This window comes from Aeromonas sp. R9-2, assembly GCF_040908025.1.
Lineage (GTDB): Bacteria > Pseudomonadota > Gammaproteobacteria > Enterobacterales > Aeromonadaceae > Aeromonas > Aeromonas veronii.
In genome coordinates this window covers 57,672-115,342 of sequence record NZ_JBFOCX010000006.1, presented here as the reverse complement: position 1 = coordinate 115,342, position 57,671 = coordinate 57,672, and the positions used below count along the sequence as shown (strand labels likewise).

Genomic DNA, 57,671 nt, shown 5'->3' with positions numbered 1-57,671 from the left:
CCTCTGCCCTCAGCCAAAGGCACAATGCAGGCTGATGTGGGTTACGCTCCCGCAGCAAGCTACGAATACTTTGATCGGCTGGAATATGATTCCGGCCGTTTTTTTATTCGCCGCATTCTGGTAAAATTCGCCGCCTTTACATCCTCCTGACTCAAGAATTTTCCGCGTTTTGCGTTTGGCTGTCTCCCTTTCGGGCACAAGACGGCGGTCTCTGCTACAACCAAAACAGCGGTTTCGATTAAAGGTAATAATATGGCGCAACAAGGCACTCTCTATATCATCTCCTCTCCGAGCGGCGCGGGTAAATCCAGTCTGCTCAATGCCTTGCTGACCCAACATAACGCTGCGGGCAAGATGCAGCTGTCGGTTTCCCACACCACTCGCGCCACCCGCCCGGGCGAAAAGCACGGCGTGCACTACCACTTCGTACAGGTGGAAGAGTTCAAGGCACTGATCGAACGCGGTGATTTTCTGGAGTGGGCCGAAGTGTTCGGCAACTACTACGGCACCTCACGCGCCGCCATCGAAGCCTGTCTGGCCAAGGGGATCGACGTATTCCTCGACATCGACTGGCAAGGTGCCCGCCAGATCCGCGAGCAGATGCCGACCAAATCCATTTTCATCCTGCCCCCCAGCCGCGAAGAGCTGGAACGCCGCCTGATTGGGCGCGGTCAGGACAGCGCCGAAGTGATTGCCGGCCGGATGGCGAAAGCCATTGCCGAAATGGTGCACTACGACGAGTATGACTATGTCATTATCAATGAAGACTTCGAGCTGGCGCTGTTCCAGCTCAGGTCCATTATTGAGTGCCAACGGCTGGAGATGCGTCACCAGCAACAGGCTCAAAAAAACTTGCTGCAACAGCTACTGGCAGAGTAAGCCAAAAACAAGTAAACTTTTGCGTCATTTTTAAACACTGCTTTTCTAAATACAGAAAGCCCAAACACTGGAGTCCTGCATGGCACGCGTTACTGTAGAAGATGCTGTAAAACAGGTAGGTAACCGTTTTGACCTGGTGCTGGTCGCCGCGCGCCGCGCTCGTCAAATCGCGGTACAAGGCAAAGATCCCCTGGTCGACGAAGAGAACGACAAGCCGACTGTGATCGCCCTGCGTGAGATCGAGCTGGGTCTGGTGAACAATCAAGTGATGGACACCCAGGACCGCTACGAACAGCAAGAGCAGGAAGCCGCCGAGCTGGCTGCCGTTGCTGCCATCGCCGAAGGCCGCGGTTAAGTTATTCCTCCGGTTGGCACCCGCCTGGGTGCCGACTGTTCATCCCCATTTACAACCGCTCGAAAACCTCGCAAACTCAGGGCTATACCCTCAATTCCACGAATTGCCGTTTCACCGCTGCGGGGACTGTCTTGTATTTATTTGAAAACCTTAAAGAAATAGCCAGTTCCTACCTGCCACCAGAGCAGGTCGAGAAGCTCAAGCAAGCCTATGTGGTGGCCCGTGATGCCCACCAGGGCCAGATGCGTTCCAGTGGCGAACCCTATATCACCCACCCTGTTGCCGTTGCCCGAATCCTGGGTGACATGCGCCTCGATCATGAAACCCTGATGGCCGCCGTGCTGCACGACGTCATCGAAGACACCTCTGTCACCAAGGCCGATCTGGCCGAACAATTCGGCAATGCGGTTGCAGAACTGGTGGCCGGGGTCTCCAAGCTCGACAAGCTGAAGTTTCGCGATCGCAAAGAGGCGCAGGCCGAGAACTTCCGCAAGATGGTGATGGCGATGACCCAGGATATCCGGGTCATTCTGATCAAGCTGGCCGACCGCACCCACAATATGCGCACCCTGGGCTCCCTGCGCCCTGACAAGCGCCGCCGTATCGCTCGGGAAACCCTCGAAATCTTCGCCCCCATCGCCAACCGCCTCGGTATTCACACCATGAAGAACGAGCTGGAAGAGCTGGGCTTCGAGGCGCTCTATCCGATGCGATCCCGCGTGCTGCGCGAATCGGTGCGCCGCGCCCGTGGCAATCGCCGCGAGATCATCGATTCCATCCAGAGCGAAATCAGCGGTCGCCTGAAAGAGGCGGGGATCGAGCATCAGGTCAGTGGCCGCGAGAAGAATCTTTTCTCCATCTACAACAAGATGGAGAAAAAAGAGCTGCAATTTCATGAGGTAATGGATATCTACGCCTTTCGTGTCAAGGTGAAGGACATAGATACCTGTTACCGGGTGCTGGGGCAGATGCACAGCCTCTACAAGCCGCGCCCCGGCCGCTTCAAGGATTACATCGCCATCCCCAAGACCAACGGTTACCAGTCGCTGCACACCTCGCTGGTGGGGCCGCACGGGGTACCGGTAGAGGTGCAGATCCGCACCGAATTCATGGATCAGATGGCCGACAAAGGGGTTGCCGCCCACTGGGCCTACAAGCAGGATGGCGACAGCTCGGGCACTACCGCCCAGATCCGCGCCCAGCGCTGGATGCAGAGCCTGCTGGAATTGCAGCAGAGCGCCGGCAGCTCCTTTGAATTTATCGAAGGGGTCAAAACCGACCTCTTCCCCGACGAGATCTACGTGTTCACGCCGGAAGGACGCATCATGGAGCTGCCCGCCGGCGCCACGCCGGTTGATTTTGCCTACACGGTGCACACAGATATCGGCCACGCCTGCGTTGGTTCACGGGTCGACCGCCACCCCTACCCGCTCAGCAGCCCGCTGCACTCGGGTCAAACGGTGGAGATCATCACGGCACCGGGCGCCCGTCCCAACGCGGCCTGGCTCAACTTCGTGGTGACCACCAAGGCACGCTCCAAGATCCGCCAGTTCCTCAAGAACCTGCGCACCGAAGAGTCGGTGGTGCTGGGTCGCCGCCTGCTCAACCATGCGCTGGGCGCCAAGAATATCGAAGACATTCCCGAGCCGCGCATCAAACAGGTGCTGGCCGATACCAAGCATGAGAACCTGCAGGGCCTGCTGGCCGATGTGGGTCTTGGCAACGCCATGAGTGTTATGGTGGCGCGCCGCATGCTAGGGGATGAACTGCCGCCGGAAGAACAGCCCAAAACCAGCAGCAAGAAGATGCCGATCAAGGGTGCCGACGGCATGCTGGTCACCTTCGCCAACTGCTGCCGTCCGATCCCCGGGGATGCCATTATCGCCCATATCAGCCCGGGCAAGGGTCTGGTGATCCACCAGGAAGCCTGCCGCAACATCAAGGGCTACAGCAAGGAGCCGGACAAGTACCTGCCAGTGCAGTGGGAAGTGGACAAGGAGCAGGAACAGGAGTTCCGCACCGGCATCAGCATCGAGATCGTCAACCATCAGGGTGCGCTGGCCGAGCTGGCCAACGTGATTGCCGCCACCGGCGCCAATATTCACGCCATCAGCACCGAAGAGAAGGATGGCCGGGTCTATCAGGTCAGCCTGCTCATCACCACCAAGAGCCGCATCCACCTGGCCAACATCATGCGCAAGATCCGCGTGATGCCCAACGTGCTCAAGGTGAGCCGACAGAAGAACTGAACACAGGCGGCGCAAGCCGCCTGCTGCTTTTATAGAGACAAGCCATGACCCCCGAACGCTTCAAGCGCATCACCGACATGCTGGCCCAGCGTCAGCTCGATTTGACCGTCTGCATGGAAGAGGTCCACAAACCTCACAATCTGGCCGCCATCGTGCGTACAGCCGATGCCATCGGCATCCACCGGGTACACGCCGTCTGGCCCAAAACCTGGATCCACAAGCGCAAAGGCACCGCCCGCGGCAGCCAGAACTGGGTGGATGTAAAACTGCACCCGGATATCGGCACAGCCGTTGCCGAGCTTAAAGCCTCCGGCATGCAGATCCTGGCGACTCACCTCTCCGACAGCTCGGTCGATTTTCGCGCCATCGATTACACCAAACCGACCGCCATTCTGGTGGGTCAGGAGAAGCATGGCATCGGTGAAGAGGCGCTGGCCCTGGCCGACCACCATATCGTCATCCCCATGGTGGGCATGGTGCAGTCCCTCAACGTCTCGGTGGCTGCAGCCGCCATCCTCTACGAGGCGCAGCGCCAGCGCGAGCTGGCCGGCTGCTATCAACGCGGCTGCCCGCTCACGCTGGAGGAGCAGAACAGCATCCTGTTCGAGGGGGGTTATCCTATCTATGCCCAGCTCTGCAAAGAGAAAGAGATGCCCTACCCCCAGCTCGGCCCGGCCGGTGAAATTCTGGCGGACGAAAAGTGGTGGCAACGGATGCAGCTGACCCGCAAAGGGTGGGCGCAGCAGAGCGAACAGGACGATCCGCAGGAGGAGTGATGGATAACCCTTTTGGCAGCTGGCTGGAATCGCAAATCATCCGGGATCACCTGACCAACCCGAACATAGAGGCCGGCGACTACAGCTACTACTCCGGCTACTACCACGGCAAGCCGTTCGAGGATCACTGCGTCCGCTACCTGCTCGGCGATGGCTCGACCCGCGACACCTGGGAGAGCGGCCTCTGGGGCGAGGTGGATCGGCTGATCATCGGCAAGTTCTGCTCCATCGGCTCGGGCGCCACCTTCATGCTGGCGGGCAATCAGGGACACCGGCTGGATTGGGTTTCCACCTTCCCGTTCAATCCCGACACCTTTGGCGAAGGGGCCCGCAGCGGCTTTCTGCGCAAGGGGGACACCCGGATTGGCAATGACGTCTGGATCGGCTCGGAAGCGATGATCATGCCCGGCATCACCATAGGTGATGGCACCGTCATCGCCACCCGCGCCGTGGTGACCAAAGATGTGGCCCCTTACACCATAGTCGGCGGCAACCCGGCCCAACCGATCCGCCGCCGTTTCAGCGATGAGCAGATCCTCATGCTGCAAGAGATGCAGTGGTGGGACTGGCCCCTGCCCCGCTTGCAAGCCAGCATGGTGCTGCTCTGCTCGGGGGATATCGCCGCCCTTTATCACCATTGGCAACAGGAGTGTGCCTGATGAAACCCCTCTCTCTTTCCCTGTTGGCCCTGACCCTGTTTTCTGCCGGAGCCCTTGCCGTGACCAATACCTATCAACTCACCAGCGAAGCCGATATACCCAGCCTTTACCAGCAAACCCTGCCCGACTTCTGGCGCCAGCATGCGGTGGAAGGAGAGTTCAAGGGCAAGGATGGGGTGACCATCCGCTATGCTGCGCTACGGCAAGCCAAGGTCGATCGCGCCATCCTGATCGTCAATGGCAGGGTCGAGAGCTACCTCAAGTATCAGGAGCTAGCGTGGGATCTCTGGCGTCAGGGCTACAGCCTCTACCTTATCGACCATCGCGGTCAGGGGATGTCCGACCGGATGCTGGATGACCCGCAGAAGGGATATGTCGACCAGTTCGACGATTATGTGGTCGATCTCAAGCAGTTTCACGACCAGATCATCATGGCGGACCAGCCTGCCAAGCTGTTCCTGCTGGCCCACTCCATGGGCGGCGCCATCTCGGCCCGCTATCTGGAGCGCTGGCCCGATGATATCAAGGCGGCCGTGCTCTCCTCCCCCATGCTGGGCATCAATCTCGGCGGTCTGCCCAAGTGGCTGGCCAAGGGATTGGCGAGCACCATAGGCACGGTCGGCGGCTGGATTGGCGAGCCTCCCTACGGCCCCGGTCAGGGCGCCTATCAGGATCACAGCTTTGCCGACAACGAGCTGACTCACAGTCAGTCCCGCTATCAAGCCTTCCGCCAAATCTACGAACAGCACCCGCAGATCAAGCTGGGTGGCGCCACCGCCCACTGGATTTATCAGGGGATCACCGGTGCCGATGCTGCCATCGCCGATGCGGGCGCCATCAAAACCCCGCTGCTGGTGCTGCAGGCTGGCAACGACAGCGTGGTGGATAATTCCGCTCAGGATCGCTTCTGCACCATTGCCAAGTGCGAAGGGGGCAAGCCACTGCGCATCGAGGGTGCCTGGCACGAGCTGTTTATCGAATCCGATGACAAGCGCCAGCCCGCCCTGACCGCGATGGTCGACTTTTTCGCCCGCTTCTGAGCTGGCTATTTTTTGTAACCCTAAATAAATGGGGTGACAGTGCGGGCTAAGGTAAACTGCCCCTGTTTTCAATCGATGCCGAGGTAATGATGTTCAAGGTAGTTGTATCCGATCTCGATGGCACTCTGCTCAACAAGCAGCACCAGATCTCTCCCCGTACCCGGGATACCCTGCACCGCCTGGTAGAACAAGGTGTGAAATTCGTAGTCGCCACCGGCCGTCATCACGTTGACGTTCGCAGCTTCCGCGATGCGCTGGGGATGGACATCTACCTTATTACTTCCAATGGCGCCGTGGTCCATGACAAACAGGATCAGCTGATTTTCAACCAGCCGCTGCCGACCGAGATCGCCGCCGAACTGATTGCGCTGGAGCGTGACCCCTCTATCCACCTCAATGTCTATCAGGGTGATGACTGGGTGGTGGAAGAGGAGCTGCCCTGGCTGCTGCAGTTCCACGACGAGTCAGGGTTCACCTACCGTCTGGTCGATGACCTGAAACAGGAGCCGAAAGAGCAGATCAACAAGGTGTTCTACATCGGCGACCACGAGAAGCTGCTGAAGATCGAGGCACACCTCAACCAGCGCTATGGCGATCAGCTCAACGTCACCTTCTCCCTGCCCGACTGTCTCGAAGTGATGCATGCCGGGGTGCACAAGGGAAATGCTGTGCGTGCCGTGCTGGAGCAGAACGGGTTCGATATGTCCGAGGCGATCGCCTTCGGCGATGGCATGAACGACTTCGAGATGCTGACCATGGTGGGACGCGGCATCGTGATGGGCAACGCCCATGACCGCCTGAAAATGGCGCTGCCGGAGTATGAGCAGACCCTCACCTCCGATGAAGATGGCGTCGCCGTCTATCTGGAGAAGCTGTTCGAGCTGGAGAGCGTCAGCGCAGCCTGATCCTCTTCAGACCGCCATCCGATTCAGCAAAGCCTCACCATGTGAGGCTTTGTTTTTTCAGCGTTTCCAGCCAGGGATTGGGCCGCTGCCAGCTGAAGCTCTGGTTCGCCCCGCCGTAGCATTCAGCCAGCCGCAGCGGCGTGCCGGGGGTATGGCGTCGCCCGGCCACATCGAGGCAGCGGGAAACCTTGCTGTTGAACAGCTTGTCTTTCTGCCACTCCCACTGTGCCTGACCGTCACAGGGTGCCAGCATCAACTCGCTGTCGTTTTTGGCTTGCAAACAGAGATCCTGCAGGCGCAACTCACCCAGATCCCACTCGAACAGTTGATCGTCTTTTCCGCTGCAAGGTTGTGCCAACACCTTCTGTTGGGACACCGCAACACAAAAATCACCGCTGGTCAGCAAGGGGGAGAGAGAGCGCTCCTCCTGCGGTTGTGAAGCAATGGAGCCCATCATCACATCGGTGGATGGCGGCTTGATGGTACAGCCACCCAGCAGCAAGGCAGCCAGCATGGCGGGAGAGCAAGCAAAGGAAATTTTGTTATTCATGGAAAAATGCCTGAAATGGGCCGATGACATCCGGTTGTCAGTGACTCGAGGCTGAAGCATAACCGAAAGGCAGGGCGCGCTGCCCAAATAGAGTGTAAACAGACGTAACAGGGAGAGAGTGCTGGCGCAGCGGAGGCCAGAAAGCAAAAAACCTCGCCGAAGCGAGGTTTTTCTAAATGTGGTCGGTGATAAAGGATTCGAACCTTTGACCCTCTGGTCCCAAACCAGATGCGCTACCGGACTGCGCTAATCACCGAGGCTATTTCTTTCAAAATAGTTTACTTCAAAAAAACAAAGACGACCTGATGGTCATCCTCGTCATACAGCAAGTATGGTGCGAAGAGAGGGACTCGAACCCTCACACCCGGGGGGCACTAACACCTGAAGCTAGCGCGTCTACCAATTCCGCCACCTTCGCGTACCTGACAAGCTGTAAAATGGGGTGGCTGATGGGGCTCGAACCCACGACAACCGGAATCACAATCCGGGACTCTACCAACTGAGCTACAGCCACCACAGCTGTTTTCGTTCCACAACAACGCCCGTTTAACCGACGCACTTTTGATGGTGCGCCCGACAGGATTCGAACCTGTGACCTCTGCCTCCGGAGGGCAGCGCTCTATCCAGCTGAGCTACGGGCGCTACGCTGTCGAACGGGGCGCATTATTAATGATGGTTGCTGGTTTGTCTACACTTTTCTGTCACCGAAACACTGTTCGTTGTTTTTTCAAGCACATTGCGCACTTTTCTTCCACTATTCCCCTGCTGCCAGCCGAAAAGGGGCAGATCGCAGTCGCAAATCGCCTTGCTGCCTTGACTTGATTTGATGCCCATCTAGAATGAATGAACGTTCATTCAATCGAAAGTCACACTGATGATTCTGGATAAAAAAGAGAGCATCTTCAACGCGGCCCATGAGGTGCTGGGTGAACGGGGTTTTCATGGTCTGTCGATTGCAGAAGTCGCCAAGAAGGCCAATGTTGCCACCGGCACCATCTATCGCTACTTCGGCGACAAGGATGATCTGATCCGGCAACTGCACCAGCACACTATCTTGCAGTGTGTGCCCATGGTCATGGCCGATGTAGCAATCGATAAAGTTTCATTTCAACAATTTCGCCAATTATGGCTCAATATTCATGCCATTTTTGTTAACGAACCCAACGCTATCCGGTGCAAATTGCAGTACGAGAGCTCTCCGCTAGGGGCAGAATTGGAGACCAATCCTGTCATTCTGGCTGCCTGGGAGCCTCTGGACCGATTTTTTGAACAGGGCGTTGAACAAGGATTGTTTATTGATTTACCGATACGGGCACTCCAGGTGTTGAGTCTGGACAGTGTCATGCATCTGGCCCTGCAGTGCAGGGTGCACAACATCACGCTGACCGAATCGCAGTTGGAAACCGCGATCCGGGCCAGCTGGAATGCCATTTTATCCCCCAATCTTTCCACCTCAGGAGCCTGTTCATGAAAAAGTGGATGGCCATTATGTTGCTGATAGCGATCGCCTTGTTTGGCAGCGTCATCGGCTTCAATTTGTTCAAGCAGAAGATGATTGCCCAATACATGGCCAACCGGCCGGAGCCCGAGTTCCCCGTCACCGCCATGGTGACCAAGGCGCAGGATTGGGTACCGACCATCGAAGCGATCGGCTTCATCGAGCCGAATCAGGGGGTGACCCTCTCCACCGAACTGGCAGGTACCATTGACGCCATCACCTTCGAGTCAGGCAAACCGGTCAAGGCTGACCAGCTGCTGCTGAGCCTGGACTCCACCGTGGAGCGGGCCAATCTGCGGGCCTCCCAGGCCAAGCTGCCGGCGGCAAAAGCCAAGTTCGATCGTTTCCAGAACCTCTACAAGACCAGCTCCATCTCCAAAGAGCAGCTGGATGAGGCAGAAGCGGCCTATCGCTCACTGGAAGCAGATATCGAGAGTCTGAAGGCGACCATTGCCCGTCGTGAAGTCCGTGCGCCCTTTAGCGGCGTGGTCGGCCTGCGCAATGTGTTCCTCGGTCAGTATCTGCAGCCGGGCACAGATATCGTGCGCCTGGAAGATACCAGCGTGATGCGCCTGCGCTTCACCGTGCCCCAGACCGATATCTCCAAAATCAAGCTGGGCCAGACCATCAAGATCAATGTGGATGCCTATCCGCAAACCCAGTTTGATGGTCACATCACCGCCATCGAACCTGCGGTCAACTTCCAGAGCGGCCTGATCCAGGTACAGGCAGACATTCCGAACAACGACGGTCAGCTCCGTTCCGGTATGTTCGCCCGCGCCAGCATCATTCTGCCGACGGTGAAAGATCAGATCGTGATCCCGCAGAGCGCTATCTCCTTCACCCTTTACGGTCAGAACGTCTACGTGCTCAAAGAGGGTGAAGAGACCGACAAAGAGGGTAACAAGGTGAAAGTGCTGCGAGCCAAGCAGGTTGTGGTCAAGGCCGGTGAGCGCCGTGGCAACGATGTGCATGTGCTCTCCGGCATCCAGGCCGGTGACCAGATCGTACTGTCGGGTCAGGTTCGCCTGAGCAACGACACCAAGGTGCATGTGGTCGAGAACGACGCCCTGGCCGTTCCGGCACAAACCCCGATGCTGTAAGCGCGGAGATCTGCGATGCGATTTACTGACATATTTATAAAACGGCCTGTGCTGGCGATCTCGCTCAGCTTCCTGATCGCCTTGCTGGGCTTTCAGGCCATCTTCAAGATGCAGGTACGGGAATACCCCGAGGTGACCAACACGGTGATCACCGTCAGCACTGGCTACTATGGCGCCAGTTCTGATCTGATCCAGGGGTTCATCACCCAGCCGCTGGAACAGGCGGTCGCGCAAGCCGACAACATCGACTTCATGACCTCCTCCAGCCAGCTGGGCAGCTCCACCATCACTGCGTACATGAAGCTCAACACCGACCCCAACGCCGCGCTGTCCGACATCCTGGCGAAGGTGAACTCGGTGCGATCCCAGTTGCCGAAAGAGGCGGAAGACCCGTCGGTCACCTCCTCCACCGGTTCAACCACGGCGGTGCTCTACCTCGGCTTTACCAGCCCGGAGCTCAATTCCAGCCAGATCACCGACTATCTGGAGCGGGTTATCAAGCCGCAGCTCTTTACTGTCGGCGGGGTCTCCAAGGTTGACCTCTACGGCGGTGTCGAGTTTGCCCTGCGGGTATGGCTGGATCCGGCCAAGATGGCGGCCTTCAACCTGACTGCCAGTGACGTGATGACGGTGCTCAACAGCAACAACTATCAGTCCGCGACAGGTCAGGCGACCGGTTACTTTACCCTGTTCAACGGCAACGCCGAGACCCAGGTCAAGGATGTCGACGAGCTGAAGCGTCTGGTCGTTGCTACCCGTGACGGCAAGGTAATCCGCCTTTCCGACATTGCCAAGGTGACCCTCGAGAAGAGCCACGACATCTATCGCGCCAGCGCCAACGGCCGCGAAGCTGTGGTCATGGCGGTCAACGCCGCGCCGACAGCCAACCCCATCAACATCGCCCACGATGTGCTGGCGTTGCTGCCGAGCCTTGAGCGCAATATGCCGAGCACCATGCGTCTCAACGTGATGTATGACTCCACGGTGGCGATCAACGAGTCCATCCACGAGGTTATCAAGACCATACTTGAGGCAGCCGCCATCGTTCTGGTGGTCATCACCCTGTTCCTCGGTTCGTTCCGCGCGGTCATCATCCCGATCATCACCATTCCGCTCAGTCTTATCGGCGTGGTGATGATGATGGATATGTTCGGCTTCTCGATAAACCTGATGACCCTGCTGGCGATGGTGCTGGCGATCGGTCTGGTGGTGGATGACGCCATCGTGGTGCTGGAGAACGTCGACCGCCATATCAAGGAGGGGGAAGAACCGTTCCGGGCCGCCATTATCGGTACCCGTGAAATTGCGGTGCCGGTTATCGCCATGACGGTCACCCTGGCGGCGGTATACGCGCCTATCGCCCTGATGGGTGGTATCACAGGCTCCCTGTTCAAGGAGTTTGCCCTGACGCTGGCTGGCGCCGTGTTCGTCTCGGGCATCATCGCCCTGACTCTGTCACCGATGATGTGTTCCAAGATGCTCAAGGCCAACGAGCAGCCGGGCAAGTTCGAGAGCACAGTCCACCACCTGCTGGAACGGATGACCGATCGCTACGACAGCATGCTGCACGCCGTGATGAAAAAGCGCCCCGTCATCGTGGTGTTCGCCGTCATCGTCTTCGCCAGCCTGCCGCTGCTGTTCAAGTTCATCCCGAGCGAACTGGCACCGTCAGAGGACAAGGGGGTAATGGCCGTGCTGGGTACCGCACCGTCCAACGCCAACCTGGACTACATCGAAAACACCATGGCGGATGTGAACAAGATCTTGGACGACCAGCCCGAAATCGCCTTCTCCCAGGTCTTCTCCGGGGTGTTCAATGCCAACCAGGCGTTCGGTATCGCCTCCATGGTGCCCTGGAGCCAGCGTGAAGCGAGCCAGAAAGAGGTGCTGGACCGGGTCGCCAATCTGGTGAAAGACATCCCGGGTATGGCCATCACCACCTTCCAGTTCCCGGAACTGCCGGGTGCATCGAGTGGTCTGCCGATCCAGTTCGTCATCACCACCCCGAACAGCTTCGAAAGCCTGTTCCTGGTGGCCGGGGAAATTCTGGCAGCAGCGCAGAGTAACGGTCAGTTCGTCTATTCGGATCTCGATCTGAACTACGACTCCGCCACCATGAAGATCCGCATCGACAAGGACAAGGCAGGTGCCTACGGCATCACCATGCAGGATATCGGAATCACCATGGGCACCATGATGGCGGACGGTTACGTCAACCGTATCGACCTGGATGGCCGCTCCTACGAGGTGATCCCGCAGGTCGAGCGCAAGTACCGTCTCAATCCGGAGTCCATCAAGGGCTACTACGTGCGGGCCGCCGACGGCAAGTCGATCCCGCTCGGCAGCCTGATCAGCATTGAAGTGGTTGGCGAGCCCCGCGCCCTGCCCCACTTCAACCAGCTGAACTCCGCCACCATAGGCGCAGTTCCGGCTCCGGGCGTGGCCATGGGTGATGCGATCAACTGGTTCCAGACCACCGCTGACGAGAAGCTGCCGCAAGGCTATCGTTACGACTTCATGGGTGAAGCCCGTCAGTTCGTCACCGAAGGCAATGCGCTCTATGCCACCTTCGCGCTGGCACTGGCCATCATCTTCCTGGTGCTGGCAATCCAGTTCGAGTCGGTGCGTGACCCGCTGGTCATCATGGTCTCTGTACCGCTCGCCATCAGCGGGGCCTTGATTGCCCTGGCATGGGGTATGGCGACCATGAACATCTACTCCCAGGTGGGCCTCATCACCCTGGTGGGTCTAATTACCAAGCACGGTATCCTGATCTGTGAAGTAGCAAAGGAAGAGCAGTTGCTGCGCGGCATGAACCGAATGGAGGCCGTGATGCAGGCCGCCAAGGTGCGTCTGCGTCCGATCCTGATGACCACGGCCGCCATGATTGCCGGTCTGATCCCGCTGCTCTACGCCGCTGGCGCCGGTGCGGCACAGCGTTTCAGCATCGGTATCGTCATCGTGGCAGGTCTTGCCATCGGTACCCTGTTTACCCTGTTCGTGCTGCCGGTGATCTACACCTATCTGGCTTCCGAGCACAAACCCTTGCCGGTATTCGATGAAACCATTCCGCCCAAAGCAAACGGCGGACATTAATCATCAATCACATGCGAAGGCCCCGATACGGGGCCTTTTTTATGCTTCGCAGGAAAGACGACATAAGTGCATGAAGCAGTTAAACTAAAAAACACCACATCCAGACCGCAAGGACGCCATGTCAGGACTCTTCACCAAGACCGCCAGGGCCGTAGGCCGCAACGGACTCTCATATCGCCTGCTCTCCTACATTCTGGTCTGCAGTACCGTATTGGCGATGATCATTACGGCGCTGCAACTCGCCTGGGATTACCGCAAGGATGTCGCCGTCATCGAAGACAGCATCGGCCAGATCGAGGCCTCGTTCCTGCAACCCATCGCCGCCAGCTTGTGGAACCTGGATGAAGAGCAGGTCAAAGTGCAAATTGAAGGGATCATGAACCTGCCCAACATGCAGTTCGTGATGGTCAAGGAGATGCTCGGCAACTCCGAAGTCCCGCTGCTGACCCAAGGGGTCGAGCGGGAAAGCTATGATATCTCCCGCGAATTCAACCTCACCTATCAGGGTGAAATCGTCGGCAAGCTGTTCGTTGCCGCCTCTCTCGAGCAGATCTACCAGCGCCTCATCGAAAAATCGGTGCTGATCATGGTCAGCCAGACCATCAAGACCCTGGTGGTCTCATTTTGCATCCTGATCATCATTTACTATCTGGTGGTCAGGCACATCAACCGCATCGCCAACTACGCCCAGAAGTTCAACCTCGATCGGCTCGACATGGCGCTGGAGCTGGAAGGCCGCCCGCAGCCACGCAAGAAACCCGATGAGCTGGATACACTAGTCTCCACCCTCAACCAGATGCGTACCCGACTGCGTGACGAGCTGGTTGCTCGCCATCAGGCGGTCGAACAACTGCAAAAGGAACGGGACTTCTCCGCCACCCTGATCAACTCCGCCAACATGGTCATCTGCTGCATGGAACCGGATTTGACCATCGCCAGCATCAACCCGGCAGCCATCCTGTTAACCGGCTACCACCAGCAGGAGCTGTTGCAGCACAACTGGCTGGATCTCTTTGTCAGCCCGGCGCAACGGGAAGAGCTGAACGATATTCTGGCGGCGGAAGGTTCACTGGCCGACAAAGAGGTCATCATGCATGACCAGCAGGCCCATGAGCTGGTACTGCAATGGACCTTCGTCCCCTTCTACGATGGCCCCAACCTCAAGTACCAGATCGGCTTCGGTTACGACATCACCCAGCTGAAAAAGGTCGAGCGGGAGATTATCCAGCTCAACGAACAGCTGGAAGGCAAGGTGGTGGAGCGTACCCGCAGCCTGAGCGAAGCCAACAACCAGCTCGGCAAGGCGTACGACGACCTGAAACAGGCCCAGCAGACCCTGGTGGAGTCCGAGAAGATGGCCTCCCTCGGCTCGCTGGTGGCCGGGGTGGCACACGAGATCAACACTCCGATTGGCATCAGTGTGACCGCCTCCTCCTACCTGCAGGAGCGGGTCGCCGATTTCAAGTCTCATATCGACTCCAAGCAGCTGTCTCGCTCCTATCTCAACGAGTTCACCGTCAACCTCGACGAGTCGATGCAACTGCTGCAGAGCAACCTGCGGCGCGCCTCCGAGCTGATTGCCAGCTTCAAGCAGGTGGCTGTCGACCAGTCATCGGAAGCGCGCTACAACTTCAGTCTCGCCGACAACCTCCATCAGGTGGTGGTCTCGCTTGGCCACAAACTGAAGAAGAGCCAGTGCGAAGTGGATATTCAGTGCGATCCCAAGCTGTCGATCTTCTCCTTCCCGGGCAGTTTTACCCAGATCTACTCGAACCTGATCCTCAACTCCATCAACCACGGGTTCGACAACTGGGACAAACCGAAGAAGATCACCATCAAGGTGGAACAGCAGGGAGAGGAGCTGTTTATCGACTATTCGGACAACGGCCGCGGCATCCCGCCCGAAATCTTGCCACGCATCTTCGATCCCTTCGTCACCTCCAAGCGGGGTCAGGGTGGCAGCGGCCTGGGCACACACATCATCTACAACTTGGTGGTGCAACTGCTGAAAGGCCGTATCAGCTGTGCCAGCGAACCGGGCCAGGGCGCCCAGTTCCATATTCGCCTGCCGATCCAACATAACTGAGCGCTGGCTCTTGTGAGCCAGCCGCTTTATCCCCATCATGCTGTGATTGCATTCTTAATGAGCGGAGAACCTCGCAATGGCACAGCATTTTGACTATATCGCCATCGGCGGCGGCAGCGGCGGTATTGCTTCTGCCAACCGGGCTGCCATGTACGGTAAGAAAGTTGCCCTGATTGAAGCCAAAGAGTTGGGTGGAACCTGCGTCAACGTAGGCTGCGTACCGAAGAAGGCCATGTGGTATGCCGGCCAGATCGCCGATGCCATGAAATATGGCGCCGACTACGGCTTTGACACCACCCTCAACCACTTCAACTGGGCCAAGCTGGTCGAGTCCCGCCAGGCCTACATCGGCCGCATTCACCAGTCCTATCAGAACGTGCTGGGCAAGAACCAGATCACCGTCATCAAGGGCTTCGCCCGCTTCGTCAGTAGCAACACCATCGAGGTTAATGGCGAGCACTACACGGCCGATCATATCCTGATCGCTACCGGTGGCCGCCCGGAAATTCCGGCGATCCCGGGAGCCGAGCTGGGTATCGACTCCGACGGTTTCTTCGATCTGCAAAGCCAACCCAAGCGGGTTGCCGTGGTTGGAGCTGGCTACATCGCAGTCGAGATCGCCGGGGTGATGCAGGCACTCGGCTCAGAGACCCATCTGGTGGTGCGCAAGCACGCACCGCTGCGCAACTTCGACCCCATGATCCACGAGACATTGGTCGAAATCATGGCGCAGGAAGGGCCCAAGCTGCACACCCACGCCATTCCCAAAGCCGTGCTCAAGAACGCTGACAACAGCCTGACCCTGCAACTGGAAGATGGCCGCCATCTCACCGTCGACTGCCTGATCTGGGCCATCGGCCGGGTACCGGCTACCGACAACCTCAATCTGGCTGCCGCTGGCATCACGCTGGACGAGAAGGGCTTTATCCCGACCGACAAGTTCCAGAACACCTCTGTCGCCAACATCTATGCAGTGGGCGACAACACGGGTCGCATCCAGCTCACCCCGGTGGCCGTCGCTGCGGGCCGTCGCCTCTCCGAACGGCTGTTCAACAACAAGCCGAACGAGCACCTCAACTACGATCTGGTGCCGACCGTGGTGTTCAGCCACCCGCCCATTGGCACCATCGGCCTGACCGAACCGGAAGCCATCGCCGAATACGGCGAGGATCAGGTGAAGGTCTACCGCAGCCAGTTCACCGCCATGTACTCGGCACTGACCCAGCATCGCCAGCCCACCCGGATGAAGCTGGTCTGTGTCGGCCCGGAAGAGAAGGTGGTCGGTTTGCACGGTATCGGCTTTGCGATGGACGAGATCCTGCAAGGCTTCGGCGTCGCCATGAAGATGGGTGCCACCAAGGCGGACTTCGACAACTGTGTCGCAATCCACCCCACCAGTGCGGAAGAGTTTGTGACAATGCGATAAGCACGTTTGAAGCAGGCCTGTCATTATCAGGCCAACTTCAACAACTGCGTTCCCACGCCTCACCCCACCAGCGCGGAAGAGTTCGTCACTATGCGCTAAGGGCTGATGAAGTTGGCCTGTCACGAGCAGCCGGCTTCTACAGCCATGTAATCCCTTCATCCAAACCCGGCTCAGGCCGGTTTTTTTGATAACTCCTCGCCATTTATCTCGCAAATCCGTCGTTCTTTACGCCGATTTTACGCCTGCCACATGGCGCTTTATGGCGCCTTTACGCCTGTTTTACATACCCTTTTCAGCGTCAATGACACCAACAGAGTCGATGTGGTCTTACATCGGCTCTCGCAGCTAATTATCTCAATGGAGTCGATATGAATTGGCTATATCTGCTGCTCGTCCTCGCCTTGATGGCCTATCTGATGCGCGCACTCACGCGCAGTCACGAGTGAGGGACTACCTATATGCAGCAAGAAATTATCTACCCGGTGGCCAGCAAACTGCCGAGCCTCGTGAGCAATCCAATGCGTGCCCTGACGCACCGTGACCACGAGTGAGGAACTAGAACATGTGGCAAGAAATAATCTATCCGGTGGCCTTCGTGCTGCTGGTGCTGCTGCCGGCACCGCTGCTGGGCAACTACATCTACCGGGTATTTGAAGGCAAAATTCGCTGGCTGGCACCGGTCGAGCGCGCCACACTGGCTTGCTGTGGCACCGATGGGCGGGAGCAGGACTGGAAGTCCTACGCCCTCAGCCTACTGGCCTTCAACGGCGCCGGTTTCGGTCTGCTGTTCCTGATCCTGATGGCTCAGGGGTTGCTGCCCCTCAACCCGCAGCAACTGCCGGGTCTGAGCTGGCAACTGGCATTCAACACCGCGGTCAGCTTTATGACCAACACCAACTGGCAAGCCTATTCCGGTGAGGCCAGCCTCTCCTACTTCAGCCAGATGGTGGGGCTGACCACCCAGAACTTCGTCTCCGCAGGGACGGGCGCCGCCGTCGCCATTGCCCTGTTCCGCGGTATCGCCCGTCAGCAGACCATCAACCTTGGCAACTTCTGGCAGGATCTGGTGCGTTTCTGCCTCTATGTGCTGCTGCCCATCGCGCTGATCATGGCGCTGGTGCTGGTATGGCAAGGGGTGCCGCAAAGCCTGTCAGCCTATCTGCCGTTCCACGGTGTGGAAGGTCAGGAGCAGCTGCTGCCCCTCGGCCCGGCGGCCTCGCAGATCGCCATCAAGCAGCTGGGCTCCAACGGCGGCGGCTTCTTCGGCATCAACTCGGCACATCCGTTCGAGAACCCGACAGCCCTCTCCAACTGGCTGGAGATGGTCGCCCTGCTCACCATCGCCGCCGCCATGGTCTTTACTCTGGGCCGCTATGTGAAAGACATGGCCCACAGCCGCGCCATTCTCGGTGCCATGACCCTCATGCTGGTGCTGGGACTCTTCGTCTCCCTCTCCCAGGAGCTGAAACCGGATCCCGCCCTCGCCCAGCTCACCACTGACGCCAGCAACATGGCTGGCAACTGGGAAGGCAAGGAGAGCCGCTTCGGCCCAGTGCTCTCCAGCATCTGGGAAGTGGCGACCACTGCCGCCTCCAATGGTGCCGTCAACGCCATGCACGACAGCTTTACTCCGCTCGGCGGCATGGTGGGCATGATCAACATGCTGCTGGGCGAGGTCATCTTCGGCGGGGTCGGCTCCGGTATCTACGGCATGATGCTGTTCGTGCTGCTGACCGTATTCCTGTGCGGCCTGATGGTAGGGCGCACCCCGACCTATCTGGGCAAACGCCTCGGCATCACCGAAATGAAGTGGGTCGTCGCCAGCATGCTGGTCATGCCAGTGGGGGTTTTGGTGATCGGTGGTGTCACCCTGCTGATGCCGGATGCCAGCACCATCATCGGCCATGATGGCCCGCACGGTCTGTCACGCCTCATCTATGCCTACGCCTCGGCTGCCGGCAACAACGGCTCCGCCTTCGCCGGTTTTGCCGCCGGTGACAACTGGCAGTGCATCGCCATCGGTCTGGCCATGCTGCTCGGTCGCTTCGGCTACATCATTCCGGTACTGGCCATCGCCGGTCAGCTGGCCCGTGCGCCCCGTCAGGAGACGAGCGAAGGGGACTTCCCCATCAGCGGCCCGCTGTTCGTTACCCTGCTGATCATCACCGTCCTGCTGATAGGTGGCCTCTCCTTCCTGCCGGTGCTGGCACTGGGTCCGGTGGCCGAACATCTGAGTCTGATCGGAGGTGCATTCTGATGAACCTGACCCTGTCGATCACCATCCGGATGCCAATCGCCAACTATCTGATGCTGGGAGCTTTCCAATGAGCAAGTCCACTGCAATGAGCACCGACACCATGTTGGTGAAGGGCAAAAAACAGAAATCACAGATCATCCAGGCAATGGTTGAGGCCCTCTATCGCTTCAATCCCAAGGCGCTGTTTGGCAGTCCTATCCTGTTCACCCTCTGGCTGGCCGCAGTCATGGCGACCGTGGAGTCCCTGCTGGGGCAGCCTTTCTCCGGCGTTGCTCCCTCACTGGCCTGGCAGCTGACCGCCTGGCTCTGGCTCACCCTCTGGTTTGCCAACTTCGCGGAAACCCTGGCCGAGGGGCGCGGCAAGGCTCGCGCCGACAGCCTGAAGGCGGGCATGAGCCAGCTCAAGGCCCGTCGGGTGACCAATGCCAAAGATGGTCAGGGCGAGTGGGTGCCCGCCACCAGCCTGATGAAGGGGGATCTGGTGCTGGTACGCAGCGGCGAGATGATCCCGGCCGACGGCGAAGTTGTCGCTGGCATCGCCTCGGTCAACGAGGCGGCCATCACCGGCGAATCAGCCCCCGTCATCCGCGAGTCGGGTACCGATCGCAGCGGCGTGACCGGCAACACGACGGTCGTCTCCGACGAGATCTGGGTACGCGTCAGCAACAATCCGGGCGAAAGTACGCTGGATCGGATGATCGCACTGGTGGAAGGGGCCAAGCGCCAGAAGACCCCCAACGAGATGGCGCTGGACGCCCTGCTGGTGGGTCTGACCCTGATCTTCCTGCTGGTGGTCGCCACCCTGCCCTGGTTCCTCGACTACAACGGCACCCAGGTCCCGCGCCTCTACCTGATTGCCCTCTTCATCACCCTGATCCCGACCACCATCGGCGGCCTGCTCTCCGCCATCGGCATTGCCGGCATGGATCGATTGGTGAAGCTGAACGTCATCGCCAAGTCTGGCCGTGCCGTGGAAGCGGCCGGTGACGTGCGTACCCTGCTGCTGGACAAGACAGGCACCATCACCTTCGGCAACCGGATGGCCGATGAGTTGATCCCAGCACCGGGTGTCGACCCTGCCCTGCTGGCACAAGCGGCCATGCTGGCCTCGCTGGGTGACAATACCCCGGAGGGCAAATCCATCCTGACTCTGGCCAGCAAAAGCATGGCCAAGCCGAGCCAGCTGGAGAGCGACAAGGTGATCCCTTTCAGCGCCGAGACCCGCCTGAGCGGACTGGATCGCAACGGTCATCAATATCGCAAGGGTGCGGTGGATGCCGTGTTGAACTACCTCAGCCTCGACCGCAAGGCGGTGCCGGAGCTGGTGCTCAAGTCAGTCGACAGCATCGCCCGCCAGGGTGGGACTCCGCTGCTGGTCTGCACGCAGGAGAAACTGCTGGGGGTGGTCTACCTCAAGGACATCATCAAGCCCGGTATCAAGGCTCGCTTCCAGATCCTGCGCCATATGGGGATCCGTACCGTGATGATCACCGGTGACAACCCGAAAACCGCCGCCGCCATCGCCGCCGAAGCCGGGGTGGATGACTTCATCGCGGAAGCGACGCCGGAGAAGAAGCTCGCCTATATCCGGCAGGAGCAGGCCGATGGCCGTCTGGTCGCCATGTGCGGTGACGGCGCCAACGATGCGCCCGCACTGGCGCAGGCTGACGTGGGGCTGGCCATGAACGAGGGCTCCCAGGCCGCCAAGGAGGCGGGCAACCTGGTGGATCTCGACTCCAACCCCACCAAGCTGCTGGATGTGGTGCTGGTCGGCAAACAGCTGCTGGTGACCCGTGGCGCCCTGACCACCTTCTCCATCGCCAACGACGTGGCCAAGTACTTTGCCATCCTGCCAGCCCTGTTCATCGCCGCCTACCCGCAACTGGGGGCACTGAACCTGATGCAGCTGGGCAGCCCGCAGAGCGCCATCCTGTCGGCCATCATCTTCAACGCCCTGATCATTGTGGCGCTGGTGCCGCTGGCACTGCGTGGTGTCGACCTGAAAGGCTCGGCCGCCAGCCTGCTGCGCCGCAACCTGCTGATCTACGGTGTCGGCGGCCTGCTGGTGCCGTTTATCGGCATCAAGCTGATTGATCTGGTCATTACCGGCCTGGGTCTGGTGTAACGACATAACCGGGATGCGGGTCAGACCCGCATCCCCAGCCATCCTTTTGGAGCAAGAGAATCATGATAGCAATCAGAACCCTGTTGACCCTGACCCTGCTGCTGGGCGTGGGTTATCCGCTGGCGGTCACCGGGCTGGCCCAGCTGCTCTTCCCCTGGCAGGCCAACGGCAGCCTGCTCACCAACGCCAAGCAGCAGGTGGTCGGCAGCGCCCTGCTGGCACAGAAGTTCGAGCGGGCCGACTACTTCCATCCCCGCCCCTCAGCCAGCGATTTCAACACCATTGGCGGCAGCGCCAGCAATCTGGGGATGAGCTCACCGCTGCGGGCAGAGTTTGCCGAACAGGTGGCCAAGGCACAGCCGGGAACCCGCTCCCCCGCCATGCTGACCCGCTCCGCCTCCGGCCTCGATCCCCACCTGCCGCTGGATGCGGTGCTGGCTCAGGTCGACCGCGTCGCCAAAGAACGTGGACTGGATCCCGCCCAACTGACGGAGCAGGTCAAGTCGGCCACACAAGCTGGTATCCTTGGCCCGCAGGTGGTCAACATTCTCCAGCTGAATCTGCAACTGGATCATAAAAAGGGCGCCTGATGGCGCCCATTCCGGTTTGGTGATGACCTCGATTTTCGAAACGGGCGGTTGGCTCGATAGGGATAACAATGGCTGATGTAGCAAGCGCTGACGCCCTGCTGGCGAGTCTGATGCAGGAGCATGGGGATGCGTGATGAGGTAAGGGCTGACGCCCTGCTGGCGAGCCTGGAACAGGAACACAAGGGCAAGCTGAAGGTGTTTCTCGGGGCCGCTCCCGGCGTGGGCAAGACCTACGCCATGCTGCAGGCGGTGCGGGAACAGGCCAAAGAGGGGGTCGACATCCTGATCGGCGTGGTGGAGACCCACGGCCGTCAGGAGACGCTGGCCCTGCTCGACAAGCTCGCCATCATGCCGCGCAAGATCCACATGCACCGCCAGCAGCGACTGGAGGAGATGGATCTCGACGGCCTGCTCGCCCGCAAACCGGCCATCGCCGTGGTGGACGAGCTGGCCCACAGCAACGCCCCCGGCAGCCGCCACGAGAAGCGCTGGCAGGATGTGGAGGAGCTGCTCAACGCCGGAATCGACGTCTACACCACCCTCAACGTGCAGCATCTGGAGAGCCTCAACGATCTGGTGTGGCAGCTCACCGGGGTCAGGGTGAAAGAGACCCTGCCCGATCAGGTGCTGCTGGAGGCCGACAGTCTGGTGCTGATCGACCTGCCCCCCAAGGAGCTGCTCGGCCGCCTCAAGGAGGGCAAGGTCTATGTGCCCCATCAGGCCAAGGCTGCCCTGCAATCCTTCTTCTCCCTCAACAACCTCACCGCATTGCGGGAACTGGCGATGCAGACCGCCGCCAGCCATGTGGAGGGCGATCTGCAACTGCAGTGGCAGGCAGCAGGCAAGAGCACCTTGCCGCTGCGGGGCAAGCTGATGGTCTGCCTCGGCGACCTGCACGGCTCGGCGCTGGTGCGCTATGGCCACCGATTTGCCCAGCGTCGCCAGCTGCCCTGGCTGGTGGTGCATGTCGACAGCAATGGCCGCCGCTCTGCTGATGTGGAACAAGCACTGGCGCTCGCCTCTCACCTCGGTGCCAAGGTGCTGACGCTCTCCAGCCCGGCGGTCGCCAACACCCTGCTGGAGACCGCCGAACAGCAGCAGGTCTCCCAGCTGCTGCTCGGCAAACCTCACAAAGCGCCGTGGCGCCGCTCGCTGGTGCAACACCTGCTCAAACAGGCGCAGGGGCTCGAAATCACGCTGGTCGATACCGAGAAGCAGAAGCCCGAAGTGGGGATGCGCGTCCCGACCCCGAAGGATATACACCACAGCCTGCTGGCGGTGACCATCATGGGGATCACCTCGGCCGCCGCCTGGGGGCTCTCCTACTGGCTGCCACCAGCAGCGTTGCCGCTCATCTTTGTACTGGGGGTGCTGGCGACGGCCCTCACCACCAGTCTGGTACCCGCCACGCTGGCGGCGGTGCTGGGCTTTATCGCCCACAATCTGCTCTTCACCGCCCCCTACTTCTCCCTGAGCGTCGCCAACCACAGCGATCTGCTCACCCTGTTCGTGCTGCTTATCGTCGGCATGACGGCAGGACGGCTCGCCTCCCGTCAGCGCCAGCAGTTGATCGGTCTGCGCGAGACCCAGCAGTTGGGCAATGCCCTGCTTTCCCTCAGTCAGGGGCTGGCCACCGCCAGCAGCCCGGAGGAGGTGCTCAGACAAGGGGCGCAAGCTATCTCGCTGGCACTGGGCCAGCCAACCGTGGTGATCGACAAGGAGTTCAACGATCGGCTCGGCAACGAGAAGCACAGGCCAGGCCAGACCGACAAGGCGGCCATCGACTGGTGTCTGGCCCAGAAGCAGAGCGCCGGAGCCCACACCGCAACTCTCAATGCCGCCGAAGCCCAGTATCACCACCTCAGCGATGATCTGGTGATCGGCATAACGCTGGCCAATCCGCTCTCCTCCTCTGCCGAACACCAGCTGCAGGCGCTGCTCACCGACATTCGCGCCGCGCTGGCGCGGATCGACCTCAACGAGCGGCTGGCCGACAGCCAGTTGCAGGCGGAGACCGACCGGATGCGGGCCGCCCTGCTCTCCTCGGTCTCCCACGACTTGAAGACGCCGCTGGCCACCATCATGGGTGCCGGCAGCACCCTGCTGGAATATGGTGACCGGATCCCGCCGGATGATCGCAACGAACTGCTCCACTCGGTACAGGACGAGGCGCGCCGCCTGCACAGCTATGTGCAAAACCTGCTGGATATGACCCGCATCGGCTCCCCCGACTTCCAGTTGAAACGGGACTGGGTCGATCTGGCGGATCTGGTGGAGAGCGCCCGCAAGCGGCTCGACTCCTCCTGGCGCCAGCACAAGCTGCTGGTCCATTTCGATCAGCATGTGCCCCAGCTCTATGTCCATGGCGCCCTGATCGAACAGGTGCTGGTCAACATCCTCGACAACGCCTCTCGCTACTCGCCGGCAGGCACCCCCATCGAGTTCAAGGTGATGGTGGCCGAACCCGACCTTATCATCGATATCATCGATATCGGGGTCGGTATCGCCGAGTCGGATCGTGAGAAGATCTTCAACCTCTTCTACACCCAGCCAGTTGGCGATTGCGGCAGCCGTGGCACCGGGCTTGGCCTCGCCATTTCCCGCGCTATGATAGAGGCCCACGGCGGCAAGATTTGGGCCTTCTCCGGCCCCAATGGCAACGGCACCTGCATGCGTATCTCCCTGCCGCTCGCGCTCAATTCACCGGAGGTCTGATGGCTGACCGCCAGCTCGGGTCACTCAGCCCCTCCCACCATTCGCCTCTGGAGGTTCGATGGCGCACATTCTGGTCATAGATGATGAAGCGGCGATCCGTCGCTTTCTGCGGATCAGCCTGATTGCCGAGGGGCATCAGGTGAGTGAGGCGGTGGGGGTCAATGAAGGGCTGGAGCAGTATCGCCACCTCAACCCCGATCTGGTGATCCTCGATCTCGGTCTGCCTGACGGCGATGGCATTCAGGTGTTGCAGGCCATTCGCGAACACCACCCCAATCCGGTGCTGGTGTTGTCGGCCCGCGATTCGGAGCAGGAGAAGGTGCGGCTGCTGGATGCCGGAGCCAACGACTATATGAGCAAGCCGTTCGGCATCGGCGAGATGATGGCCCGCATTCGCGTGCTCTTGCGCCAGCGGGCTGGCGTCAGCAGCGGCGAGCGGCGCCACTTCCCCCAATGCGGGCTGACGCTGGATGTCAGCAGCCACAAGGTGACCATGAAAGACGAGGAGATCCCCCTCTCCCGCAAGGAGTTCGCCCTGCTGCAGGCGCTGGTGTGCCACCCAGGCAAGCTGGTGATGCAGACCCAGCTGCTCAATGACATCTGGGGGCCGAGCCACAAGGAGGATACCCACTACCTGCGCATCGTCATCGCCAGCCTGCGCAAAAAGCTGGGGGATAACCCCCAGCAACCGACGCTTATCGAGACCGAATCAGGTATCGGCTACCGCTTTATCGGCAACTGACGTTTCACGTGGAACGACGCCCGCAGCAAATCAGCGCCAACAGACCGCAGCCACTCAGCAACAGGCCGAGATCCTGCAATCCGGCCGCCACCGCCAATCCCAGGCTGAGCAGCAGGTAGTAGCCAAGCCCGAACAGGGCACCAGCACTGCCCGCTACCTCGCGATAGGCCAGCAGCGCCTGACTCAGCACATTTGGAATCGCCAGCCCAAAAGCGATGACTACACCCATCATGGGCAACAGGAACCAGAGGCTGGCCTGAGTCGTCCAGACCAGCAGCCCGGCAATCAACGCCAGCACGCTAGCCAGTCTACTCAGAGAGGACGGCTGCCACCCCCTCCCCAGCAGATGCTTGTTGAGCAGGCTGCCGAGCAGAGTCGCCAGTGCCAGCAAGATCCCCGAATAGCCAAACTCGCCGGTGCTCAATCCCAATCCGGCAAACAGGAAGGGGGCCAGACTGTAGTAGCCAAACAGCATAGTGTTGAACAGGGCGACCAGCATGGCACTGCGCCAGAGTCCGCCATCCTTCATCATCCGACACGCCAGCGGCCAGAGTGCGACTTGCCGGGTGGTGGCCGGACGGGTTTCCGGCAGTTGCCAGCAGGTCACCAGCAGCAAGCCTACCGCCAGTATCAGCAAACCGCTGAATACCCCGAGATAGCCGAACCCGCTCGCCAGCTGGCCGCCACTGAGCAGCCCCAGCACCGGGCTCAAGGAGAGCGCTATGCCCATCACCGAGAAGACCCGTGCCAGATCGCTGCCCTGATAGCTATCGCGCAGCATGGTCTGGGTCACCACGGAGCCCACGGCGGCGCCAAAGGCCGAGATAACCCGAGCCAGCAGCAGGGTTTCAAACTGGTTGGCCAGCAGCGCCAGCAGGGTGCCGACGCCATAGGTAAGCAGACCTGCCAGCATGGCGGGACGCCGCCCGATTAGATCGCAGAGCCGTCCCCAACAGACCACGCCTACCGCAAACGCCAGAAAATAGACCGACAGGGTCTGGGATGCCTGCCCTTCGCTCACCCGAAACTGGCTGGCGATGTGGGTCAGGACCGGGCTGTAGATGGTTTCCACAATTTGGGGAAACATCATCAATCCCACCACCAGCCAAAGCGGTGGCAACTTGTTGTTCATGACAAACCTCCTTCACAAGAGGTCGCCATTCTAGAGAGATTCAGATTGTCTGATTACAATAAGCAGGACTATAAACATCAAAAATAAGACACATGGCTTTTATTCTTCCCGATCACCCTTTTGACCCCGACCAGCTGACGGGCAGCGTGATCGGCATTGCCTCCGCCCTCGGCTGGCACGACTCAGGCCTGCATCAGCATCAGCGCCATCAGCTGCTGTTCGCTCAATCCGGCTGCATGACCATGGAGCTGGAAGGTCGGGTCTGCCTGCTGCCGCCTACCCGCGCAGCCTGGCTGCCTGCAGGCACCGAACACAGGATCTTGATGCGCGGTGTCGTTGCCTACCGCTCCCTCTACTTCCAACCGCACCCCGAGTTGCCCGGCACGGTGGAGGTGCTGGCGGTCAATCCGCTGCTGCACGAACTGATCGAACGGATGGCACTCTGGCCGTGGGACAAGCCGCAAGAGCCGCAACAGCGGACGGTGGCACTGTTTATGGAAGAATTGAGGCTGGCGCCGCGGGAGTCGTGGCAGTTGCCGCTGCCGACCGATCCCAGACTGGGCGACTGGCTACAGCAGTTGAAACGGGGGGATGCCCTGCCCGATCGGCTCAACCGGCTGGCCGAGCGGGTGGGTGCCAGTGACAAGACCATTGGCCGCATTTTCATGCGGGAGACCGGCATGAGCTACCAGGCGTGGCGTCAGCAGTGGCGGCTGTTGCGCGCCATGGAGCTGCTGGCAGAAAGCGAGTCCATCAGCCGGATTGCCGCTGCGCTGGAGTTCTCCAGCGACAGCGCCTTTATCAGCTTCTTCAAACAACATACGGGACAGACCCCCCTGCGCTACCTCAGCTCTCGGGGTGAGTCGCCACAGCCTGGCTCGCTTCCACCACCAGGGTATCCAGCGCCAGCGGCTTGAGATTGTGCAACGCATCCTGCACCACGGCGTGGGATGCCTGCTGCAACTCGCTCTGCACATCCCGCTCCAGCTGGGCACTCTCCAGCTCGGGCCGCGGGTTTTCGTTGGCCATCACGTTCAGGCTCAGGGCACTCACAATCAGGGTAGCGATCAGGCTTTTCATCTGGTTTGCTCCGGTATGGTTGAGATGACCAGATAGCTATTCCAATAGTTGTGCCAATCCTCACGCAATTCATAACATGATGATTTTGTTTAAATTAACTATATCTCGATACCAAATTGAGTCGCAAAATGCATCCCACACGGTCATTTTTAAACCAACAGTTGGTGCTTTTAACCACCCTTGATTTTTGCACCATGTTCCACGTGGAACGTCCCATCTTTTTGATCGACACCCGCTTTTAAACTGAGCTATGGTGCTACATCCCCGTAACTCAAATCTGGATCTGTCACTGAATGGAATTTTCCTTGTTCGGCGAGAAGTTCACTCGCCACGCCGGCATTACCCAACTCATGGATGACCTCAATCAGGGGCTGACCAATCCGGACGCCATCATGCTGGGTGGCGGCAATCCAGCCCCCATCCCCGCCATGCAGGAACGCTTTCAGGCCGAGGCCAAGAGCCTGCTCGACAACGGCGAGCTGGTCAAAGCGATGGCCAACTACGACGGCCCACAGGGCAAAGACAGGTTCACCAAAGCGCTGGCAGCCCTGCTCAGCAAGGAGCTGGGCTGGGATATCTCAGCCCGCAATATCGCCCTGACCAACGGCAGTCAGAATGCCTTCTTCTACCTGTTCAACCTGCTGGCCGGCGAATTTGCCGATGGCCGCAAGAAGAAGGTGCTGTTCCCACTCGCTCCCGAATACATCGGCTATGCCGACTCAGCGCTGGCCGACGACTACTTCGTGGCCTACAAGCCCACCATCGAGAAGCTGCCCGATGGCCAGTTCAAATACCACGTGGATTTCGAGAGCCTGCAGGTGGGCGACGATATCGGGGTGATCTGCGTCTCCCGCCCGACCAACCCCACCGGCAATGTGCTGACCGATGAAGAGATCGAACACCTCGATCAGATCGCCCGCGACAAGGGGATTCCGCTGCTGATCGACAACGCCTACGGCGTCCCCTTCCCTGGCATCATCTTCAGCGAAGCCAAGCCATTCTGGAACGCCAACACCATCCTCTGCATGAGCCTCTCCAAGCTCGGCCTGCCAGGCACCCGCTGCGGCATCGTCATTGCCGACGAGAAGATCATCCAGGCCATCACCAACCTGAGCGGCATCATCAATCTGGCGCCGGGCAGTCTGGGGCCCGCCATCACCATCCCGATGATCGAGAGCGGCGATATCATCACCCTCAGCGAGCAGGTAGTAAAACCCTTCTATCAACAGAAGGCGGAGCTGGCGGTACAGCTGCTGCGCGAAGCGATCCCCGACCCGCGCTTCCACATTCATAAACCGGAAGGGGCCCTCTTCCTCTGGCTCTGGTTCGAGGGCTTGCCGATCCACTGTCAGGAACTTTATGAGCGACTGAAGGCGAAGAACCTGCTGATCGTGCCGGGTCACTACTTCTTCCCCGGCATTGATGACCCCGAGTGGCGCCACAGCCAGGAGTGCATTCGCCTCAACTACTCCCAAAGCGAGGAGCTGGTGCGCCGCGGCATCGCCATTCTGGCCGACGAGATCAACACCCTCTACGCTGGTTAATCCAATCCAGCGATACAAAAACAGAAAGGCCTGCAGATGCAGGCCTTTGTTGTTTATCGCGATCCGGTTTGCTTAGCCGGGCAACGCCAGCTGCTCGGGTTTACCGATGGGGATGGCACGGGGCTTGAGCGCCTCCGGCAGTTCGCGCGCCAGATCGATGGTCAGCAGACCATGCTCCAGTTTGGCGCCCTGCACCTCCACGTGCTGGCTCAGCTTGAAGGCGAGCTCGAAGTCACGCTCGGCAATCCCCTGATGGAGGAACTGACGCTCACCGGCCGCAGCGCCTTTGCGCCCCTTCACCTTGAGGGTGCCGTTTTCGGTCTCCAGCTCCAGCTCTTCGCGCTCGAAGCCAGCCACGGCGACCGTGATGCGATAGCCATCCTGATCGCGCTTTTCAATGTTGTACGGGGGGTAAGCGGCGGTCTTCTGCTCGAACAAACCTTCCAGCTCACGGGCCATCCGCTCGAAGCCGACGGCGTTGGAATAGAGATGAGAAAAATCGAGGTTACGCATAATCCTATCCTTCTAATAAGCAACAGGTTCAACTCTCCACAGGCCCGTCATCGGCACCCGGGAAATTTTAAAATTTCAGTGAATTCAGGCTATCAGCCGTTGATCTCAATCTTGCGCGGCTTCATCGCCTCGGGCACTTCACGCACCAGCTCGATGTGCAGCAAGCCGTTTTTCAGGTCGGCCCCTTTCACCCGCACATAGTCGGCCAGCTGGAAGCGGCGCTCGAAACCACGCTCGGCGATCCCCTGATAGAGATAGTTGCGCCCGGTGTCGGCCTGCTTGTTGCCCTTCACCGTCAGCAGATTTTCCTGGAAGCTCAGCTCCAGCTCTTCCTGAGTAAAGCCCGCCACCGCCATGCTGATGCGGTAGTCGTTGTCACCCAGCTGCTCGATGTTGTAGGGGGGATAACCAGCATTGCCATTGCTGGCCGCAGATTCGATGAGATTGGCCAGACGATCGAAACCGATGGCAGAACGATAGAGCGGAGAAAAGTCGATAGAACGCATAGTATTACCCTCTTATGAGCGATAACGGATTGTTTTCCCTCCTTATGGACGGGCGCCTGGTCGAAACCTCTGTCGAGCGTTCCGGCCTTGTTACCTATATAGGGGCTCACTTTTTCCTTTCAAGGGGATTTTTTCAAATTTTTTAAATGGCCGCACCGACCTGTAGAACATCAACCTGTTGGCCCGATAGTGATGATAATCGATCCGTGGGCCACTGATGGCAATGCGCTCCGCACTCCATAATTGGTTGCATATCCACCAGCCAACATGGAGCCATCTCATGAAGATTACTCAGGTTCGTAACGCCACCTTGCTGCTCGACTATGCCGGCACCCGCTTTCTGATCGACCCCATGCTCTCGGCCAAGGGAGCCTTCCCCGGCTTTGAGGGCACCGCCAACAGCCATCTACGCAATCCGCTGGTCGAGCTGCCGCTACCGATCGATGAGCTGGTCGATGTGGATGCCATTATCGTCACCCACGACCATCCCGACCACTGGGATGACGCAGCCAGAGCCCTGATCCCCATGCATCTGCCGCTCTTGGTGCAACATCAGAAGGATGCCGATGCCATTCGTGCCAGTGGCTTTGAGGATGTGCGCCTGCTGAGCGACCAGCCCGAGTTTGCCGGCATTCGCCTGCAGCAGACCGGTGGCCAACACGGCAGCGACCAGTTGATGGCGGTACTGGGCGAGCGCATGGGAGAGGTATGCGGCGTGGTCTTCTCCCACCCCGATGAGCAGTGCCTCTATCTGGCCGGTGATACCATCTGGCATCCCACGGTCGAGCAAGCCCTGCAACAGCATCAGCCTGAGGTCATCATCCTCAACTGCGGCGATGCACAGGTGCCCGGACTCGGTTCCATCATCATGGGCAAGGAGGATGTCGCCGCCGTTTATCAGGCCGCACCGCAAGCCACGCTGATCGCCAGCCATATGGAGGCGGTCAACCACGCCGTGCTGTCACGCCAGGAGCTGTGCGACTATCTGGCGGAACGGGGCATGATGGATCGGGTACGGGTGCCAGAAGATGGAGAGGCGATATCACTGTGACCCGCAGGAGGGCCATGCTAGACATGGCCCTTCGGCTTTCACTGCCAGACGCTTATGATGAGTGGTCTGCGCACAGAGAGGAGCCAACATAATGCCCACCCCGATCGTTGCCGTGGTGACCTTCGATCACTTCAGCCCTTTTCACTGCGCCGTCCCCTGCCTCATCTTCGGCGATATCCTGCCGGGCCAGCCGCTGTTCGAGCTCAAGATCTGCTGCGGCGATGGCAACCGCCACGCACACTCGGCACAAGGCTTCATCATTCAGGCTCCCCATGGGCTGGAGGTGCTGGCCGAGGCGGAGATCATCGTCATCCCCTTCTGGCACGACCCGGCAGCACGGCCACCCGCAGCGCTGCTCGATGCCCTGATTGCCGCCAGAGCCAGAGGTGCCCGACTGGTCGGGCTCTGTCTTGGCACCTATGTGCTCGCCTACGCCGGGCTGCTCAATAGTCGCAAGGCATCGACCCACTGGGAGTACGAGCAGGATTTCTGCCACCGCTTTCCCTGCGTGCAGCTCGATACCAACGCCCTCTATGTGGATGACGAGGGGCTGGTCACCTCGGCAGGCACTGCCGCCGGGCTGGACTGCTGCCTCTATCTGGTACGCCAGTACCACGGCTCGGCCATCGCCAACAAGGTGGCGCGGCGGCTGGTGATCCCGCCCCACCGGGAAGGGGGTCAGGCCCAGTTTATCGAGCAGCCGGTGCCCACCTCCACCCGCGATGTCCGGATGAACCAGTTGCTCGACCACCTGCGTGCCCATCTGGCCGAGCCTCACACCCTGGACTCTCTGGCAGATCACACCCTGATGAGTCGACGCACCTTTACCCGCCGCTTTCATCAGGCTACCGGCCTCTCGGTGGGTGAATGGCTGCTGGCGGAGCGGCTAAGGCGCAGTCAAGAGTTGCTTGAAGTGAGCGGCCATTCCATCGATCGCATCGCCGAGCTGGTCGGCTTCAAGAGTGCCACCTCCCTGCGCAACCACTTCCGCGCCCGCTTTACCATCTCCCCCAGCGAGTGGCGCCGATCTTTTCGCAGCCAAAACCCCTGATACACAGACTCGATGTTTCACGTGGAACGTGGTCAGAAAAACAAAAAGCCGCTCCCTGTGAGCGGCTTTTGTATATCGAGCTGACAGTGTCGGATCTCACTCCTACTGAAAATCACCATTCAATGAAAACAGCCACTTATCGGACTTCGTGCACACGAAAAATCTCATCAATATTGCAATGAATCTTACGAAATCTCATAAGTCATGAAATGCCTTAAATTTCAGTTTGTTATTAACATGCCTGATGACTTGAGCAATTCCAAGGAGATTATGGCTTTTCCCGCAGCGGTTTCGGGTCAGTTGGAGAGCTCGGTTCCTGAAGATCTGAATTTTTACTCTGCTTCCGGTGCTTGAGCTCATCTTTCACCCATTGGCCTGCCCGCTTCATCTCATTCCTGAGATCTTCTATTTCTTGCTCTGTTAGACGCCGATAACTCATCTCGTAACCTCCTTAGCTCCAACACTCAGAAGCGATTCCTCTGAGACTTGCGCCACGGTAATCTATCCAATTCGAAACCCTATGATACATAAGGAATTGACGTGATGGATGAATCCGATTTCGGAATGAACATTGATATCTCGGGCTTACCCGGCCCATTGTTGAATATGGTCATACTCGTAGTCTCTTTTCTCGGATTGCGACTTTTTTTCCACTATAGAGCGGGAACCTCATATGGTTTTGTAAGCAGACTATACGCATTACTTGCTGGCCGCTCAGAATACCAAGACGATACCCTTGCCGAATTCTGGCGACGCAATAAGGAACTTGAGCGTTTTAACGCGATTTTCAACTTCAAAGCCAAATCGCTAGAGGATGCTCATAAACTCATTAAATGGTTCGACGAATATGACTTGGACCATAAAAAATTCGCCCGCCTTAAGGTCTGGTTCGACATTGAAAAACTGGAAATAAAGAAAGCGACTAGAACCCAAGCTGTTAGCTTTATGTTTTTGGGGATTGCGCTTGCCTTGGCGTCGGTCCCATCGCTCGATCTTGGGATAAGGAATGCTGCATTGATCAAGTTCAAAGACGAATCTCAATGGATCTGGCTCGATCATGACCGAGCGTACAATGCCCCCTACAGCCTTAGCAAAGACTGGCTGTTAACCGCACAAAACTGCACACAGAAAACGTTCATTGCAGAGTCTGTAGCTGGTGAGACTCAACTGAAAACAGAGACCATCGCCAACATTTGCGATTCGTTCACCAACATATCCGACGCGGCCCGTATCGACGAGATAATAAAAGGTCAAAAAATATTCTTGGTGTTTGCTCTCCCATTCATAGTCTTTGCAATTGCATCATTCACTGAGCTCTTCCGAAGGCTGACAGCTGTTGAAGCCGCGACCTATCTAGCGGAAAAGAAACGGATCAAGGCCGAGGCCAACGAACAATCATCCAGCTCCAACGCTCGAAATACGGAAGCCACGCAAGAAACCTCTGAGGTTGCTAGCTAGGTACACTTTCTGCCGTATCTGCTGATCCCAAACAGCATCAACCGGCTGAATCCCCCGAGAAGCCAAGTCGTTCATCACACTGGCCGAACTCCGACCGGCTTCTCGGGCCAGGTCACGCAGCAAGACATACTCCGAGCAGAACTTGTCTATCGAGTGCTGGCTGACCAGTTGCCCTGACGAATGGTTGCTGGAATATGTTTCAAGAAGACCTGTATTGGCGAGCTGGTAAGCAAACTCCTGATGAATCCCCATACGCTTCGCGGCTTCGGTTATCGAAAAGAGCTCAGAATTGGAAGATCGCTCCCGATACCAATCTTCGAACTGGTGACTATCGAAAACCAGCTCCCGGATTGTTGGCTTTGGGCTCGACGCATATGCACCCAACGAGCCCTGTTTGATCGCCTCAATGATGATCACCAACGGCTCTTTCACCCCTGCTCGAAACCGCCTCAGCGCCTGATTCATGGTCATAGCCTCGAGAGGTGCTGAACTGCTGTGAGCAAGCGACTTCAGAAACCCGGACAACTGCTCCATTGAAAAGGCCCAAACGCCCCTGGAGGTTGATCCTGGTGCCTTCTGGTATGTGATATATCCATTCTGGCGTAGCTGTCCGAACTGCTTCTTGGTAACGCCGAGATAGTCAGCCGCATCCTTAGCGGTTAGGGTGTCGGTCAGCCATTCCTTGAGCCTCACCACGTCCGGCTTCCACACCAGTACCGATTCTCGCTTTGGCCCCTGTACTGACATACTGCGTACATCATCGTCCGCGATAGCACGCCTCATGTGGGATTTGGGAACTGCGAACTCCCGGCAAGCAGCTTGCAGCGCGAGCCATGGGTGGGACTGGATGGTTCGATCCTTGAAGAGTGTGTTCCGGCGGCTCAAAGCCTTTGGCCAGTGCTCATTGAGATACTGTTCCAGCAGTTGCTTGTAGGGGTCAAAGCAGCCATCCTCAAAAGACCCGTAGAACGCTTTATAGAATCGACTTAGCCGCCGTTCTCCTTGCTCAGAGGCGCTCACTGAAAAGGATGTGTTGAGGAACTTGGTAAAGCTCTCGGTCCCACCAAACAGCGCATCTGCTACTTGGGTCATCACGTTGGCTGACGTATCCATATGAAGCATCCTCGTATCGATGCCGGTCTTACCCATACCGTCACGACCGACAAAACGAGCAAACAACAGAATAAGCTCTGATCGCATTTGGAGATCCAGGTTGTGCCCTGTGGCTATCAAAGCCCGTGATACAGAGCCTCGCTCCAACCATCCTTGCTGTCGTCTTACAGCTTCGGGGGCCAGGCACAGGGCTGATTCAGATAGATCTGCGCCACACTTACAAAGCTTGGTACTGCGAGCCTTGAACAGTATTGGGCTGTTACAGGCCGGACAGGTATCTCTAAGCCAGCCTCCATGTTCAGCACACACCACTGACGCTTTCAGATGCCACGCAGCCTTCCATCGTTGCGTTTCCCTGATACAGACGGGGCAATAACGTAAGCGACCCAGGCGGTGGCTCTGATCGACCAAACAAACCGCCGCCGAGATCGATGACATTTCTGTCCCCCAACCAGTCCAACCCACTCCTGCGAGCAGGTCATGGTATAAATGCAGCTCCGATAGTCTCGGTAGTTGCCCCACTGCGCACATCCAGCGGGTAGAGCCATAGCAATTCAGTTCCGCTAAGCGAACCAAATAACCTATCGGTGACTCGTCCGGGCAGCTGGCAGGATAGATCGGAGGGTATATCAATGCACAGCCGTGACTTATGACTGGTGCCCGCATACCCTCCAGGCCCTTACTTCGGGTCATGCGGCAGCACCTGCCACTCGGCGTACTCCCATAGGTCGGCGATATCGGATGACCGGCCCTGTTCCTGGTCTAAGGCCTTTCTCAGATACACCCAGTAGCTGAGAGCCTGGTGCTTCAGGGTGTCGAAGCACGGTTGTGGAAAGTCGATATTCAGCCGCAGAACAAACTTCAATATGAGAGATGTGTAATACTCGGGACTATCTAGCTGAGACAAGCGGAACAGAAAGGTATCCAACCCCTCAGGCTGAAACAGCAGCTCAGCGGCATTAACAAGGTGAATCCGCGCCGTGCCGCACTGCTTCAGCTCGCGATTGAAGTTATGCACCGTGAGCTTCGGATAGTCTAACCAGTTACACAACAAGCTGATCAGCGCGATCCGGGCCGGGTAATCCAGACCGTGTTCCATGGGGAGTATCGAATACGCTCCGTCCGGCACAGATCCTTCATCCAGGAACAGCTGCATTTGCTCGATGGGACTATCGATTATCTCCGCAGGCGCGTCAGCTAACCGCGCACCACAGGCACAGTACGATAGGTTCGTTGATGCCAATGGGAGCAGGGAATGACAGCTTGGGCACCGATCAACCAGCCAGATTTGGTGCTTGGTGCAAGCGCAGGATACCCAGCTTTGCCAAGCGCTACGCCAATAGCCTCTCTCCGCGATGCAAAGCGGACAATATCTGAGGTGTTGGGTGTTCGCACCAACGGCACTAGCTGTTGGCTGATTACCTGCCCAATCAGCGGCTAATAGCTCAGCAACGGAGAGCGCGGGGGTTTGAAGTACGCATCGTGACGACAGGTTCCTGAATAACCAGGTTGGGCTTTCGTACTGATTCAGTTCCGCCAGACGCTTCAAATATCCATAAGGCAGTTCGTCCGGGAAGCGATCTGGATGCAGCGGTGGTTTGATCAACTCCATGACTCTCCTCCTGTCTTGGAAGCCCGTACAGCAGAAGCAGGCTCGAACAGATTAAATGGCATTCCGGGGCTATCGAGCCGCTTCCAACGGAACCCATCATTGAAGGGGTTCAGCGCGCCCTTACCTTCGTGCCACACCCAATCGACAAATGCTCTTTCTAATACAGAGCGATCAATTGCGGATATAGAGTGCTGAGTAGCCCAGGCGTAGCTCCCCGTCATCAACCGAACGACGTAATCGATAATGCCATTTGTGGCGAAGTGGAAACGTCTTAACAGGTCACCATCCAGCTGCAAGGGCCTCTTTAAACCAAGCTTTTGATCGAAGTGGGTAATTACACCAGCAAAGATCGACTGTTCATGCGGCGATTCGATGGAGAACGGATTCAACTCCAGGCGCCGCCCATAGCGACGTCTCAGTTGCTCGTTTACCTGGAGGATCTGTTCACAGCGCGGAAGGCCCATCAGCACCGTCGAGACCTGGGACTGATCAATCAGTGTCTTCAACCAATCCGAAACCTCCAAAGGCGCTCTGCGGCGGCCTCGGTCGATGAAGTGCTGGAGTTCATCTACGATGATCAGCCGCACCTGCTTCTCTTTGATTAGGTTGAGAATCCGGTTTGTCTTGTCGATAGCAGACCCGCGCATAAAACAGGGTTCCCCCAACTGAACCAGCATCGCTTCTGCCATATTGCGTATGGTTGGCTGCGACGGTGTATCCACACAGAGCACAGGCAGTAACTCGCGGTCTGGCAGTGGTTCGGGTGGAAACTCATCGAATATCAGGGACTTCAGCGTCGACTTGCCGGTACCGGACTGGCCGACGCACAGCAGATGTTGAGGAAGCCCTACCTGGGCACTCATCAAGTAGGCATCCCGAATAGCATCGAAAGCCGCCTGGCATTGAGGGTGGAAGATCACAACTTTTCGGAGTTCAGCGATTTTCTGATGGATGTTTAGGCTGTCAGTCATCGCCTTGCCCCCTCGTCACCACCTTGAAGTTCAGGGGCTCGAAGAGCGACTCAGCGGTCGTATCAGACTCCTTGGGGCGCTCCAGTGCCGGGTTTGAGCTCCAGGAAGGAGGAACAGGCATGGCGTCCCTGGCGGCTTTCTTACGTTCTCGAATCAGCTTGTTGCGGCTCAGATCCTCAATCTTCTGCTGGAACCTGGCCTTGCTCTCCAGTAGCGCCTCCTCGTCCTGTTCATCCAGTCCGCGCTGCTTAGTGTCCTTCAGGATCTGATCGTGTTGACGTAGCGTCAGGCCTTCCGCGTAGTCAGGGTTGGTACAGGGCACATGGATGTAATCCCCCTGCAACTCGTCATAAACCCATACCGCGCCCATATCTTCCGGGTCGTAGCGCACCGACACGTCATACCGGGCATTCGAGCGTATGCGCAAAAGCCCAAGTTCCGCCGAGTTATAGAACAGGTGATAGACCTGAACGCCCTGATGGGAAAGTCGGCGGGTCGTTTCCTTGGTGAGGATCAAGTTCAGCTGCATCAGGCTCTCAGGCAACATTGGCTCCACCATATCGAGTCCATCCTTCCACATCGCTGTTGGCATTCGATGCGTGGTTCTGTGCACCTCTTGGTGGTAGATATCGATAACCCACTCATGGATAAGCGATTTCAGATCAGCCAGAGTGATCCGTGCCATGTCGGCGGAGTTGTAGTCACCACGATGCACAATGTTAGAGAAAGTGGTACCGGGGATACGGTGGCAGACCGCTCGGTTTAACGTGCCTAAAAACCGCTCCACGGCCCCTTTGTAGTGAGGTTGCTGCTTGGGGCAGAACTGAAGCTCAATATTGAGCTCGGCGCAGACGCGCCTCAGTTGATGGGAGTGAAACTCCAAACCGTTATCGCAGATCAGGGTGTGAGGAATCCCGTACGCTGGCCATTCATAGCAAATATCCGGGTAATGCTCTTTGACGTAGGCTTTGGACAGAATCGCGTGACGTAAGGCCCTCATCACCGACAGCTCTGAGGGCGGCTCAAACCCGATGGAAAAACCCAGCACCATACGTGAGTGACGGCACAACAGGAGGGTCAGAGTAGGTCGGCCATCCGCCAGACCTGTCCGCTCGTTAATAACAATCACATCCAGAGGGGTATGATCGACCTCGACCCTTTCAAGAATGTGCTGTGTAACCGCCCCGGCGCCGGTTGCCCGAAAATGCTTATCGGCGGCTCGCTTCCCTTCTCTGGCTGCCATGGCATCGTATTTATCGATCTGATCTACTATCCGGTAGAACTGGGCGCGGCTCGGAATCTTTAACGGCTTGAGCCGCTCCGCATTAAGCTCGTTGATACGGTGGCGAAAAGCATCGTAGACAGCCTGTATGGGTAGCTTTTCCCTAGAAAACCATAAGCGCTCAACGAGTGCATGAAGTTCATCCATCATGTCTTTGGAGAATTTTCTTTGAGTAGAAGGCTTTTGGTATTGGGGGGCCAAACACATCAGGTCTTGGCCGGATTCTAGCCACCGCCTCCACCAACGATAAACCGTTGTCGCGCTAGGGGGCCTGATTCCCCCAATATTAGCGGAAACAGTTTCGATAACGGGCCCCAGACCTGCCGCTTTAGGCTCCTTCCCAAGCCGACTGATGGCCTCCTTGATGTATTCGTACTTACGCAGAACCTCTTCGCGCTGTGACTTGGATAACGCCTTTAAATCGCGTGAAGCTCGGGAGCTCAATCCAGCATCGGAATTCGACTCCCGGTTGTTGGGAGACTCAATGCTCAGCTCTCCTGCTGCCAGTAAAGCGGCCAATTCTGGCTTAGTCTTAACAAGAACTCCGCCATCGGACAGCCGCTCCAGGTAGCACTCTCCTGATACCAGAATCCTATCGATGCGGTATCGCGTGCTATTCAAAGTCAGGCGCAGTCCGGTATGAAAAGAGGCAAGTTTCATGGCCGATACCCTCCGAGAAAAACAGAATTGTGGCAGGAGAAAAAGGTGAGAAAAGATCCGTGTGTAGCGCTTGCTGTGAGAGCAGCGCATAGACAAGTGCTGGTGAGTTCAAAACCTCTGCTAACTGCTCGAAAGTGACGGAACCTATAGCCCGGAGCCAATGCCTGATTCGCAACCACACCTCATCAGGTACATGAACACGTTGATGAGCCCTGAGTAACTTCAGGTTACGTTGTAAGGTAGGTTGGTGAAGCTCTATATCCGTGATAACGCCAAATTGTTGGCCGTGCATCCCCCAAAATCTTGCAACCTGCTGAAACCGTCTTTTGACAGCATCACCTTGGAGCTTGGCAAAAGGCTTAACCTCCAAGTACATCGATCTGCCGTCATGAAACCTCAGCTCAAAATCAGGGGTATAACGCCGCATTTGACCATCACTTTCGAAATAGACTGTGATCGGCTGCTCTCGATAACTCACCACATCAGCTGAAAACTCAAAGAGAGCACAAGCTTTCTGCTCCAGTTGTGATTCCCAAGCAACGAGTCGGTTGTTCTTCGTTGACGGGTAGAACCCGACAACTCGCCCAGTTGTCGGCCGAACCGGCTCACGAACGCGAACATCTCTACGTTGTCGCACAGATTTTTGGCATAGCTGCGCCTCCTGCCTTGTGCCAAATGGCACAACAGTATTCTTTGAAGACATAAGTTCTCCTTACTCTGGCGAGTAATGAAGTTAACTAGCTGGATTAATGTCTAGACAGGCAGATTGACGCCAAGAGGACAAGTGAAGATACTTAGATTTCCTACGTCGTGAGTACCATTACTTGCGCCAAATAGCGGGACAATCCACCCGGTGCGTCCCGTTATATCTACATTGCAATACCCTCCTGAGAGTTGACGCCCAAGCCAAGAACCTTCCGTATGATCAGCACCTGGTCGTCATTCAGCGTACCTAAGTGATTTCGTAAATCGTGGACCATTTCAAATTCATCTTGAGACATACCTTCTGGCAAACGGAACGTCATCTCTGATAGCTCAACTGAGCGCCACAGCCCTTCTTGCTCGTCTCGAGATAAGTTCAAGTTCTTGATTAGCCGATTGAGCACTTCTGCCGATGGTGGCCCCTTACGCCCTCGCTCAAGAGTGCTTACATAGCAAGGATTGATGCCCATCAGGTCCGCGAGCTGCTTTTGCTGAATGCGACGACTACGGCGAAGATTTTCAAGATAGATACCAAAAGGAGTCATAAACACACGATCCAGATTTGTGCATTTAATGTCCACAATATAGAAAGCCTTAGATAAAAAAAATAAAAAAAACAAAAAAAAGCATTTTAAATCAATGTGATGAACTTTGATTATCAAAATAATGCTCTTTGATTCAGAAACATGTCATCGTTACTTGTTTTTTTATTATGGTGTAGAAAACAAGGAGGAATAATAGTGAACAAAATAAGGAAAAAAATGAATCAACATTGGCCTTACCCTGGCGCACGATGGTGGAAATTCGACTTTCATACACACACACCAGCATCCAAAGACACTAATGCTTGGCAAACTGCCATTGGTACACCCAATGAACTGACACCCGAATCTTGGCTGACAAAATATATGACTGCTGAGATCGACTGTGTAGCCATTACTGATCACAATAGCGGTGAGTGGATCGATAGGCTCAAAACGGCCTATGCAAGCATGAAGTGCCAAGCTGATGCAGGGAATCCCCCTGTAGGGTTTCGCGAACTACACCTGTTTCCTGGCGTTGAGATTTCAGTGCAGGGCGGCTTTCATCTACTGGCTATATTCGATCCCTCTGCGACTACTCAAACCATCAGCGATCTGTTGGTTAGAGTAGATTACAACGGTACACGCGGTGATAGTGATGGAGTTACCCGTGAAGGAGCCGCAAATGTCGTAGAACGAGTTCTAGCCGCGGGTGGTATTGCTATTCCAGCACATGTGGACTGTGCAAAGGGACTATTGCAGATTGAGCCCGGTACGCGCAAATGCTTGCTGGATGCCAACACAGTCAAGCAAGTGCTACAAGAACCCGGCATCCTCGCTCTGGAGTGGGTCGCAACCCAGAGCCCCACCCCTATGGTGCTGGATGAACTAAAGCTACGCTTCGCTAGCGTGGTTGGCAGCGACTGCCATAGCTTCCAAGGTAACGCAGTTCCAGGATCCCGTTACACCTGGATCAAGATGGCTAAGCCCAGTTTGGAAGGCTTACGTCTTGCTCTTCTTGATGGGCAGGACATTTCTGTACAACATAGCAGTGAGACCACAGGATTCGACCCTTTTAATACACCAGAGCATTTCATAGAGTCAATTGAGATTCGCTCAGCTCGCTATATGGGGCGTGGTCGAGCAGCCACAACTCTGCCTTTAAATCCCTACTTCAACGCAATTATAGGGGGAAGAGGCACTGGTAAATCCACAATCGTGCATGCCCTTCGCTTGGCCTACCGACGGGAAAATGATCTAAAAACACTATTGACCGACTCCGAAGCAGAACAAACCTTCAGCCGTTTCAATAAGGTTCCTAATACCCGCAATGACAAAGGGGGCTTACTGAAAGAAACCGCCATCTCCGTGCGAGTACAGCGGGATGGCACACCCTATAGCCTGATCTGGCAACAGGAGGGCAAGGGCAATGCGGTGGAGGAATGGGACGTCACTGCGGGCAACTTCAAGTCATCTCCCAGCCAAGCCGTAACCGAACAACGCTTTCCAGTGCGTCTTTACAGCCAGGGGCAGATCGCAGCCTTGGCGGGCGACAACCAGCAGGCACTGCTGAAGATAATCGACGACGCAGCAGGAACTCAGACATCGCAAGAAGTATTTGAGGAAGCCAAACGAACATTCCTAACCTATCGGGCGCAGATTCGCGAGTTGGATGGCAAATTACAAAGCCGCGATGCGTTGGTGTTGTCTCAACAGGACGTTCAACGAAAGCTAGCTCGCTTCGAGGGCGCTGACCACGCGGCTGTATTGAAAAGTTATCAGCACACCAGCCAACAAAACCGCGAGCTTGAACGCCAGTTTGAAGCCTCTGCCGAATTGGCAACTTACTTGAAGAGCATTGCTACAAACTTACAAGTAGAGGGCTTACCGGAAGGACTTTTCGATGCGAACGAAGACAACCCTGCTCTAAATATCATTCAAGCATTACAAGACGACATCAATAAGGCGAAACAAGAGGTCGAAAATACGGCAGAAATGCTATTGGTGCGCAGCCAAGTACTTAAGAATGAGCTAGAAACATCCCCTTGGTTCTCACGAATTGGAGCATCCAAGACTACCTACGATCAGCTCAGAGCCGATTTACAACAACAAGGAGTCAATGACCCCAGTGAGTTCGGCCATCTAGTACAGGAAAAGCAGCGACTTGAAACCGAGATAAAACGTCTTGATGCATTGCAGAAACAACACTTTGAGTTGTGTGAAAAAGTCACACAGCAACTTGAAACAGTGTTATCAGCTCGCCGCACCATCAGCATGCAACGCCAAGCATTTCTACAAGCAACTCTTCAGAACAACCTTTTCGTGAAGATCGAGCTGATCCCCTATAGCCGTGATGCGCAAGGAATTGAACGCTCATTGCGAGAAGTGCTTGGCACCGCTGATGGTAAGTACGTGGATGATCTATACCAAGAACAAGATGGCGCACCACCAAAAGGCCTTGTAGCAGATCTGCTAAATGCCTGTGAGCTTGTTAAAGAACCAGGCATACAGAGCACAACTACCTTTGAAAACTTACTATTGGGACAAAAAGAGCGTCTATTACGTGCCTGTAGTGGTTCTGCAGAATTTGGTGGTTGGTTCAACAAATTCTTGAAGGCTGAAACCGATAAGCATCCAGAGTTTATCGATCATATTCTTTGCTGGTTTCCCGAAGATGGCTTAAAGGTGGAATACAGCCGCAAGGGGGATGGCAGAGACTTTCAATCTATTGGACAAGCGTCTGCTGGGCAACGCGCAGCTGCAATGTTGGCCTTCCTACTAGCACACGGCAGCGAGCCACTGGTGCTCGACCAACCAGAGGACGACCTAGATAACCACTTGATATATGGGCTAGTGGTTCAACAGATTCGTTCCAATAAATTGCGTCGCCAGCTCATCATCGTCACCCACAATCCCAATATAGTGGTCAATGGCGATGCAGAGCTAATTCATGTTTTGGATTTTAATCACCAATGTCATTTGAAGCACACGGGTTCCTTGCAGGACCTAACTATGCGTAAAGAAGTCTGCCAAGTAATGGAAGGGGGAGAAGAGGCATTTGAACGCCGTTACTTGCGTTTGGGAAGAGAAATTTAACTATTTATAGGCTCTCCGTGTAGCAGTAGATAATTATAAGGGAGGCACAAGCCTCCCTTTCCTATATCATTCCCAATGAGATGCCATTGCACAGATATGAGACGTCATTTCATTTGCAATGAGATCCCACAGACAGCGTCGATTAGACGTCGAGGTTGGCTACGCGCAGGGCGTTGGTCTCGATAAAGTCACGACGCGGCTCAACAGCATCACCCATCAGGGTGGAGAAGAGCTGGTCAGCGCCGACGGCGTCGTCGATGGTGACGCGCAGCATGCGGCGGGCTTCCGGATCCATGGTGGTTTCCCACAGCTGGTCCGGGTTCATCTCTCCCAGCCCTTTATAGCGCTGGATGTAGATGCCGCGTTTGCCTTCGCCCATCAGCCACTCGACGGCTTCTACGAAGTTGGCAACCGGCTTGACCTTCTCGCCACGCTTGATGAAACCACCTTCCTCGATCAGGTTAGCGATCTCCTTGCCCAGCGAAACCAGCTGACGGTACTCACCGGACTGCAGGAAGTCGTAGCTGAGCGGATATTCGCGGTCGACACCGTGCTGACGTACCACGGCGTGCGGCACGTACAGGCTGCGCTCTTCGTCACGACGAACCTGGATCTGGTACTGGATACCGTGGTTGCTCTCGTTGAGCACGGCTTCCATACCCTGACACCAGGCCAGCAGATCACTCTCGCTGTTCAGCAGTGCTTCGTTCAGCTCCGGCTGATAGATCAGCTGGGTCAGCACGGCTTCCGGCGCACGACGAGACATGCGGGTGATCAGGTGAGTCACCGAGCGGTGCTGGTTGACCAAACGCTCCAGCGCCTCGCCACCGATGGCCGGGGCAGACTCGTTAACGTGCAGGGTAGCACCATCCAACGCCATGGCGGTCTGGTACTGCAGCAGCGCGTCTTCGTCTTTCAGGTACTGCTCCTGCTTGCCCTTTTTCACTTTGTAGAGCGGCGGCTGGGCGATGTAGACGTAGCCACGTTCGATGATTTCCGGCATCTGACGATAGAAGAAGGTCAGCAGCAGGGTTCGGATGTGCGCACCATCGACGTCCGCATCGGTCATGATGATGATGTTGTGATAACGCAGCTTGTCCGGGTTGTACTCGTCACGACCGATACCGCAGCCCAGTGCGGTGATCAGGGTGCCCACCTCTTGCGAGGAGATCATCTTGTCGAAACGGGCCTTCTCTACGTTCAGGATCTTGCCCTTGAGCGGCAGGATGGCTTGGTTCTTACGGTTGCGACCCTGCTTGGCGGAACCGCCAGCAGAGTCCCCTTCCACTATGTAGAGTTCGGAAAGAGCCGGGTCTTTTTCCTGACAGTCAGCCAGCTTGCCGGGCAGACCGGCGATATCCAGCGCACCTTTGCGGCGGGTCAGTTCGCGGGCTTTGCGGGCCGCTTCACGGGCACGGGCCGCATCGATGATCTTGTTGACCACGATCTTGGCATCGCCCGGATTTTCCAGCAGGAAGTCGGCCAGCTTCTCACCCATCGCCTGTTCAACGGCGGTCTTCACTTCGGAAGAGACCAGCTTGTCTTTGGTCTGGGAGGAGAACTTGGGATCCGGCACCTTGACGGAGATAACGGCAATCAGACCTTCACGCACGTCGTCGCCACTGGCGGCAGACTTGGCCTTCTTGCTGTAGTCCTCTTTATCCATATAGGAGTTCAGAGTACGGGTCAGCGCGGTACGGAAGCCAACGAGGTGAGTACCACCATCCCGCTGCGGGATGTTGTTGGTGAAGCAGTAGACCCCTTCCTGATAGGCGTCGTTCCACTGCATCGCCACTTCCACGCCGATACCATCCTGCTCGGTGGTGAAATGGAACACCTTCGGGTGGATCGGGGTCTTGTTCTGGTTCAGGTATTCAACGAATGCCTTGATGCCACCCTCGTAGCAGAAATGCGCCTCGCGGCCATCACGCTCGTCTTGCAGACGGATGGAGACACCGGAGTTGAGGAAGGAGAGCTCGCGCAGGCGCTTGGCCAGGATCTCGTAGTGGAACAGGGTATCGCTGAAAATGGCAGGGCTCGGCCAGAAGCGAACTTCGGTACCGGTGCCGGTGCTGTCGCCAATCTGCTTGAGCGGCGCCTGTGGCTCACCCAGATGATAGGTCTGCTCGTAGACGTGACCGTTACGACGAATAGTCAGCAACAGCTTGTCAGAGAGGGCGTTAACTACCGAGACACCCACGCCGTGCAGACCACCGGAAACCTTGTAGGAGTTGTCATCAAACTTACCGCCAGCGTGCAGCACGGTCATGATGACCTCTGCGGCGGAGCGGCCCTCCTCCTCGTGCATGTCTACCGGGATACCCCGGCCATTGTCACGCACAGAGACAGAACCGTCGGAATGGATCTTGACCAGAATATCGGAGCAGTAGCCAGCGAGCGCCTCGTCAATGGAGTTATCGACGACCTCGAACACCATGTGGTGCAGACCCGAGCCATCATCCGTATCGCCGATATACATCCCCGGGCGCTTGCGGACCGCATCCAGGCCCTTCAGCACCTTGATATTCGAGGAGTCGTAAGTATTTTCACTCATAGCTTACTCTCTGCCTTCTCTAACGTTTCGGAGATTTTACCCTGTTCCACGTGGAACAACTTGCAGTCATTCGCATCCATCATGTCTGCGAGCTGACCGGTGTCGATGGCGGTGATAAACACCTGGGACGCACACTGCTTCAGCCTTGCGGCCAGCAAGCGGCGCTTGTCGACATCCAGTTCAGAGGCAAAATCGTCAATTAAAAAAATACAGCCACGGCTGCTATGTTGATTCAAATAGAGCCCTTGGGCCAGTCGCATGGCGCAGACCAGCAACTTCAGCTGACCCCGGGACAAAATATCCTGAGCGGGTACCCCGTTCGCCTTGAGGCGAACATCGGCTTTCTGTGGACCGACACCGGTATAGCCCAGCGCCCGATCCCGCTCAAACCCCGCCTCCAGCAGATCGCCGAGGGGAGTGTCTTTCTCCCAGCCCCGGTAAAAGCCGAGACTGATATCGAATTCCGGCAGAAAATCCGCCGTCATCTCCTTGATCAGGGGCGTAATGGCCTGACAATAACTGGCGCGAAACTCGGCCAGCTCACCCCCCAGCCGCACCAGCTCCTGATCCCAGAACGCCAGCTGGCGGTACTGGGTGCTCTGGCGCAGCAGCGCATTGCGCTGTTTCAGCAGCCGCCGCACTCGCCCCCACAGGGCAAAGAAGGTCGGCTCCTGATGGAAGACCCCCCAATCGAGCCAGGCGCGGCGAGCCTGAGGCCCGCCCGTCAGCAGGTTGAAGCCATCGGGATGGATCAACTGCACCGGCAACAGCTCCGCCAAATCGGCCAGCCGCTGGGCCTGCGCCCCGGCAATCTTGAGCTGGGTCTCGCCACTCTTGTCTTTGGCAAGACCGATCGGTACCTGACGCCCCTCCAGTTCACACTGGGCAAACAGGGTAAACGCCCTCTCCCCCTGGCGGATGACCCGCCCGGTCAAATGAGTGCGAAAGGAGCGCCCCAGACCAAGGTAGTGAATGGCTTCCAGCACGCTGGTCTTGCCGCTGCCATTGCACCCGACCAGAATGTTGAGGCCGGGCGACAGCTTGAGACTGGCTTGCTGGATATTGCGAAAGTCGCTGAGCTGGAGTTTGACCAGGGACACGACTAGATCCGCATCGGCATCACCACGTACTGAGCATCCTGATGTTCAAAATCCTCAATAATGGCACTGCTGATGGAATCGCTCAGGCTAATCCGAATTTGGTCACATTTTAACGTATTCAGCACGTCCAGCACATAAGAGACGTTAAAGCCGATCTCCATCTCGCCAGCGGCATATTGTACGTCAAGCAGCTCTTCGGCTTCTTCCTGTTCCGGGTTGTTGGCGGTGATGCGCAGCAGGTTTTCCTGCAGATTGAGACGCACCCCACGGAATTTCTCGTTGGAGAGGATGGCGGCGCGGGCAAACGCCTGACGCAGATCCTCACGACCGGCGATCAGGGCCTTGTCGCTGTTGCGCGGAATGACGCGGCGCCAATCCGGGAAGCGGCCATCCACCAGCTTGGAGGTGAAGATGAAGCCGTCCAGCGCAGCACGCAGGTTGCTGCGGCCGATCTGCAGCCGCACCGGCTTGTCTTCTGCTTCCAGCAGACGCACCAGCTCCAGTACCCCTTTGCGCGGCAGGATAACCTGATGATCGGGCAGCGATTCCCCTACTACCTCGCGGCGGCAGGTGGCCAGACGGTGACCGTCGGTCGCCACGGTACGCAGACCGTGACCTTCGCTCTCGAACAGCATGCCGTTCAGGTAGTAACGCACGTCCTGGCTGGCCATGGAGAACTGGGTCGCATCGATCAGCTTCTTCAGCTCCAGCTGGCTGATATCGAACTCGAGCACGGATTCCCAATCCTCGATGTTCGGATACTCGGTCGCCGGCAGGGTCGAGAGGTTGAAGCGGGAGCGACCGGACCGGATGATCAGGCGCTCGCCTTCGGTATTGAGACGGATCTCGGCGCCTTCCGGCAGACCACGGCAGATATCCAGCAGCTTGCGCGCCGGTACTGTGGTGCGGCCATCTTCGCTGGCCCCATTCAGATAGACCTGACCGATCATCTCTACTTCGAGATCGGTACCGGTCAGTGACAGCAGACCGTTGCTGACATCAAGCAGCACGTTGCCGAGGATCGGCAGGGTCGGTCGGCCGCCGAGGGCGCCGGACACCAGTTGCAGAGGACGTAACAGGGCCTCACGGCTAATTTCGAGCTGCATCTGTGCTCTCCGTTGTGATTAGGAGGAAAAGATTCGGATCAGGTTGGAATATTCGCGCTGCATCTGTCCACTCGATTCCGTTATCAGGAAGAAAGGGTACGGATCAGGTTGGAATAATCCTCCTTGATGTCGTGACTCTCCTCCTTCAGCTGCTCGATCTTGCGGCAGGCATGAAGAACGGTAGTGTGGTCACGGCCACCAAAGGCATCACCTATCTCCGGCAAACTGTGGTTGGTCAGCTCCTTGGCCAGTGCCATCGCCAGCTGGCGCGGACGGGCAACGGAGCGGGAACGACGCTTGGAGAGCAGATCCGCCAGCTTGATCTTGTAGTACTCCGCCACCGTCTTCTGGATATTGTCGATGGTGACCAGCTTCTCCTGCAGTGCCAACAGGTCGCGCAGCGCTTCGCGCACGAAATCGATGTTGATGGCACGGCCGGTGAAGTTGGCGTTGGCGATCACCCGGTTGAGGGCGCCTTCCAGTTCACGGACGTTGGATCGCAGACGTTTGGCAATGAAGAAGGCCACTTCGTCCGGCAGATGGATCTGGTTCTCGTCTGCCTTGCGCATCAGGATCGCGACGCGGGTCTCCAGCTCCGGCGGTTCGATCGCCACGGTCAGGCCCCAGCCGAAGCGGGACTTGAGGCGATCCTCGACACCGTTGATCTCCTTAGGATAGCGATCCGAGGTGAGGATGATCTGCTGGTTACCTTCCAGCAAGGCATTGAAGGTATGGAAGAACTCCTCCTGGGAGCGCTCCTTGTTGGCGAAGAACTGGATGTCATCGATGAGCAGGGCATCGACGCTGCGGTAGTAACGCTTGAACTCTTCAATGGCGTTGTTTTGCAGCGCTTTCACCATGTCCTGAACAAACCGCTCGGAGTGCATATAGATGACTTTGGCATCTTTTTTACTCTCCTTGATGGCATTGCCAACGGCGTGCAGCAGGTGGGTTTTACCCAGGCCGGTGCCGCCATAGAGGAACAGCGGGTTGTAAGCACCACCCGGATTGTCCGCTACCTGACGGGCAGCCGCACGCGCCAACTGGTTGGACTTACCCTCGACGAAATTCTCGAAGGTATAGTTCACGTTGGTGTTGCTCTTGTGGTTCGGCTCGGGCTTGGCTTCAGCCTTGCTTTCCCAGCTCTTCTGCAAGTTATTCACAGGCGCGGCACCCTGTACCGGCGCTCTGGCGACAGCAACAGGATGGGGACGATTGCCTATATCAAAACGCAGGGCGGGGCCGTCGACCCCGCAGAGTTCGTTGATGATGCCGTTAACCCGGATGAGATACTTGTCTCGTACCCAGTCCAGAACAAAGCGATTCGGTGCATACAGGGTCAGAGTATTGTCACTCAACTCCGCTTGAAGCGGCCGGATCCACATGCTGAATTCTGCCGAGGGCAACTCATCTTGCAGCCGGTTAAGGCACTGCTGCCATAGCGAAGCAGTCACTCTAAACTCCTGTCGATTGATTAACTAAAGACCGGCTATTCTACGTTTTTAGCCGCCGGATCTCCAGCCATCGCCCGGTGGATCCAGCAAATAAGATCCTTGACTTTCAAGGATCCAGCGCCTTTGGATCGGATTTCATCCCCAAAGTTACCCACAGCTTGATCCACCGTCCTGATTGGTCGATCCCGTGCTTCTCTCCTGTTATTTCATATAACCAAATGTCATTTATTTTTTAAATTTTATTCCAATAACATCAGGGCCAAACCAGTTATTACAACTACAAATACAAGACATTGAGAGAGAGAAACACCATGAAAACATCCATCAAACTGATTTCCGGCGCAGCCATCCTGCTCGCCACCCTGTCCGGTCAGGCCATAGCCCAGGAGACCATCAAGGTCGGCATGTCTGGCAAATATTTCCCGTTCACCTTCGTCAAGCAGGACAAGCTGCAAGGGTTTGAAGTGGATATGTGGAACCAGATCGGCGAGCGCACCGGCTACAAGGTCGAATTCGTGACCGCCAGCTTCTCCGGCCTGTTCGGCATGCTGGAAACCGGCCGCATCGACACCATATCCAACCAGATCACCATCACCGACGAGCGCAAGGCGAAGTACGACTTCTCCCAGCCTTACGTCTATGACGGCGCCCAGATCGTGGTACGCAAGGGCAACAGCACCATTCATGGCATCAAGGATCTGGAAGGCAAGAAGGTGGCCGTGAACCTGGGGTCCAACTTTGAAGAGCTGCTGCGCAAGAATGACCCGAACAAGAAGATCGATATCCGCACCTATGACTCCGCCTTCGAGCAGGATGTTGCCCTGGGTCGCATCGATGCCTTCGTGATGGACCGCGTCTCCACCGCCCAGCTGATCAAAGAGTCCAAGCTGCCGCTGCAACAGGCTGGCGCACCGTTCGAGACTATCGAGAACGCCCTGCCCTTCCTGAAGACCCCGGAGAAACAGGCGCTGCTGAAGAAGGTCGACAAGGCCCTGACCGCCATGCGCAAGGATGGCTCCCTGCGTCAGATCTCCGAGAAATGGTTCGCTTCCGACATCACCGACAAATAAATGATGGAATTTGACCTCGAATACACGCTGGGGCTGTTTCCCATCCTGCTCAAATACCTGGGCACCACGATGGAAATGGCCCTGTGGGGATTCGTGCTGGCACTCGTACTCTCGCTGGCCCTGGCGATAGTACGGGTGTTTCGCGTCCCCGCGATTCACTGGCTGGCGATGCTCTATATCTCGTTCTTTCGGGGTACACCGCTACTCGTTCAGCTGTTCCTGCTCTACTACGGACTGCCACAACTATTCCCGATCTTCGTGGGGATGGATGCCTTTACCGCCGCCATCGTCGGTCTGACCCTGCACTTCGCCGCCTACATGGCCGAGTCGATCCGCGCAGCCATCCTCGGCATTCACAAAAGCCAGATGGAAGCGGCGCTCAGTATCGGCATGAGCCGTTATCAGGCGATGCAGCGGATCATCCTGCCGCAGGCGGCACGCATCGCCACCCCGTCGCTGATGAACTACTTCATCGACATGATCAAAAGCACCTCGCTGGCGTTCACCCTGGGAGTGGCCGAGATCATGGGCAAAGCGCAGATGGAAGCCTCCTCCTCCTTCAAGTTCTTCGAGAGCTTTATGGCGGTGGCGCTGATCTACTGGGTGGTGGTGATCTTCTTTACCCGCTTGCAGCATCTGCTGGAAATTCGTCTCAACCGTGCCTATTAAAGGAGGGCTCTCATGATCAAGCTAACCGGCCTCTCCAAGGCATATTACGGCAATCAGGTGCTCAACGGCATCGATCTGGAGGTCAAAAAGGGGGAAATTGTCGTCATCATCGGCCCCTCCGGCACCGGCAAGTCGACTCTGTTGCGCTGCCTGAACCTGCTGGAGACCCCGGATGCGGGCACCCTGGCCATCGACGATCTCAAGCTGAATCTGGCCAAGGCCAGTGAACAGCAGGCGATCGAGCTGCGCAAGCGGGCCTCCTTCGTGTTCCAGAACTACGCCCTGTTTGCCAACAAAACAGCGCTCGACAACATCGCCGAAGGGCTGATCACCGTCTGGAAGCAGCCAAAAGCGGAGGCCCGCGCCACAGCGCTCGGCATCCTCAAGGACATTGGTCTTGCCGACAAGCAGGATGCCTATCCGGCCTCCCTCTCCGGCGGCCAGCAGCAGCGGGTCGGCATTGGCCGCGCCATGGCGGCCCACTCCAAGGTAATCCTGTTTGACGAGCCTACCTCGGCCCTCGATCCCGAGTGGGTCGACGAGGTTTTGGGACTGATGAAAGAGTTGGCCCGCCAGCACCAGACCATGGTGGTGGTGACTCATGAGATTGAATTTGCTCGTGATGTTGCCGATCGGGTGATCTTCATGGAAGGAGGGCGGATCGTCGAGCAGGGCCCGCCGGATCAGATATTGGTCGATCCCAAGGATCCCCGTACCCGGGAGTTCTTGCGGAAAGTCCTTAAATAGCTCTCTCTTTGGCGGCCTGGCCGCCTTTTTTATTGAGGGATCCCTTGTTTAACCCCGGGTTGCCAGTATAATCCTGAGCCCTTGATCCTCTGGATCCTCACGCTCGGCAGTGGCCTTTTCAAGACCATGGCAGGATGAGAGGGAACGGCGGATTGACTAAAAGCCGAACTCTGTTTAGAATTCGGCCTCTTTTGCTAGTCGTCACACGCTATAGCTGGCGCGTCGGCTAAGTGTGACAATCAAAACTGTACAGAAATACGGAATCGAATCATGAAACGTACTTTTCAACCGTCCAACCTGAAGCGCAAGCGCTCTCACGGTTTCCGCGCCCGCATGGCAACTGCCAACGGTCGTAAAGTTCTGGCCGCTCGTCGTGCCAAGGGTCGTGCCCGTCTGGTAGTTTAATGCCTACCCAGCACACCTTCTCTCGGGAGTTACGTCTGTTAACTCCCGAACACTTCAAACGCGTTTTCGCCGAGCCTGTCCGGGCTGCTTCCCCGCAAATTACGCTTCTCGCCTGCCCCAATTCACTCGAACACTCTCGTCTTGGTCTCGCTGTGCCCAAAAAAGCACTCAAGCGTGCCGTCTGGCGTAACCGTGTCAAACGGGTGGTCCGGGAAAGTTTCCGCCTCAAACAACATCAGCTGCCCGCTATCGACATCGTGGTGATCGCCAAAGCCGGTGTGAAAGAGATGGATAACGAGGAACTGTTCAAGTTACTGGAAAAGCTATGGCGCACCCTGTCACGCCGTTGCAATGGGTAGCTATCAAACTGATACGCCTGTATCAGCTAATCATTAGCCCTCTGCTCGGGCCGCGCTGCCGTTTTACTCCAACTTGTTCCCAATTTGCGATAGAAGCCATCCGACTTCACGGTTTCATAAAAGGCGTTTGGTTAGCTAGCAAACGTCTATTAAAATGCCATCCCTTATCCGAGGGTGGTTATGACCCGGTTCCGCAACCAAAGCGAAGAAACTGAAGACTATGGAATCACAACGCAATCTACTCCTGATCGGTTTGCTGTTCGTGAGCTTTCTGCTCTGGCAACAGTGGGAGTCCGACAAGGCTCCGAAGCCGGCCCCGACTACCGTGGCCCAAACCGAACATTTCGTACCTGAAGCCGGTCAGACCGGTGATATTCCTCAGGTTTCCGAGCAAGCCAACGCGACTGCCGCACGCAAGCTGATCACCGTCTCCTCTGACGTGCTCAAGCTGACCCTGGATACCCAGGGTGGTGACGTCGTGTCTGCCGAACTGCTGTCTCACAAACTGGAAGAGGGCAAGGACCAACCGTTCGTGCTGCTGACCAGCAAGCCTGAGCACCTCTATATCGCCCAGAGCGGTCTGGTGGGTCGCAACGGTCCGGACAGTCAGGCCGAAGGTCGTCCTACCTATGAAGCCGCCCAGACCAGCTATCAGCTGGCCGATGGTCAGGATCAAGTCGTCGTTCCGATGACCTGGACCGACAGCAAGGGCGTGGTCTTCACCAAGGAGTTCATCCTCAAGCGTGGCGACTATGCCGTTGGCGTTGATTACAAGATCGACAACAAATCTGCCGAGCCGGTTCAGGTGCAGTTCTATGGTCAGCTGAAGCAGACCGTAGCAACGCCGAAGGATCAGGAAGGTCATGCCATGGTAGCCAGCGCTTACCGTGGTGGTGCCTTCTCCACTGAAGATACCCGCTACAAGAAGTACACCTTCGACGAGATGAAAGATGCCGACCTGAACAAGACCACCAAGGGTGGTTGGGTCGCCATGCTGCAACACTACTTCGTCTCTGCCTGGGCTCCGAATGCCGATGATGCCAACAGCTTCTACAGCCGTGTGATCCCTGGTAAAGGCCAGGCCATCATCGGTTACAAGGCGCCGCTGGTTGACGTGGCTGCCGGCCAACAGGCTGAAGTGACCAGCAAGCTGTGGGTCGGTCCCAAGCTGCAAGACCAGATGGCCAAGGTGGCTAACCACCTCGACCTGACCGTCGACTACGGCTGGCTGTGGTTCATCGCCCAACCGCTGCACTGGCTGCTGACCGTGTTCCACGGTTTCGTCCAGAACTGGGGTCTGGCCATCATCATGCTGACCCTGCTGGTACGCGGCATCATGTTCCCGCTGACCAAGGCCCAGTACACCTCCATGGCCAAGATGCGCATGCTGCAACCCAAGATTGCGGCCCTGCGCGAGCGCTTCGGCGACGACCGCCAGAAGATGTCTCAGGGCATGATGGAGCTGTACAAGAAGGAGAAGGTCAACCCGCTGGGTGGCTGCCTGCCGATCCTGGTTCAGATGCCGATCTTCATCGCCCTTTACTGGGCACTGATGGAGTCCGTTGAGCTGCGTCACGCGCCGTTTGCCTTGTGGATCACTGACCTGTCAGTGAAGGACCCCTTCTTCGTGCTGCCAATCCTCATGGGTGCCTCCATGTGGTATCTGCAGAAGATGAGCCCGACCACCGTAACCGACCCGATGCAGCAGAAAGTGATGCAGTTCATGCCGATCATCTTCACTTTCATGTTCCTATGGTTCCCGGCTGGCCTGACTCTCTACTGGCTGGTGAGCAACGTCATCTCCATCATCCAGCAGACCATCATCTATCGTCAGCTGGAGAAGAAAGGACTGCATTCACGCAGCTAATCTTCCCGTGATGACAAAAGAGGCGGCCTTCGGGCCGCCTTTTTTATTACAATGTCCCCACTACGTTTTCCTATCAGCGAACAAACGAGCCAAGCAAGATGACAACAGATACGATCGTGGCCCAGGCCACCGCGCCAGGCCGTGGTGGCGTCGGCATAGTCCGGGTCTCCGGCCCCGCCGCCGAACAGGTCGCCGGGATAGTGCTCGGCAAGCTCCCGCGGGTGCGCTACGCCGAATATCTGCCGTTCAAGGATGAGCAAGGCCAGGTACTGGATCAGGGCATAGCCCTACTGTTCAAAGCCCCCAACAGCTTCACCGGCGAGGATGTGCTGGAGCTGCAGGGCCACGGCGGCCCCGTCATCATGGACATGCTGATCCGCCGCATTCTGAAAATCGATGGCATCCGCCCTGCCCGCCCCGGCGAGTTCAGCGAGCGCGCCTTCATCAATGACAAGCTGGATCTGGCCCAGGCCGAAGCTATCGCTGACCTTATTGAAGCCTCCAGCGAACAGGCCGCCCGCAGCGCCATGCACTCCCTGCAGGGGCAGTTCTCCAGCAAAATCCAGCAACTGGTGGAGAGCCTGATCCGGCTGCGCATCTACGTGGAAGCGGCCATCGACTTCCCGGACGAGGAGATCGACTTCCTCTCCGACGGCAAGGTGGCGGGCGACCTCTACGCCATCATGTCCGAGCTGGACGACGTGCGCGGGGAAGCCAAACAGGGCGCCCTGCTGCGGGAAGGGATGAAGGTGGTGATCGCCGGTCGTCCCAACGCCGGCAAATCGAGCCTGCTAAATGCCCTGGCGGGCCGTGAGTCGGCCATCGTCACCGAGATTGCCGGTACCACCCGCGACGTGCTGCGCGAGCATATCCATCTCGATGGCATGCCGCTGCACATCATCGACACCGCCGGTCTGCGCGACACTCAGGACAAGGTGGAGCAGATCGGTATCGAGCGCGCCTGGGCCGAGATCGAACAGGCCGATCGGGTGCTGTTTATGGTGGATGGCACCACCACCGACGCGGTTGACCCGCGAGAGATCTGGCCGGAATTTGTTGATCGGTTGCCAAAAAACATCGGCCTCACCGTGATTCGCAACAAGGCCGACCTGACCGGCGAGGATCTGGCACCGAGTCAGGAGCAGGGCCACGCCGTCTACCGCATCTCCGCCAAGACCGAGCTGGGGCTGCCAGCCCTGCGTGAGCACCTGAAAGCCTGCATGGGTTTCCAGGGCAACACCGAAGGGGGCTTTATGGCCCGTCGCCGCCATCTGGATGCTCTGGAGCGCGCCGCCGAGCGCCTGCTGGTGGCCAAGGAGCAGCTGGAAGTGTTCGTGGCCGGCGAGCTGGTAGCCGAAGAGTTGCGCCTGGCGCAGGAGTCTCTCTCCGAGATCACCGGCGAATTCAGCTCCGACGATCTGCTGGGCCGCATCTTCTCCAGCTTCTGCATCGGCAAGTAACTCTCCGCTCAGCAGACAATAAAAAGCCCGGGTTCATCCCGGGCTTTTTGTCCGCAAACCTAGAGGCGACGCAGGCACCACATGAAGTAAGCGCCCCCTAACAGGGTGGAGACCAGCCCGACCGGCACCTCCTGCGGGAAGAGGATCTGCTGGCCGACCCAGTCAGCCGACACCATCAACAGGGCGCCGGAAGCGGCGGCCCCAAGCAGGTGCCAGCGTGCTCGCACCAACCCCATCAGCTTTGCCATATGTGGCGCCAGCAGACCGACGAATGAGAGCGGCCCGACCACCAGGGTGGCGCTGGCAGTGAGCACGGCCACCAGCAGCAGGATGGCAAGCTGGGCACGGTTGAGGCGAATGCCGAGTGCAGTAGCTACCGCCGCCCCCATCGGCAGCAGATCGAGCCAGCGACTCACCAGCAGGCAGGCGGCCAGCATCAAAAGCGCCAGCCCCACCAGCCCATAAGCCACCGGCAGGGTGACGTAATAGGTAGAACCGGACATCCAGGAGAGCAGTTGCTGCACCCGCAGGTCACCGTTGGCCAGCGCGATGGCCTGCAGCGGCTCAAACAACGCCGTGATGGCGATACCTGAGAGCAGGATCCGTTCCGGCTGGAAGCCGTGCTTGCGATTGACCACCACCAGCAGCAACAGGCAGCCGAAGGCACCGAGCAGGCCACCGACCAGCATCAGCGGCAGGGGCAATGCAGGCAGCAACAACGCCGTCGCTATCACCCCCATAAAGGTGCCGCCGCTCACCCCCAGCAACTCCGGGCTCGCCATAGGGTTGTTGCTGACCCGCTGCAACAGGGTGCCCGCCAGCGCCAGCAGCACGCCAGCCGCCCCCGCAGCCAGAGTGCGCGGCAGCCGCCACTCCAATTGGGCCTGCCAGCGGAGCCAGCTCGGCCAGCTCCAGCCCGTCATTCCCTGCCCAACCAGCAGGGAGGCGACCACGGCCAGCAGCAGCCCGACCAACAACAGGCCAATAAGGCGAGCCGGTGCCGGATGGCGGGCCACCAGCAGGCCGGCGTTAGCCTTCGGCGTACCCGACTTGATACCCAGGCGCGGGATCAGCCAGAGCAGCAGCGGAGCCCCCAGCAGGGCGGTCATGGCTCCGGTGGGGATCAAGACTGGCCAGAAGCGGCTCAGGCTCTGCAGCAGCAGATCGGTCGCCGCCAGCAGCAGGGCACCGAGGATCGGTGCCCACAGCAGCCGCTGGCCGAGCTGGCGGATCCCGAGCAGCCGCACCATGGCGGGCGCTGCCAGCCCGATAAAGCCGATCAGCCCCACCACGCTCACCACGCAAGCGGTGACAAACACCGCCAGCCCCAGTCCGGCAAAACGCAGATGCTGCAGGGAGACCCCCAGACTGCGGGCGCTGGCATCATCCAGCTCCAGCACCGCCAGCGGGCGCACCAGTACTGCGGCCAGCAAAGCGGCTGCCAGCAGGCGGGGCAACAGGTAACTCACCCCGCTCCAGCTGTTCTGTACTAGCGAGCCACTGCCCCACACCAGCAAACCTTTCAGCTCCTCCTGAA

The 57,671-nt window shown here is 57.7% G+C and carries 47 protein-coding genes and 4 tRNA genes (1 of these 51 only partly in view); 31 read left to right on the top strand and 20 right to left on the bottom strand.

What is annotated here, in order from left to right; genetic code table 11:
* Positions 1-252 precede the first annotated feature (252 nt).
* The 7 genes from gmk to AB5Y71_RS01630 all read left to right on the top strand — a co-directional run bounded on the left by gmk (position 253) and on the right by AB5Y71_RS01630 (position 6,863).
* Complete coding sequence (gene gmk, locus AB5Y71_RS01660; protein WP_368170843.1) at positions 253-879, top strand: guanylate kinase; 627 nt, start codon at positions 253-255, stop codon at positions 877-879.
* Positions 880-958: 79 nt separating this feature from the next.
* Positions 959-1,234, top strand: a complete 276-nt coding sequence (gene rpoZ, locus AB5Y71_RS01655) for a DNA-directed RNA polymerase subunit omega (RefSeq protein WP_005307060.1) — start codon at positions 959-961, stop codon at positions 1,232-1,234.
* Positions 1,235-1,365: 131 nt separating this feature from the next.
* Complete coding sequence (gene spoT, locus AB5Y71_RS01650; protein ID WP_005339255.1) at positions 1,366-3,483, top strand: bifunctional GTP diphosphokinase/guanosine-3',5'-bis pyrophosphate 3'-pyrophosphohydrolase; 2,118 nt, start codon at positions 1,366-1,368, stop codon at positions 3,481-3,483.
* Between the two features lie 44 nt (positions 3,484-3,527).
* Positions 3,528-4,259, top strand: coding sequence for a tRNA (guanosine(18)-2'-O)-methyltransferase TrmH (trmH, locus tag AB5Y71_RS01645; protein WP_368170842.1), 732 nt, complete (start codon positions 3,528-3,530; stop codon positions 4,257-4,259).
* Positions 4,259-4,918 carry a CatB-related O-acetyltransferase gene (locus AB5Y71_RS01640; protein ID WP_368170841.1) on the top strand — a complete coding sequence of 220 codons (660 nt, stop codon included), beginning with the start codon at positions 4,259-4,261 and terminating at the stop codon, positions 4,916-4,918. The genes trmH and AB5Y71_RS01640 overlap by 1 nt, the downstream gene beginning before the upstream one ends.
* Positions 4,918-5,958, top strand: coding sequence for an alpha/beta fold hydrolase (locus AB5Y71_RS01635; RefSeq protein WP_368170840.1), 1,041 nt, complete (start codon positions 4,918-4,920; stop codon positions 5,956-5,958). Before AB5Y71_RS01640 ends, AB5Y71_RS01635 begins: the two co-directional genes overlap by 1 nt.
* Positions 5,959-6,047: 89 nt before the next feature.
* Positions 6,048-6,863 carry a Cof-type HAD-IIB family hydrolase gene (locus AB5Y71_RS01630; protein ID WP_005339262.1) on the top strand — a complete coding sequence of 272 codons (816 nt, stop codon included), beginning with the start codon at positions 6,048-6,050 and terminating at the stop codon, positions 6,861-6,863.
* Between the two features lie 34 nt (positions 6,864-6,897).
* Here AB5Y71_RS01630 and AB5Y71_RS01625 read toward each other — a convergent pair whose 3' ends face one another.
* The 5 genes from AB5Y71_RS01625 to AB5Y71_RS01605 all read right to left on the bottom strand — a co-directional run bounded on the left by AB5Y71_RS01625 (position 6,898) and on the right by AB5Y71_RS01605 (position 8,055).
* Positions 6,898-7,413, bottom strand: a complete 516-nt coding sequence (locus AB5Y71_RS01625) for a ricin-type beta-trefoil lectin domain protein (RefSeq protein ID WP_139741969.1) — start codon at positions 7,411-7,413, stop codon at positions 6,898-6,900.
* A 179-nt stretch (positions 7,414-7,592) separates the two neighbouring features.
* Positions 7,593-7,669 (bottom strand) — tRNA-Pro (locus AB5Y71_RS01620).
* Between the two features lie 76 nt (positions 7,670-7,745).
* Positions 7,746-7,831: transfer RNA gene (locus AB5Y71_RS01615), tRNA-Leu, on the bottom strand.
* A 20-nt stretch (positions 7,832-7,851) separates the two neighbouring features.
* A tRNA-His gene (locus tag AB5Y71_RS01610) sits at positions 7,852-7,927 on the bottom strand.
* A 51-nt stretch (positions 7,928-7,978) separates the two neighbouring features.
* Positions 7,979-8,055: transfer RNA gene (locus AB5Y71_RS01605), tRNA-Arg, on the bottom strand.
* Between the two features lie 232 nt (positions 8,056-8,287).
* Here AB5Y71_RS01605 and AB5Y71_RS01600 point away from each other — a divergent pair.
* From AB5Y71_RS01600 to AB5Y71_RS01555, 10 genes are all read left to right on the top strand, one after another.
* Positions 8,288-8,884, top strand: coding sequence for a TetR/AcrR family transcriptional regulator (locus tag AB5Y71_RS01600; protein ID WP_005339267.1), 597 nt, complete (start codon positions 8,288-8,290; stop codon positions 8,882-8,884).
* Positions 8,881-10,014 (top strand): efflux RND transporter periplasmic adaptor subunit, encoded by a 1,134-nt coding sequence (locus tag AB5Y71_RS01595; RefSeq protein ID WP_005339268.1) that lies wholly within the window; start codon positions 8,881-8,883, stop codon positions 10,012-10,014. Before AB5Y71_RS01600 ends, AB5Y71_RS01595 begins: the two co-directional genes overlap by 4 nt.
* A 15-nt stretch (positions 10,015-10,029) precedes the next feature.
* Positions 10,030-13,110: a multidrug efflux RND transporter permease subunit gene (locus AB5Y71_RS01590; RefSeq protein WP_005355755.1), complete on the top strand. Its 3,081-nt coding sequence runs from the start codon at positions 10,030-10,032 to the stop codon at positions 13,108-13,110.
* A 118-nt stretch (positions 13,111-13,228) separates the two neighbouring features.
* Complete coding sequence (locus AB5Y71_RS01585; protein WP_076494201.1) at positions 13,229-15,196, top strand: ATP-binding protein; 1,968 nt, start codon at positions 13,229-13,231, stop codon at positions 15,194-15,196.
* Between the two features lie 76 nt (positions 15,197-15,272).
* Positions 15,273-16,622 carry a glutathione-disulfide reductase gene (gene gorA, locus AB5Y71_RS01580; RefSeq protein ID WP_368170839.1) on the top strand — a complete coding sequence of 450 codons (1,350 nt, stop codon included), beginning with the start codon at positions 15,273-15,275 and terminating at the stop codon, positions 16,620-16,622.
* 562 nt (positions 16,623-17,184) lie between these two features.
* Entirely contained in the window at positions 17,185-18,879 is a 1,695-nt protein-coding gene (gene kdpA / locus AB5Y71_RS01575; RefSeq protein ID WP_252413296.1) for a potassium-transporting ATPase subunit KdpA, read from the top strand.
* 67 nt (positions 18,880-18,946) lie between these two features.
* Positions 18,947-21,004, top strand: a complete 2,058-nt coding sequence (gene kdpB / locus AB5Y71_RS01570) for a potassium-transporting ATPase subunit KdpB (RefSeq protein ID WP_368170838.1) — start codon at positions 18,947-18,949, stop codon at positions 21,002-21,004.
* A gap of 62 nt (positions 21,005-21,066) precedes the next feature.
* A complete protein-coding gene (locus AB5Y71_RS01565; RefSeq protein WP_368170837.1) occupies positions 21,067-21,594 on the top strand; it encodes a potassium-transporting ATPase subunit C in 528 nt (175 codons plus the stop codon).
* A gap of 126 nt (positions 21,595-21,720) precedes the next feature.
* The gene (locus AB5Y71_RS01560) at positions 21,721-24,309 is read left to right on the top strand and encodes an ATP-binding protein (RefSeq protein ID WP_368170836.1); all 2,589 of its coding nucleotides are present in this window, start codon (positions 21,721-21,723) and stop codon (positions 24,307-24,309) included.
* Between the two features lie 58 nt (positions 24,310-24,367).
* Positions 24,368-25,051, top strand: a complete 684-nt coding sequence (locus tag AB5Y71_RS01555; RefSeq protein WP_005357169.1) for a response regulator — start codon at positions 24,368-24,370, stop codon at positions 25,049-25,051.
* A gap of 4 nt (positions 25,052-25,055) precedes the next feature.
* Here AB5Y71_RS01555 and AB5Y71_RS01550 read toward each other — a convergent pair whose 3' ends face one another.
* The gene (locus AB5Y71_RS01550) at positions 25,056-26,183 is read right to left on the bottom strand and encodes a multidrug effflux MFS transporter (protein WP_368170835.1); all 1,128 of its coding nucleotides are present in this window, start codon (positions 26,181-26,183) and stop codon (positions 25,056-25,058) included.
* A gap of 92 nt (positions 26,184-26,275) precedes the next feature.
* On the opposite strand from AB5Y71_RS01550, the gene AB5Y71_RS01545 reads away from it, so the two are divergent.
* Complete coding sequence (locus AB5Y71_RS01545; protein ID WP_279488637.1) at positions 26,276-27,100, top strand: helix-turn-helix transcriptional regulator; 825 nt, start codon at positions 26,276-26,278, stop codon at positions 27,098-27,100.
* Here AB5Y71_RS01545 and AB5Y71_RS01540 read toward each other — a convergent pair.
* Positions 27,030-27,263 (bottom strand): hypothetical protein, encoded by a 234-nt coding sequence (locus tag AB5Y71_RS01540; RefSeq protein ID WP_088868079.1) that lies wholly within the window; start codon positions 27,261-27,263, stop codon positions 27,030-27,032. The two genes, AB5Y71_RS01545 and AB5Y71_RS01540, sit on opposite strands and share 71 nt — an antisense overlap.
* A gap of 293 nt (positions 27,264-27,556) precedes the next feature.
* On the opposite strand from AB5Y71_RS01540, the gene AB5Y71_RS01535 reads away from it, so the two are divergent.
* Entirely contained in the window at positions 27,557-28,807 is a 1,251-nt protein-coding gene (locus AB5Y71_RS01535; RefSeq protein ID WP_368170834.1) for a valine--pyruvate transaminase, read from the top strand.
* Positions 28,808-28,879: 72 nt separating this feature from the next.
* On the opposite strand, the gene AB5Y71_RS01530 is transcribed toward AB5Y71_RS01535, so the two are convergent.
* Together AB5Y71_RS01530 and AB5Y71_RS01525 are read right to left on the bottom strand one after the other, a co-directional pair.
* Positions 28,880-29,320, bottom strand: a complete 441-nt coding sequence (locus tag AB5Y71_RS01530) for an Hsp20 family protein (RefSeq protein WP_005339297.1) — start codon at positions 29,318-29,320, stop codon at positions 28,880-28,882.
* 92 nt (positions 29,321-29,412) lie between these two features.
* Positions 29,413-29,826: an Hsp20 family protein gene (locus AB5Y71_RS01525; RefSeq protein ID WP_005339298.1), complete on the bottom strand. Its 414-nt coding sequence runs from the start codon at positions 29,824-29,826 to the stop codon at positions 29,413-29,415.
* A gap of 280 nt (positions 29,827-30,106) precedes the next feature.
* On the opposite strand from AB5Y71_RS01525, the gene AB5Y71_RS01520 reads away from it, so the two are divergent.
* The 3 genes from AB5Y71_RS01520 (at position 30,107) to AB5Y71_RS01510 (ending at position 33,386) form a co-directional block, all read left to right on the top strand.
* Complete coding sequence (locus tag AB5Y71_RS01520; protein ID WP_368170833.1) at positions 30,107-30,877, top strand: MBL fold metallo-hydrolase; 771 nt, start codon at positions 30,107-30,109, stop codon at positions 30,875-30,877.
* 91 nt (positions 30,878-30,968) lie between these two features.
* The gene (locus AB5Y71_RS01515) at positions 30,969-31,928 is read left to right on the top strand and encodes a helix-turn-helix domain-containing protein (protein WP_368170832.1); all 960 of its coding nucleotides are present in this window, start codon (positions 30,969-30,971) and stop codon (positions 31,926-31,928) included.
* 543 nt (positions 31,929-32,471) lie between these two features.
* A complete protein-coding gene (locus tag AB5Y71_RS01510; RefSeq protein ID WP_368170831.1) occupies positions 32,472-33,386 on the top strand; it encodes a DUF6216 family protein in 915 nt (304 codons plus the stop codon).
* On the opposite strand, the gene AB5Y71_RS01505 is transcribed toward AB5Y71_RS01510, so the two are convergent.
* The 6 genes from AB5Y71_RS01505 to AB5Y71_RS01480 form a co-directional block, all read right to left on the bottom strand.
* Positions 33,324-34,586 carry a hypothetical protein gene (locus AB5Y71_RS01505; protein WP_368170830.1) on the bottom strand — a complete coding sequence of 421 codons (1,263 nt, stop codon included), beginning with the start codon at positions 34,584-34,586 and terminating at the stop codon, positions 33,324-33,326. The two genes, AB5Y71_RS01510 and AB5Y71_RS01505, sit on opposite strands and share 63 nt — an antisense overlap.
* 592 nt (positions 34,587-35,178) lie before the next feature.
* On the bottom strand, positions 35,179-36,111 hold the full coding sequence (locus AB5Y71_RS01500) for a TniQ family protein (protein WP_115544813.1): 933 nt from the start codon (positions 36,109-36,111) through the stop codon (positions 35,179-35,181).
* Complete coding sequence (locus tag AB5Y71_RS01495) at positions 36,102-37,082, bottom strand: TniB family NTP-binding protein (protein ID WP_278991819.1); 981 nt, start codon at positions 37,080-37,082, stop codon at positions 36,102-36,104. The genes AB5Y71_RS01500 and AB5Y71_RS01495 overlap by 10 nt, the downstream gene beginning before the upstream one ends.
* A complete protein-coding gene (locus AB5Y71_RS01490; RefSeq protein ID WP_368170829.1) occupies positions 37,075-39,024 on the bottom strand; it encodes a Mu transposase C-terminal domain-containing protein in 1,950 nt (649 codons plus the stop codon). Before AB5Y71_RS01490 ends, AB5Y71_RS01495 begins: the two co-directional genes overlap by 8 nt.
* The gene (locus AB5Y71_RS01485; protein WP_368170828.1) at positions 38,978-39,727 is read right to left on the bottom strand and encodes a Tn7 transposase TnsA N-terminal domain-containing protein; all 750 of its coding nucleotides are present in this window, start codon (positions 39,725-39,727) and stop codon (positions 38,978-38,980) included. The genes AB5Y71_RS01490 and AB5Y71_RS01485 overlap by 47 nt, the downstream gene beginning before the upstream one ends.
* A gap of 166 nt (positions 39,728-39,893) precedes the next feature.
* Positions 39,894-40,388 (bottom strand): helix-turn-helix domain-containing protein, encoded by a 495-nt coding sequence (locus tag AB5Y71_RS01480; RefSeq protein WP_368170827.1) that lies wholly within the window; start codon positions 40,386-40,388, stop codon positions 39,894-39,896.
* Between the two features lie 78 nt (positions 40,389-40,466).
* On the opposite strand from AB5Y71_RS01480, the gene AB5Y71_RS01475 reads away from it, so the two are divergent.
* On the top strand, positions 40,467-43,343 hold the full coding sequence (locus AB5Y71_RS01475) for a TrlF family AAA-like ATPase (protein ID WP_368170826.1): 2,877 nt from the start codon (positions 40,467-40,469) through the stop codon (positions 43,341-43,343).
* 142 nt (positions 43,344-43,485) lie between these two features.
* On the opposite strand, the gene gyrB is transcribed toward AB5Y71_RS01475, so the two are convergent.
* From gyrB to dnaA, 4 genes are all read right to left on the bottom strand, one after another.
* Positions 43,486-45,897 carry a DNA topoisomerase (ATP-hydrolyzing) subunit B gene (gene gyrB, locus AB5Y71_RS01470; protein WP_005357188.1) on the bottom strand — a complete coding sequence of 804 codons (2,412 nt, stop codon included), beginning with the start codon at positions 45,895-45,897 and terminating at the stop codon, positions 43,486-43,488.
* A complete protein-coding gene (gene recF / locus AB5Y71_RS01465) occupies positions 45,894-46,997 on the bottom strand; it encodes a DNA replication/repair protein RecF (protein WP_005339305.1) in 1,104 nt (367 codons plus the stop codon). Before recF ends, gyrB begins: the two co-directional genes overlap by 4 nt.
* Positions 46,998-46,999: 2 nt before the next feature.
* Positions 47,000-48,103 carry a DNA polymerase III subunit beta gene (gene dnaN / locus AB5Y71_RS01460; RefSeq protein WP_005339306.1) on the bottom strand — a complete coding sequence of 368 codons (1,104 nt, stop codon included), beginning with the start codon at positions 48,101-48,103 and terminating at the stop codon, positions 47,000-47,002.
* Positions 48,104-48,186: 83 nt separating this feature from the next.
* Positions 48,187-49,557, bottom strand: coding sequence for a chromosomal replication initiator protein DnaA (gene dnaA, locus AB5Y71_RS01455; RefSeq protein ID WP_005339307.1), 1,371 nt, complete (start codon positions 49,555-49,557; stop codon positions 48,187-48,189).
* A 311-nt stretch (positions 49,558-49,868) separates the two neighbouring features.
* On the opposite strand from dnaA, the gene AB5Y71_RS01450 reads away from it, so the two are divergent.
* The 8 genes from AB5Y71_RS01450 (at position 49,869) to mnmE (ending at position 56,134) form a co-directional block, all read left to right on the top strand.
* Positions 49,869-50,627, top strand: coding sequence for an amino acid ABC transporter substrate-binding protein (locus AB5Y71_RS01450; RefSeq protein WP_368170825.1), 759 nt, complete (start codon positions 49,869-49,871; stop codon positions 50,625-50,627).
* Positions 50,628-51,296, top strand: coding sequence for an amino acid ABC transporter permease (locus AB5Y71_RS01445; RefSeq protein ID WP_013724235.1), 669 nt, complete (start codon positions 50,628-50,630; stop codon positions 51,294-51,296). It abuts the gene before it with no gap.
* 12 nt (positions 51,297-51,308) lie between these two features.
* Positions 51,309-52,043, top strand: coding sequence for an amino acid ABC transporter ATP-binding protein (locus AB5Y71_RS01440; RefSeq protein WP_368170824.1), 735 nt, complete (start codon positions 51,309-51,311; stop codon positions 52,041-52,043).
* Between the two features lie 270 nt (positions 52,044-52,313).
* Complete coding sequence (gene rpmH / locus AB5Y71_RS01435) at positions 52,314-52,448, top strand: 50S ribosomal protein L34 (RefSeq protein WP_005307156.1); 135 nt, start codon at positions 52,314-52,316, stop codon at positions 52,446-52,448.
* Positions 52,448-52,807 (top strand): ribonuclease P protein component, encoded by a 360-nt coding sequence (gene rnpA / locus AB5Y71_RS01430; protein ID WP_005339313.1) that lies wholly within the window; start codon positions 52,448-52,450, stop codon positions 52,805-52,807. Before rpmH ends, rnpA begins: the two co-directional genes overlap by 1 nt.
* Positions 52,774-53,022: a membrane protein insertion efficiency factor YidD gene (gene yidD, locus AB5Y71_RS01425; RefSeq protein ID WP_075116235.1), complete on the top strand. Its 249-nt coding sequence runs from the start codon at positions 52,774-52,776 to the stop codon at positions 53,020-53,022. The genes rnpA and yidD overlap by 34 nt, the downstream gene beginning before the upstream one ends.
* A gap of 5 nt (positions 53,023-53,027) precedes the next feature.
* Positions 53,028-54,674, top strand: a complete 1,647-nt coding sequence (gene yidC, locus AB5Y71_RS01420) for a membrane protein insertase YidC (RefSeq protein WP_019445517.1) — start codon at positions 53,028-53,030, stop codon at positions 54,672-54,674.
* Positions 54,675-54,772: 98 nt separating this feature from the next.
* Positions 54,773-56,134, top strand: coding sequence for a tRNA uridine-5-carboxymethylaminomethyl(34) synthesis GTPase MnmE (gene mnmE, locus AB5Y71_RS01415; protein ID WP_019445516.1), 1,362 nt, complete (start codon positions 54,773-54,775; stop codon positions 56,132-56,134).
* Positions 56,135-56,193: 59 nt separating this feature from the next.
* Here mnmE and fhuB read toward each other — a convergent pair whose 3' ends face one another.
* Positions 56,194-57,671, bottom strand: the 3' portion of a protein-coding gene (gene fhuB / locus AB5Y71_RS01410; RefSeq protein WP_368170823.1) for a Fe(3+)-hydroxamate ABC transporter permease FhuB. 505 nt of this gene lie beyond the right edge of the window; only the last 1,478 of its 1,983 coding nucleotides appear in the window; its start codon lies off the right edge, out of view; its stop codon occupies positions 56,194-56,196.

Bases quoted from the DNA above. Each gene is read 5' to 3' on its own strand.
- AB5Y71_RS01550 (WP_368170835.1), bottom strand. From the start codon at position 26,183: ATGAACAACAAGTTGCCACCGCTTTGGCTGGTGGTGGGATTGATGATG.
- AB5Y71_RS01515 (WP_368170832.1), top strand. From the start codon at position 30,969: ATGCCCACCCCGATCGTTGCCGTGGTGACCTTCGATCACTTCAGCCCT.
- gorA (WP_368170839.1), top strand. From the start codon at position 15,273: ATGGCACAGCATTTTGACTATATCGCCATCGGCGGCGGCAGCGGCGGT.
- yidC (WP_019445517.1), top strand. From the start codon at position 53,028: ATGGAATCACAACGCAATCTACTCCTGATCGGTTTGCTGTTCGTGAGC.
- AB5Y71_RS01595 (WP_005339268.1), top strand. From the start codon at position 8,881: ATGAAAAAGTGGATGGCCATTATGTTGCTGATAGCGATCGCCTTGTTT.
- AB5Y71_RS01495 (WP_278991819.1), bottom strand. From the start codon at position 37,082: ATGACTGACAGCCTAAACATCCATCAGAAAATCGCTGAACTCCGAAAA.
- AB5Y71_RS01490 (WP_368170829.1), bottom strand. From the start codon at position 39,024: ATGAAACTTGCCTCTTTTCATACCGGACTGCGCCTGACTTTGAATAGC.
- AB5Y71_RS01600 (WP_005339267.1), top strand. From the start codon at position 8,288: ATGATTCTGGATAAAAAAGAGAGCATCTTCAACGCGGCCCATGAGGTG.
- AB5Y71_RS01560 (WP_368170836.1), top strand. From the start codon at position 21,721: ATGCGTGATGAGGTAAGGGCTGACGCCCTGCTGGCGAGCCTGGAACAG.
- AB5Y71_RS01445 (WP_013724235.1), top strand. From the start codon at position 50,628: ATGATGGAATTTGACCTCGAATACACGCTGGGGCTGTTTCCCATCCTG.
- rpoZ (WP_005307060.1), top strand. From the start codon at position 959: ATGGCACGCGTTACTGTAGAAGATGCTGTAAAACAGGTAGGTAACCGT.
- rpmH (WP_005307156.1), top strand. From the start codon at position 52,314: ATGAAACGTACTTTTCAACCGTCCAACCTGAAGCGCAAGCGCTCTCAC.
- mnmE (WP_019445516.1), top strand. From the start codon at position 54,773: ATGACAACAGATACGATCGTGGCCCAGGCCACCGCGCCAGGCCGTGGT.
- AB5Y71_RS01630 (WP_005339262.1), top strand. From the start codon at position 6,048: ATGTTCAAGGTAGTTGTATCCGATCTCGATGGCACTCTGCTCAACAAG.
- AB5Y71_RS01440 (WP_368170824.1), top strand. From the start codon at position 51,309: ATGATCAAGCTAACCGGCCTCTCCAAGGCATATTACGGCAATCAGGTG.
- kdpA (WP_252413296.1), top strand. From the start codon at position 17,185: ATGTGGCAAGAAATAATCTATCCGGTGGCCTTCGTGCTGCTGGTGCTG.
- AB5Y71_RS01450 (WP_368170825.1), top strand. From the start codon at position 49,869: ATGAAAACATCCATCAAACTGATTTCCGGCGCAGCCATCCTGCTCGCC.
- AB5Y71_RS01530 (WP_005339297.1), bottom strand. From the start codon at position 29,320: ATGCGTAACCTCGATTTTTCTCATCTCTATTCCAACGCCGTCGGCTTC.
- AB5Y71_RS01590 (WP_005355755.1), top strand. From the start codon at position 10,030: ATGCGATTTACTGACATATTTATAAAACGGCCTGTGCTGGCGATCTCG.
- AB5Y71_RS01485 (WP_368170828.1), bottom strand. From the start codon at position 39,727: ATGTCTTCAAAGAATACTGTTGTGCCATTTGGCACAAGGCAGGAGGCG.
- AB5Y71_RS01555 (WP_005357169.1), top strand. From the start codon at position 24,368: ATGGCGCACATTCTGGTCATAGATGATGAAGCGGCGATCCGTCGCTTT.
- trmH (WP_368170842.1), top strand. From the start codon at position 3,528: ATGACCCCCGAACGCTTCAAGCGCATCACCGACATGCTGGCCCAGCGT.
- AB5Y71_RS01545 (WP_279488637.1), top strand. From the start codon at position 26,276: ATGGCTTTTATTCTTCCCGATCACCCTTTTGACCCCGACCAGCTGACG.
- AB5Y71_RS01640 (WP_368170841.1), top strand. From the start codon at position 4,259: ATGGATAACCCTTTTGGCAGCTGGCTGGAATCGCAAATCATCCGGGAT.
- dnaN (WP_005339306.1), bottom strand. From the start codon at position 48,103: ATGCAGCTCGAAATTAGCCGTGAGGCCCTGTTACGTCCTCTGCAACTG.
- rnpA (WP_005339313.1), top strand. From the start codon at position 52,448: ATGCCTACCCAGCACACCTTCTCTCGGGAGTTACGTCTGTTAACTCCC.
- AB5Y71_RS01520 (WP_368170833.1), top strand. From the start codon at position 30,107: ATGAAGATTACTCAGGTTCGTAACGCCACCTTGCTGCTCGACTATGCC.
- AB5Y71_RS01525 (WP_005339298.1), bottom strand. From the start codon at position 29,826: ATGCGTTCTATCGACTTTTCTCCGCTCTATCGTTCTGCCATCGGTTTC.
- kdpB (WP_368170838.1), top strand. From the start codon at position 18,947: ATGAGCAAGTCCACTGCAATGAGCACCGACACCATGTTGGTGAAGGGC.
- AB5Y71_RS01585 (WP_076494201.1), top strand. From the start codon at position 13,229: ATGTCAGGACTCTTCACCAAGACCGCCAGGGCCGTAGGCCGCAACGGA.
- AB5Y71_RS01505 (WP_368170830.1), bottom strand. From the start codon at position 34,586: ATGCGATCAGAGCTTATTCTGTTGTTTGCTCGTTTTGTCGGTCGTGAC.
- gmk (WP_368170843.1), top strand. From the start codon at position 253: ATGGCGCAACAAGGCACTCTCTATATCATCTCCTCTCCGAGCGGCGCG.
- AB5Y71_RS01625 (WP_139741969.1), bottom strand. From the start codon at position 7,413: ATGAATAACAAAATTTCCTTTGCTTGCTCTCCCGCCATGCTGGCTGCC.
- gyrB (WP_005357188.1), bottom strand. From the start codon at position 45,897: ATGAGTGAAAATACTTACGACTCCTCGAATATCAAGGTGCTGAAGGGC.
- AB5Y71_RS01635 (WP_368170840.1), top strand. From the start codon at position 4,918: ATGAAACCCCTCTCTCTTTCCCTGTTGGCCCTGACCCTGTTTTCTGCC.
- AB5Y71_RS01565 (WP_368170837.1), top strand. From the start codon at position 21,067: ATGATAGCAATCAGAACCCTGTTGACCCTGACCCTGCTGCTGGGCGTG.
- AB5Y71_RS01510 (WP_368170831.1), top strand. From the start codon at position 32,472: ATGGATGAATCCGATTTCGGAATGAACATTGATATCTCGGGCTTACCC.
- AB5Y71_RS01540 (WP_088868079.1), bottom strand. From the start codon at position 27,263: ATGAAAAGCCTGATCGCTACCCTGATTGTGAGTGCCCTGAGCCTGAAC.
- AB5Y71_RS01535 (WP_368170834.1), top strand. From the start codon at position 27,557: ATGGAATTTTCCTTGTTCGGCGAGAAGTTCACTCGCCACGCCGGCATT.
- yidD (WP_075116235.1), top strand. From the start codon at position 52,774: ATGGCGCACCCTGTCACGCCGTTGCAATGGGTAGCTATCAAACTGATA.
- AB5Y71_RS01500 (WP_115544813.1), bottom strand. From the start codon at position 36,111: ATGGAGTTGATCAAACCACCGCTGCATCCAGATCGCTTCCCGGACGAA.